The sequence below is a fragment of the Pseudomonas sp. NY15437 genome (genome assembly GCF_048068435.1).
Lineage (GTDB): Bacteria > Pseudomonadota > Gammaproteobacteria > Pseudomonadales > Pseudomonadaceae > Pseudomonas > Pseudomonas nitroreducens_B.
Map to the genome: position 1 here is coordinate 110,752 of NZ_JBLUQC010000012.1, position 54,256 is coordinate 165,007.

Genomic DNA, 54,256 nt, shown 5'->3' on the forward strand with positions numbered 1-54,256 from the left:
GGTCGCCCGGTCGGGCGCCGGCGCGGGTCAGCGCCTGCCCGGCGGGCACGCCGCCGAACACGGTGACGGTCATCGCCAGCGGGCCACGGGTGGTATCGCCGCCGATCAGCGCCAGCGCGCATTCCTGCGCCTTCTGGTTCAGACCACGGGCAAACCCCTCCAGCCAGGCCGGGTCGGCCTCGGGCAGGGTCAGGGCGAGGGTGAAGCCGATGGGCGCGGCGCCCATGGCCGCCAGGTCGCTGGCGGACACCGCCAGGGCGCGCTGGCCGAGCAGGAAGGGATCGCAGACGGCCGGGAAATGCACGCCGACGACCAGGGTATCGGTGGAGATTGCCAGCTGTTCGCCGGCCTTGGGCGCAAGGAGCGCACAGTCGTCGCCGATCCCCAAGGCCACTGCCTCGCCGCCGGCCGCACAGGCGGCCGAGGCGAAGTAGCGACGGATCAGCTCGAACTCACCCATGCTCAGAACCGGTCCAGGCTCTGTAGCGAGAGGCCGCCAGCGGAACGAAGAGCAGCGCATGAGTTCCGATCACGGTCTCGCAGTAGGAGCATGGACAGGGTCTCAGCGCTTGGCGCCGCGCAGTTCCGCTGCCCGCAGGCGCGGAGCGAGCTTGTCCAGCACGCCGTTGACGAACTTGTGTCCGTCGGTGGCGCCGAAGGTCTTGGCCAGCTCGATGCCTTCGTTGATGACGACCTTGTACGGCACGTCCAGGCGGTTGCGCAGCTCATAGGTAGCCAGGCGCAGGATGGCCAGTTCCACCGGGTCGATCTCTTCCAGCGGGCGATCCAGGCACGGAGTGAATTCCTCGTCCAGGTCGCTCTTCAGGCGCGGCACGCCGTGCAGGATCTCGTGGAAGTAGGCGCCGTCGACATCGCTGAAATCGTTGTCGGTGCGGAAGGTCGCCTCGATCTCGTTGAGCGGCTGGCCAGCCATCTGCCAGGAGTACAGGGCCTGCACCGCGAGGCTGCGGGCCTTGCGGCGCATGGCGATCTTGTTCGGCTTGGCGGGCTTTGCCGGAGTGCCGCTGTCCTGGCTCACTTGGCCTCCAGCTGCGACAGCAGGCTCACCATTTCCAGGGCGGACAGGGCAGCTTCGGCGCCTTTGTTGCCGGCCTTGGTGCCGGAGCGCTCGATGGCTTGTTCGATGGAGTCGACAGTCAGCACGCCGAAGGCGACCGGCACGCCGAACTGCAGGGAAACCTGCGCCAGACCTTTGGTGCACTCACCGGCTACGTATTCGAAGTGCGGGGTGCCGCCACGGATCACCGCGCCGAGGGCGATGATGGCGTCGAACTCGCCGCGCTGGGCGACTTTCTGCGCCACCAGCGGGATTTCGAAGGCGCCCGGCGCGCGGATCACGGTGATGTCGTCCTGGGCAACGCCGTGGCGCACCAGCGCGTCGATGGCGCCTTCCACCAGGCTTTCCACCACGAAGCTGTTGAAGCGGCCAACCACCAGGGCAAAGCGGCCTTTGGGGGCGATGAAGGTACCTTCGATGGTCTTCAGGGTCATGGGCAAGTCTCACTGTTAAAGAGCCGGAGCGTCAGCGTGGCGCTCCGCAAATAGGGTAGAAGAACGGCGCCGCCGTGCCGGGGCACGGCGGCGAGGTTCATTCGGGGAGTACCGAGTGCGTCGCGCGCAATCAGTGCTGCCCGTCAGCGGGCAGATATTCTACAACTTCCAGGTCGAAACCGGATATCGCGTTGAAGCGCATCGGCGCCGACATCAGGCGCATCTTGCGCACGCCCAGGTCGCGCAGGATCTGCGAACCGGCACCCACGGTGCTGTAGGTGGTGGTCGGCTTCTGCACTGGCGCCGGGGTGTTGGTGATTTCGCGGACATGCGCCAGCAGGTCGTCGCCGCCCACCTGGTGGCCCAGCAGCAGGACCACGCCGGAGCCGGCCTCGGCCACCTTGGCCATGGCCGCGCGCAGGCTCCAGCGGCCCGCCTGGTTGACCATCAGCAGGTCGCGCAGCGGGTCGGGGTTGTGCACGCGCACCAGGGTCGGCTCTTCGGGGCAGACATTGCCCAGGGTCAGCGCCAGGTGCACGTCGCCTTCCACGGAGTCGCGGTAGGTGATCAGGTTGAACTGGCCCAGTTCGGTGTCCAGCTTCTGCTCGGCCAGGCGCTCGACGGTGCGCTCGTGGATCAGGCGGTAGTGGATCAGGTCGGCGATGGTGCCGATCTTGATGTTGTGCTGCTTGGCGAACTCTTCCAGTTCCGGGCGACGGGCCATGGTGCCGTCGTCGTTCATGATCTCGCAGATCACCCCGGACGGCTCGAACCCGGCCATGCGCGCCAGGTCGCAGGCTGCTTCGGTATGGCCGGCGCGAGCCAGCACGCCGCCGGGTTGCGACATCAGCGGGAAGATGTGGCCGGGGCTGACGATGTCGGCGGCGACGGCGTTCTTCGCCGCGGCGGCCTGCACGGTGCGGGCGCGGTCGGCGGCGGAGATGCCGGTGGTGACGCCTTCGGCGGCCTCGATGGAGACGGTGAACTTGGTGCCGAAGCCGGAGCCGTTGCGCTGCACCATCAGCGGGAGCCCTAAGCGCTCGCAGCGCTCGCGGGTCATCGGCATGCAGATCAGGCCACGGGCGAAGCGGGCCATGAAGTTGATGTCTTCGGTGCGGACGCACTCGGAGGCGATGATCAGGTCGCCTTCGTTCTCGCGGTCCTCGTCATCCATGAGGATGACCATCTTGCCCTGACGCATGTCGTCGAGCAGTTCTTCAATGCTGTTGAGTGCCATACGGGGACGAGCCTTATCAGTGTTTCAGAAAGCCGTTTTCGGCCAAGAATGCTTCGGTGATGCCGCCAGCGCCAGCGGCGGGTTCCGCCGCCTTGTCGCCCAGCAGCAGACGCTCCAGGTAGCGCGCCAGCAGGTCCACTTCGAGGTTGACCAGGCGACCACCGCGGTAGTCGGCCATGATGGTCTCCTGCACGGTGTGCGGGACGATGGTCAGCTCGAACTCGGCGCCGTTGACCGCGTTCACCGTCAGGCTGGTGCCGTCCACGGTGATCGAGCCCTTGAGCGCGATGTACTTGGCCAGCTCGCGCGGGGCACGCACGGTGAACTGGATGGCGCGGGCGTTTTCCTCGCGCTTGACGATCTCGCCGACGCCGTCGACGTGGCCGCTGACCAGGTGGCCGCCCAGGCGGGTGGTCGGGGTCAGGGCCTTTTCCAGGTTCACCCGGCTGCCGATCTTGAGCTGGGCGAAGGCGGTGCGCGCCAGGGTCTCGCGACTGACGTCGGCCCAGAAGCCGTCGCCGGGCAGGTCCACCGCCGTCAGGCAGATGCCGTTGACGGCGATGCTGTCGCCGAGCTTGACGTCGGCGAGGTCGAGCTTGCCGGTCTTCACGTACAGGCGTACGTCACCGCCCTTGGGGATGATGGCCGCAATGGTGCCGATGGATTCGATTATGCCGGTGAACATGGGGCCTCCCGCACGGCGAAGGCCGCTGGCCGGCAGGGCCGCGTAGCCAACTGGGAACGATGGTGCATGTGGCGAACTCCTGTTTTGGTTAAAAAACAGGGCGTCTCGATCGAAGGGATTTCACGGGCGTGCGCAGGCACGCCCCGATGGCTCATCCCGTTCTCTCTTCATCCGGACTATTACCGTCGGCCCCGGAATCACACCGGGTCTGCTGACCCTGGCCATCCGGCGAACCGGTCTGGACAGGCGCTCGCGGGCTAGACGCATTGCGCGCCATTACCGCCGGTGGGGACTTGCACCCCGCCCTGAGAACGTCAATCGCGGTCGTTACAGCATCGACCGCGTGTGGCGTTTTACCACAGGCGGGCGCAAGTCGGAAGCTTCCTATTGATCGCTCCGCGCCCGCCGGCAAGCCAGGCACCCAAGCCCCGCCGCGCCATCACAGCGGTCTGGCGGTGACCAGCCAGTCGTCCCCCACCGCACGGATGTCGACGATCTTCAGCTCGCGGGATTCGCTCATCCGCTCCAGCGGCAGCTCCAGCAGCGGGCGCGCGGAGGAGCCGAGCAGCTTGGGCGCCATGAAGATGCTGTATTCGTCCACCAGCCCGAGGCGGGCGAAGGCGCCGGCCAGACGCGGGCCGGCTTCCACCAGCACTTCGTTGATGCCACGGCGGCCGAGTTCGCTCAGCAGCGCCGCCAGGTCGACCTGGCCATCGAGGCCGGCGAGGTTCAGCAGTTCGTGGCCGACCACGGCGTAGTTCGGGTCGTCGCGGGTGCTGACCACCAGGGCAGGGCCAGCCTGGAAGAAGGTGGCGGTCAGCGGCACGCGCAGGCGCCCATCGATCAGCACGCGCCAGGGCTGGCGCTGCGCGGCCAGCCCGGTCTGCTCGGCGTCCAGGCCCAGCTCGGCCGGGCGCACGGTCAGGCGGGCATCGTCGGTCAGCACGGTATCGGCGCCGGAAAGCACCACGCTGGACTGCGCGCGCAGACGCTGCACGGCGCGGCGCGCAGCGGGGCCGGTAATCCACTGGCTTTCGCCGCTGGCCATGGCGGTGCGGCCGTCCAGGCTCATCGCCAGCTTCACGCGGACGAAGGGCAAGCCGGTTTCCATGCGCTTGAGGAAGCCCACGTTCAGCGCGCGGGCTTCGCTCTCCAGCACGCCGGAGCGAACTTCGATACCGGCTTCGGCGATGCGTTTCATGCCGCTGCCGGCGACCTGCGGGTTGGGGTCCTGCATGGCGGCGACCACGCGGGCGAGACCGGCGCCGATCAGCGCGTCGGCACAGGGCGGCGTGCGGCCGAAGTGGCTGCAGGGCTCCAGGGTGACGTAGGCGGTGGCGCCACGAGCCTTGTCGCCGGCCTGGCGCAGGGCGTGGACTTCCGCGTGGGGCTCGCCGGCGCGCACGTGCCAGCCTTCGCCGACCACCTCGCCATCGCGGACGATGACGCAGCCTACACGGGGGTTGGGATGGGTCGTGTACCAGCCCTTGCGCGCCAGCTCAATGGCGCGAGCCATCCAGAACTCGTCCACCTCGCTCATTCCTTGGACGGCTCGCGGGCCAGGCGCTCGATTTCCTCGCGGAACTCGTTGAGGTCCTGGAAGCGGCGGTACACCGAGGCGAAGCGGATATAGGCGACTTCATCGAGCTTCTGCAGCTCGGCCATGACCAGCTCGCCCAGCACCCGCGACTTGATCTCGCGCTCGCCGGTGGCGCGCAGCTTGTGCTTGATGTGGGCCAGCGCCTCCTCCAGCCGCTCAATGCTCACCGGGCGTTTTTCCAGCGCGCGCTGCATGCCGGCGCGCAGCTTGTCTTCGTCGAAGGGCTGGCGGCTGCCGTCCTGCTTGATCAAGCGTGGCATGACCAGCTCGGCGGTCTCGAAGGTGGTGAAACGCTCGCCGCAGGCCAGGCACTCGCGGCGCCGGCGAACCTGGTCGCCCTCGGCGACCAGGCGCGAATCGATGACTTTGGTGTCGTGGGCGCCGCAGAAAGGACAGTGCATGGCGAGTCTTGGGCAGTCTTGTCGGAGGAATAGATAAGAGCCTCATGGTAGCGCATCGCTTGATCGAATAAACCCCGCTCCCACGAGACAAGCCGCAGGCATTAGGCTATACAGGCGCCCGCCTGGAACCTGCCGCGATGGAGTCCGCCATGTTCGCCCGCCTGCTCTGCCTGTCCCTGACCGTACTGCTGGCCGCCTGCGCCAGCGAGAAGCCCGCGCCGGCCACGCCGCCGGCCGCCGTCTCGAAGCGATCGTCATCGCCGCTGGACGCGCCGGTGCCGGCCAATATGCGCGCCCTCACCGGCCAGCTCAGCAGTGCCCAGGGCTTCCTGCCGGCGGGCAGCGAAGTGGAGCTGGCGCTGCTGGTGATCGACCAGCGCGACCGCCCGCAACAGTTGCTGTCCAGCGAGAAGATGATCGCCACCGGCCAGGCCCTGCCGTTCCGCGTGGTGTTCAACCCGCAATCCTTCCCCGCCGGCGCCCGCGTCGAACTGCACGGCCGCGTCTCGCAGTCAGGGCAACTGGCCTGGCGCCTGCCACCGGTACGCATCACCCAGCCGGAAACCCGCGCCCTGGGCGAACTGCGCGTGGAACGCGCGCCGTGACGCCGCCGCTGTCCCTGCAGCGGGCCCTGGGAGAACTGCTGGGCGATGCACGCCTGAGCGCGGAAACCCTGCCCGGCACCGACATCCGCCTCTGGCTGATCGACGCGCAGAACATGGACCGCGCGTTCAGCCCCGACGAAACCCGGCGCATCCTCGAAGAGCCGCCCTACTGGTGCTTCTGCTGGGCCAGCGGCCTGGTGCTGGCGCGCTGGCTGGCGGAACGGCCCGACTGGGTGCACGGCAAGCGCGTGCTGGATTTCGGCGCGGGCTCCGGCATTTCCGCCATTGCCGCGGCCAAGGCCGGCGCCGCCGAAGTGGTGGCCTGCGACCTCGACCCGCTGGCGCTGGACGCCTGCCGCGCCAATGCCGAGCTCAATGGCGTGGAGCTGACCTACTCAGCGGACTTCTTCCAGGAGGAGGACCGCTTCGATCTGATCATCGTCGCCGACGTGCTCTACGACCGCGCCAACCTGCCGCTGCTGGACGAGTTCCTCAGCCGCGGCCGCGAAGCCCTGGTGGCCGACTCGCGGGTCCGCGACTTCAGCCATCCGCTCTACCAGCGCCTGGGAATACTCGACGGCTGCACCTGGCCGGACCTGGCCGAGCCGGCCGAATTCCGCCATGTGAGCCTGTACCACGCGCAACGTGGCTGACCTCGGCGCAGCGGGTGGATCGATCGCGGACGCAGTCCGCTCCTACGCTCAATGCCTGACCGGTGCGCCCCTGTAGGAGCGGGCCATGCCGCGATCGCGTCCATGGGACGCTCCGACAGGGAATGCCGGCGCCAGCGTGTGGGTTGTTTCCGTCAGGCCGCGCCCCCACTTATAGTGGCAACCACCTTCATCGCCCCACTCGATTCGAGACTCCCCATGAGCGATACGCCCTACATCTTCGACGCCAGCATCGCCAACTTCGATCAGGTCGTCATCGAGAACTCCTTCCACAAGCCGGTCCTGGTGGACTTCTGGGCCGACTGGTGCGCGCCGTGCAAGGCGCTGATGCCGCTGCTGGCGCAGATCACCGAGTCCTACCAGGGCGAATTGCTGCTGGCCAAGGTCAACTGCGACGTCGAGCAGGACATCGTGATGCGCTTCGGCATCCGCAGCCTGCCCACCGTGGTGCTGTTCAAGGACGGCCAGCCGGTGGACGGCTTCGCCGGCGCGCAGCCCGAATCGGCGATCCGCCAGATGCTCGAACAGCACGTCCAGCCGCCCGCCCCGGCCGCCGGCAATCCGCTGGAGCTGGCGCAGGCCGCCTTCAACGAGGGCCGCTTCGCCGACGCCGAAGCGCAATTGAAAGCGCTGCTGGGCGAGGACAACACCAACGCCGCTGCGCTGATCCTCTATGCCCGCTGCCTCGCCGAGCGCGGCGAGCTGGGTGAGGCCGAGACCGTGCTCGACGCGGTGAAGAGCGACGACCACAAGCAGGCGCTGGCCGCCGCCAAGGCCCAGCTGACCTTCCTGCGCCAGGCGGCCGACCTGCCCGACGCCGCCGAGCTGAAGACCCGCCTGGCCGCCGACGCCAATGACGACGAAGCCACCTACCAGCTGGCCATCCAGCAACTGGCCCGCCAGCAATACGAGGCGGCGCTGGACGCCCTGCTCAAGCTGTTCGTGCGCAACCGCAGCTACGGCGAGGACCTGCCGCGCAAGACGCTGGTTCAGGTATTCGACCTGCTGGGCAACGACCACCCGCTGGTGATCGCCTACCGCCGCAAGCTGGCGAACGTGTTGTATTGATCGATCCGCCGCCGCGTTCGCGGTGGGCAATCGACATTGTATGAGCGAGCTTGCTCACGAACCAAACCCGCAGCGGGGCTATTCGCGAGCAAGCTCGCTCCTACGAAGAGCCGCGCGGCATTCGGCCAAGACCCAGCGCACGTTGAAACCTGTAGGAGCGAGCTTGCTCGCGAACCGCACTAATCCTCGACCCAGTTGAACACCTGCACGCCCTCGCGCACCTCGATCTTCACCTTCGGGCTGTGCCGCAGGCGCACCAGCAGCCCCTTCGCCGCGCCTGAACTGCCCGCCAGCGCCGCCAGCTCGTCCAGCAGCTGCGGCCCCTCGCTGCTGCCGCTGCGGCGCAGCAGGTCCTGCGCCGCCAGCCACAGCTGATCCACCGGCGCGCCGGCAGCCGCTGGCGGCTCAGCAGCGGCCGCAGGCGCCACGGCGGCAGCCGGCAGGCTTTGCGCCAGCCGCACCCAGTCGGCGTCGTCCATCTCCACGGTGAGGTCCACCGGACAGTCGCCGATGGTGCCCTTGATTCTCAGCATTGCCCTTCTCCTCGCGGCCTTTCGCGCATGCTCCCATGCCATCGGCGCGACGCCAAACGAACGCTAAGCTGGCGTTAATATTTAACCTGTTATAACGTAACAAAATCATTCACCACTCCGGAGTTTCCCCATGCGCCCCCTGCTCCTCGCCGTCGCCCTGCTGCCCATCGCCGCCCACGCCCACGACGAACATGAACACGGGAGCCTCGGCAAGCACGAGCATGGCGTCGCCCAACTCAACGTGGCCCTCGACGGCAAGACCCTGGAGCTGGAGATGGACAGCCCGGCGATGAACTTCGTCGGCTTCGAGCACGCCGCCACCAGCGACGCCGACAAGGCGACCGTCGCGGCCGTGCAGGCGCAGCTCAAGCAGCCGCTGCAACTGCTCGCCCTTCCCGCGTCGGCCAAGTGCGCCGTGCAGTCGGTGGAACTCTCCAGCCCGCTGTTCGGCGACGCGCCCAAGGCCGAGGACGACCATGACCATGAGCACGCAGACGGCGACCACGACGAGCACGAAGGCCATCACCACGCCGACATCGACGCTCATTACCAGTTGACCTGCGCCCAGCCGCAGGACCTGGCCAGCCTCGATTTCGCGCCGCTGTTCAAACGCTTCCCGGCGACCCAGAAGATTCAGGTACAACTGATCGGCCCGAGCGGCCAGCAAGGTGCAGAATTGACCGCCGCCAACCCGACCCTGAACTTCTGATACCGACTCGTTGAAATGACCGCACTGCTCGAACTCGACAACCTCGGTTTCGCCTGGCCCGGCCAGGCGGAGCTGCTGGACATCCCCGCCTTCGCGCTGGCCCGTGGCGAAACCCTGTTCCTCAAGGGCCCCTCCGGCAGTGGCAAGACCACCCTGCTCGGCCTGCTCGGCGGCGTGCAACGCCCGCAGCGTGGCAGCGTGAAGTTGCTGGGCGAGGACATCGCGCAGATGAAGCCGGCGCGCCGCGATCACTTTCGCGTCGACCACACCGGCTACATCTTCCAGCAATTCAACCTGCTGCCGTTCCTCTCGGTGCGCGAGAACGTCGAGCTGCCCTGCCACTTCTCGCGCAGCCGGTCCGAGCGAGCGACGCTGCGCCATGGCAGCGTCGCCAGGGCTGCGGAAACCCTGCTCAGGCACCTGGGCCTGGGCGACGCCACGCTGATCGAGCGCCGCGCCGACAGCCTGTCCATCGGCCAGCAGCAACGCGTTGCCGCCGCCCGCGCACTGATCGGCCAGCCGGAACTGGTGATCGCCGACGAGCCGACCTCGGCCCTGGACTGCGACGCCCGCGAAGCCTTCCTCCAGCTGCTGTTCGCCGAATGCCGCGAGGCCGGCGCCAGCCTGCTGTTCGTCAGCCATGACCAGAGCCTCGCGCCGCTGTTCGACCGCAGCGTCTCCCTCGCCGACCTCAACCGCGCCACCCGCGCCCCGGGAATCTGAGCATGTACCTGTTGCGCCTGGCACTCGCCAGCCTGTCCAACCGCCGCTTCACCGCCTGGCTGACCATCTTCGCCATCGCCCTCTCCGCCTGCCTGCTGCTGGCGGTGGAGCGCGTGCGCACCGAGGCCAAGGCCAGCTTCGCCAGCACCATTTCCGGCACCGACCTGATCGTCGGCGCACGCTCCGGGTCGGTGAACCTGCTGCTCTACTCGGTGTTCCGCATCGGCAACGCCACCAACAACATCCGCTGGGAAAGCTACGAGACGGTCACCCACAGCCCGCTGGTGAAATGGGCGATCCCGATTTCCCTGGGCGACTCGCACCGCGGCTACCGCGTGATGGGCACCGACACGGGCTACTTCGAGCACTATCGCTTCGGCCGCGGGCAGACGCTGGAGTTGGCCGAGGGCCGGCCGTTCGGCCAGGACCTGTTCGACGTGGTGCTCGGCGCGGAGGTCGCGCAGGCACTGCATTACAAGCTCGGCGACAGGATCGTTCTCGCCCATGGCGTCAGCACCATCAGCCTGGTGCAGCACGACGACAAGCCGTTCACCGTGGTCGGCATCCTCAAGCGCACCGGCACGCCGGTGGACCGCACCCTGCACATTTCGCTGCAGGGCATGGAGGCGCTGCACGTCGACTGGAAGAACGGCGTCCCGGCGCGCGGCGCCGACCGCGTCAGCGAGGACCAGGCACGCACCATGGACCTGCAGCCCAAAGCGATCACCGCCTTCCTGCTGGGCCTCAAGAGCAAGGTGGCGACCTTCACCCTGCAGCGGCAGATCAACGAGTACGACGGCGAGCCGCTGATGGCGATCCTCCCGGGCGTGGCGCTGCAGGAGCTGTGGGGGCTGATGGGCACGGCGGAAAAGGCGCTGTTCGTGGTCTCCCTGTTCGTCGTCCTGACCGGCTTGATCGGCATGCTCACGGCAATCCTCACCAGCCTCAACGAGCGCCGCCGCGAAATGGCCATCCTGCGCTCGGTGGGCGCGCGGCCCTGGCACATCTTCAGCCTGCTGGTGGCGGAAGCCTTCGCCCTGGCGCTGGCTGGCGTGGTGCTGGGCGTCGGCCTGCTGTACGCCGGCATCGGCGGCAGCCAGGCCTATGTGCAGGCGAACTACGGCATCTTCCTGCCCCTGGCGCTGCCCAGCGCCTATGAATGGACGCTGCTGGGCGGCATACTCCTGGCCGCGCTGCTGATCGGCTGTGTACCGGCGTGGCGCGCCTATCGGCAGTCGCTGGCCGATGGCTTGTCGATCCGCCTCTGAGCCAGGCCCTTGCGAGGAAGCCCCATGCGTCGCCTGCTGTTTCTGCTGTTGCTCGCCACCAGCGCCACCGTCTGGGCGGCGCCGCGCGAGCTGACCTGGCCCGAGCTGATTCCCGAGGGCGCGCCGCCGCCCCCGCCGCCCGTGCCGCTGCACGATATGTCCAAGCTCTCCGACGTGCTCAATGCGGAGAGCGGCCCGGCGGTGAAGCAGCAGACGCCCCATGCCCCGGTGGTGCAGAAACTCGACGGCCAGGAAGTGAAGATGCCCGGCTACATCGTGCCGCTGGAGGTGGAAGAGGACGGCCAGACCGTACGCGACTTCCTGCTGGTGCCCTACTACGGCGCCTGCATTCACGTGCCGCCGCCGCCGTCCAACCAGATCGTTTATGTTCGAGGCGGCAAGGGCGTAAAAGTCGACGAGCTTTACCAGCCGTTCTGGATCATCGGCACGCTGAGCGTGAAGGCGGTGGAGAGCGACCTCGCCGAGGCCGGCTACCAGATGCAGGCCAGCAGCATCGAACCCTACGAATACACCGGACAGTGAAGGTGCGGCACTTCGCCGCACACCTTGCCCGGGTGCCGTCTGTGGACTTTATTGAGCCAAGTCAAAAGTGCGCTTTTAGTGCTCTCTACTATTCTGAGCACCAACACTTATACCAAAGAGATATTGGAGCTCATCATGCGTAAGTCCTGGCTCACCGCCTCTCTGCTTTCCCTGGCCGTTGCGGCCCCCATCGCCGCCCAGGCCGCTGACATCCGTGGTCACCAGGCTGGCGATTTCCTGGTACGCGGCGGTATTGCCACGGTCGATCCGGACGACAGCAGCGGCAGCCTGAAAGCCAATGGCACCTCGCTGGGCGGCAAAGCCACCGTCGACAGCGACACCCAGCTGGGTCTCACCTTCAGCTACCTGCTCACCGACAAGATCGGCGTCGAGCTGGTCGCTGCCACTCCGTTCAAGCATCAGGTCGACGTCAAAGGCCTGGGTGGCCTGGATGGCAAGCTGGCCGATATCAAGCAACTGCCGCCGACCGTCCTGCTGCAGTACTACCCCATGGGTGGCACCGGCTCCGCCTTCCAGCCCTACGGCGGCCTGGGCGTGAACTACACCACCTTCTTCGACGAAGACCTGACCAGCGCCCGCAAGGACCAGGGCTTCAGCAACCTGAAGCTGCAGGACTCCTGGGGTCTGGCCGCCGAACTGGGTATGGACTACATGCTCAACGAACACGCTTTCGTCAACGCCGCGGTCTGGTACATGGACATCGATACCAAGGCATCCACCAACCTGGATGGCGTCGGCAAAGTGAAAGTCGACGTTGACGTCGATCCGTGGGTTTACATGGTTGGTTTCGGCTACCGTTTCTGACGGAGCAAACAGGAAAAAGGCGCCCAAGGGCGCCTTTTTCACTTTCAGGGAACCGGTATGTACCTCGAACTCAAAGCACTGCACGTCAGCCTGGCGATCATCAGCACCCTGCTCTTCCTGCTGCGCCTGGGGCTGAGCTGGTGGGGCAAGCGCTCCTCGGGCTGGCAACGCGGCCTGCCCCATCTGGTCGACACCCTGCTGCTGCTCAGTGCGCTGGGCCTGGTACACCTGGCCATGCCCTGGCCGCTGCCGGTGTGGCTGCAGGTGAAGATCGGCCTGCTGGTGCTCTACATCGTGCTGGCGGCCTTTGCGCTGCGCAGCGCATCGAAACCGCGCAAGGCCGTGCTCAGTGCGCTGGCGTTGAGTTCGCTGGCCAGCGTCTTCTATCTGGCGGTCAACAAACCCTGGTGGTGATCAACTGCGCCAGGCCCTCGGCCAGGGGCGTCGGCGCATCCAGGTTGTAGCGCGCCAGCAGGCGGCGATTGTCGGCGCGGGAGTGGCGGATGTCGCCGTGGCGCGCCGGCTGGTAGGTAATAGCCGGCAGCCCGCCCGTCAGCTTGCCGATCTCGGCGAGCAGCTGGTTGAGGCTGGTGGACTGGTCGAGGCCGACATTGATCGCCGACTCGGCCACCTCATCCGCCAGCAGCGCCGTCACCAGCAGCTTGACTAGGTCGCCGACATAGATGAAATCGCGGGTCTGCTCTCCATCGCCGAACACGGTGATCGGCAGGCCCTGCTCGGCGCGCCGGGCAAAGATGCTGATCACCCCGGAATACGGCGAGGACGGATCCTGGCGCGGGCCGTAGACGTTGAAGAAGCGGAAGATCGCTGGCTCCAGGCCATGCTCGCGGCGATAGAAATCGAGGTAGTACTCGCTGGCCAACTTGTCCGCGGCATAGGGCGTCAACGGAGCCTTGACCACGTCCTCGTCGATGGCGGTGCCTTCGCCGTTCTGCCCGTAGACCGCCGCGCTGGAGGCGAACAACACCCGCTGGATGCCCTCCTGACGCATGGCCTCGCAGAGGTTCAGGGTGCCGATGAAGTTGGCGCGGTGGGTGCCCACCGGGTCTTCCACCGAGGCCTGCACCGAGGCAATGGCCGCCAGGTGCACGACGCCCTGGCAACCGTGCAGTGCGCCGCGCAGCGCGGCTTCATCGGCGACATTGCCGACGATCAGCTCGACGCGGGGGGCGAGGTTCTCGCGCTTGCCGGTGGACAGGTCGTCCAGTACGCGCACGGCAAAACCCTGCGCCAGCAGCGCGTCCGCCAGATGGGAACCGATGAACCCCGCACCGCCGGTGATGAGGATGGGCTGCGCGGAGGGGGATAGACGATCAGACATGGCGGTAGTAACGGTCCAGCAGGGCGGGCAGGCCGGCGCGCCAGGCGCGCGGCTTGATACCGAAGGTATGGAGGATCTTCTTGCAGGCGAGCACCGCATGTTGCGGTTCGTCGCCGGCGTCCGGGCGCGCGGCGTGGGCCTGCGGGCTCGGCTCCTGAACGGCCAGGGTATGGAAGGCGCGGGCTTCGCCGAGCACCACCTGGCCCAGGGACAGGGTGGTGGTGGCTTCCAGGCCGCCGTAGTGATACGTGCCCCACAGCGGCGCCTGGCAGTCGAGCTGCTTGAGCACGGACAGGATCACCCGCGCGGCGTCGTCCACCGGGGTCGGGTTGCCGCGCCGGTCATCGGCGAGGAACAGCACCTGCTCCTTCTCGGCGCGCTCGAGGAAGCGGCCGAGCACGCCGTCGGCGCTGTCGTCCAGCAACCAGCCGAAACGCAGCAGCACGTGCCGCGGGCAGGTCGCCCGCACCCACTGCTCCATGCGCCACAACGCCTGGCCACGCGGGCCCAGCGGCAGCGGCTCGTCCTTCTCGCTGTAGGCGGTGGCGCGGGCGCCATCGAACACGCGGTAGCTGGACGGCTGGATCAGCAGGATCTCATGGTGCTGGCACAGCTCGGCCAGACGCTCCACCGCGCGCTCCTGGCTGGTCAGGCGGGCGGCGTCGACCGACTCGGCCTGGAACCAGTCGTAGTAATAGGCGAGGTTGATCACCGCGTCGGGGCGGGTTTCGTCCAGCAGGACGGTAAGACTGGACGCGTCCCAGCCCTGTTCGGGCGGCCGGGGAGCGAGGAAGCCGATGTCTTCCTCGGCGCCAAGGCGGATCAGCGCCTGTCCAAGGGCATTACCGCCACCCAACAGCATCAGGCGCATGCGCATATTCGGGGGGTCACTCGAATCCGTGGGTTACCGCCGGCGCGCACGGCGCCGGGGATGATGCCCGCATTTTTCCTGCGCCCCGGCACAGCGTCAAGCTTGGCCGACCCGCTGCAGCCCTGGACGCACGAAGCGGTGACCCGCTAGGTGCGTCGGCGGAACAGCGGACGCGGCTCGATCGCCGAGCGGCCGTAGAGCACGCTCAGGCCCGCCAGACCCTTCAGCGCGTCCTCCACGGACTTGTCCTCGCGCACCGCAAAGGCGTCGAAACCGCACTGGCGCAGGTGGGCCAACTGGTCGCGCAGCACATCGCCCACCGCACGCAACTCGCCGCACCAGCCCAGGCGGCTGCGCAGCAGATAGGCCAGGCTGTAGCCGCGGCCATCGCGGAAGCTGGGGAAGTCGATGGCGATCAGGGGCAACGGGGCCATCAGCCCCTCCAGTTGGTAAGGATCATCATCCGGCGATAACCAGACGCCATGCTTTTGTAGGAGCGAGCTTGCTCGCGAATCGCCCGGCTGCGCAGTTGCCGGGGAGTTCTGTTCGCGAGCAATAACGATGGCGTCCCCCTCACTCCTACAGGGAGCACCAGCCAGCCACTCCTTCAGCGGCAGGATCAGGTGACCGGCCGGAAGTTCGTCCGGCACCTCGCGCAGCAGCTGCCAGGGATCGTCCGCTGCCACCTCTGCCACACACTCGCGCAGGCGAATCACATTCTTCATGCCGGCACCTCCGCCTGGCGATAGACCCGCGCCTTGAAGGGCTCCAGACCGATGCGCTCCACCGTCTCGACGAAGCGCTCGCCGGCGCCGCGCTGTTCCACGTAGGTCTGCACCAGCGCCTCGATCACGTCCGGCACCTCGGCGGCGCTGAACGACGGGCCGATCACCTTGCCCAGCGCACTCTTCGCGCCCTGCGCGCCGCCCAGGGTGATCTGGTACCACTCGCTGCCATTCTTATCGACGCCGAGGATGCCGATGTTGCCGATGTGGTGGTGGCCGCAGGCGTTCATGCAGCCGGAGATGTTCAGGCTGAGTTCGCCCAGGTCGTGCAGGTAGTCCAGGTCCTCGAAGCGCTGCTGGATGCCCTGGGCAATGGGGATCGACTTGGCGTTGGCCAGGGCGCAGAAGTCGCCGCCGGGGCAGGCGATGATGTCGGTCAGCAGCCCCTGGTTCGGCGTGCCCAGCCCCGCGGCGCAGGCCTCGCGCCAGAGGGCGTGGAGGTCGGACTCGCGCACGTCCGGCAGCACCAGGTTCTGCTCGTGGGCCACGCGGATCTCGCCGAAGCCGAAGCGCTCGGCCCAGTCGGCCACGCACTCCATCTGTTCGGCGGTGACGTCTCCCGGCGGCGCCTCGGCGCCCGGCTTGGTGGACAGCACCACGCTGGCATACCCCGGCACGCGGTGCGGGCGCACGTTGCGCGAGGCCCAGCGGGCAAACGCCGCGTCGGCGGCCAGCGCGCAGCCGTAGGCCAGCTCGTCGGATGGGGCATAGACCGGAGGCTCGAAGGCGGCGGCGACCCGCTCGTATTCGTCCCGCGTCAGTTGCGCCTCGCCATCGCGCAGGTGCTGCCACTCCTCCTCCACCTCGCGGGAGAACGCCTCGATGCCCAGCGCCTTCGCCAGGATCTTGATCCGCGCCTTGTACTTGTTGTCCCGCCGGCCGTGGCGGTTGTACACGCGCAGGATGGCTTCGACATAGGACAGCAGGTGTTGCCAGGGCAGGTCGTCGCGGATCACCTGACCGAGCATCGGCGTGCGCCCGAGCCCGCCGCCCACCAGTACCTTCAGGCGCAACTCGCCGTCCTCGGCGCGGCGCAGGTAGAGGCCGATGTCATGCATCATCACCGCCGCGCGGTCTTCCTCGGCGGCGCAGAGGGCGATCTTGAACTTGCGCGGCAGGAAGAGGAATTCGGGGTTCACCGTCGACCATTGGCGGAGGATTTCCGCCAGCGGCCGCGGGTCGAGGAACTCGTCGGCGGCGACGCCGGCGAAAGCTTCGGTGGTGATGTTGCGCACACAGTTGCCGGAGGTCTGGATGGCGTGCATCTCGACATCCGCCAGGCGCTCGAGGATGTCCGGCACGCGCGCCAGCTCCACCCAGTTGAACTGGATGTTCTGCCGCGTGGTGAAGTGGCCGTAGCCGCGGTCGTGCTCGCGGGCGATCCAGGCCAGGGTGCGCATCTGCACGCTGGACAGGGTGCCGTAGGGGATCGCCACCCGCAGCATGTAGGCGTGCTTCTGCAGGTACAGGCCGTTCTGCAGGCGCAGCGGCAGGAATTCCTCCTCGCTCAACTCGTCGCTCAGGCGCCGCTGCACCTGGTCGCGGAACTGCGCCACCCGTTCGCGCACCAACGCGCGGTCGTAATCATCGTATCGGTACATCGCCAGGCCACCTTCGGCACGTTGCGTAGCGGCCTGCTTCTGTCGTCGAGCGCGCTACTTCAGGGTTGACCGAACTATGGCCGGGGCCTGCTGTGCAAAACAGCGGCAGATCGCGCGGGAAAAACCGGATCAGATATGGCCCGGCCCTGCTGTGGCGGGCCTGCGACCGGTTGCCGCAACAGGCCCGATCAGTCGCTGCGGGACGCAGCACGCCAGCCCCGTGGCGTCGCGGGCCGCGGCGTTTTTCGGCATCTGATATGGTTTTTTCCGGCGAACCTGAATCTGTTTCGGGTGCAGACGGATTCGTACAGTCGCGGCGCCTCTTCTGCCTGATGGGCCACGACAATGAGCGAAAGAATCCCCGCGAAGGTCATCGAGATCGACGCACCGCAACGTTTCACCCCGCCGTCCAAGCCGCTCTCCGCGGTCACCCCGACGGTCTACACCAAGCGCTTCGCCGGGCGCTTCCGCGACCTGCGGCGCCTGGGCGGCGGCCTGCTGTTCCTGCTGTTCTTCGGCACCCTGTGGCTGAACTGGAACGGCCGCCAGGCGGTGCTCTGGGACCTGCCCGAGCGCAAGTTCTACATCTTCGGCGCGACCTTCTGGCCGCAGGACTTCATCCTGCTCTCGGCGATCCTGATCATCGCCGCCTTCGGCCTGTTCTTCATCACGGTGTTCGCCGGACGCGTGTGGTGCGGCTACACCTGCCCGCAGAGCGTGTGGACCTGGATCTTCATGTGGGCCGAACAGGTCACCGAGGGCGACCGCAACCAGCGCATGAAGCGCGACGCCGGCCCGGCCAGCATCGAGAAGGTCCTGCGCAAGGGTGCCAAGCATGGCCTCTGGCTGCTGATCAGCCTGGTCACGGCGATCACCTTCATCGGCTACTTCACCCCGGTACGGCCGCTGGTGGCGGACCTGTTCACCTGGCAGCTGGACCTGGAAAGCAGCTTCTGGGTCGCCTTCTTCGCCGCCGCCACCTACGCCAACGCCGGCTGGCTGCGCGAGCAGGTGTGCATCCACATGTGCCCGTACTCGCGCTTCCAGAGCGTGATGTTCGACAAGGACACCCTGATCATTTCCTACGACGCGGCGCGCGGTGAATCCCGCGGTGCGCGCAAGAAGGACGCCGATCCCAAGGCCCTCGGCCTGGGCGACTGCATCGACTGCTTCCAGTGCGTGCAGGTCTGCCCCACCGGCATCGACATCCGCGACGGCCTGCAGATCGCCTGCATCGGCTGCGCCGCCTGCGTCGACGCTTGCGATTCGGTGATGGACAAGATGGGCTATGACCGCGGCCTGGTGCGCTACACCTCCGAGCGCGCGCTCGAAGGCGGCAAGACCCACCTGCTGCGCCCGCGCCTGGTCGGCTACGCCGCGGTGCTGCTGGTGATGATCGGCGCCTTCGTCTGGGCGCTGGAAGCACGGCCGCTGATCAACCTCGACGTGGCCCGCGACCGCGGCCTGTTCCGCGAGAATGCCGCCGGCGAGATCGAGAACATCTACAACCTCAAGCTGATCAACAAGACCCAACAGCCGCAGCACTACCAGCTGAGCCTCGCCGACGGCGCCGGCTACCGCCTGCAGGGCGTGCCGGAGCTGATGCTGCAACCGGGCGAGATCCGCGACTTCGCCGTCTCGGTGGCCAGTGAAGCGCAGAGCAGCGCCGGTGGTTCGGTGCCGCTGCACTTCAGGGTCAGTGACGGCAACGAAGACGTCGACGCCGCCAGCACCTTCGTCTCGCCGAGACGCTGAGCATGGCCAGGGAGCTTGGCGTGACCTCGGCGCAGCGCCTAGAGTGGGCGGATTCTTCCGCCCCCCAGGCCGCCGTGCAGGACAAGATGAAGCGCTACGAGAAATTCGCCGACGAGATCGCCGGCCTGATCCGCAGCGGTGTGCTCGCTCCCGGGCAGAAGGTCCCCTCGGTGCGGCATGCCAGCCGTACCTATGGGGTCAGCGCGTCCACGGTGTTCCAGGCCTATTACCTGCTGGAGGATCGCGGGCTGATCGTCGCCCGCGCGCGCTCGGGCTACTTCGTCCGCGAACACGTGCAGCGCGCCCTGGCCGAGCCGGACATCGCCCGCCACGACGCGCAGACCACCGAGGTGGACGTCAGCGAGCTGGTGTTCTCGGTGCTCAGCTCGATCAAGGACCCGGACACCGTGCCCTTCGGCTCGGCCTTCCCGGCGCCGGAGCTGTTCCCCCTGCCGCGCCTGGCGCGCTCCATGGCCCATGCCGTGCGCGACATGGACCCGCGTTCGGTGGTCGCCGACCTCGCTCCGGGCAGCCACGCGCTGCGCCGGCAGATCGCCCTGCGCTACATGGTCGGCGGCATGCCGCTGCCGGTGGAGGAGCTGGTGGTCACCAATGGCGCGCTGGAAGCGCTGAACCTGTGCCTGCAGGTGGTTACCCAGCCGGGCGACCTGGTCGCCATCGAGGCGCCGGCCTTCTATGCCAGCCTGCAGGTGCTCGAACGCCTGAAACTCAAGGCGGTGGAAATTCCCGTGCACCCGCGCGAGGGCATCGACCTGGACGTGCTCACCGACAGCCTTGCGCGCCTGCCGATCAAGGCCTGCTGGTTCATGAGCAACTTCCAGAACCCCCTGGGAGCGAGCATGGCGGAGGACAAGAAGCGCGCCCTCGCTGCCCTGCTGGCCCGGCACCAGGTGCCGCTGATCGAGGACGACGTCTACGCCGAACTGTACTTCGCCGCCCAGGCGCCCAAGCCGGTGAAGGCCTTCGACAGCGAGGGCCTGGTGATGCATTGCAGCTCCTTCTCCAAGAGCCTCGCACCGGGCTATCGGGTCGGCTGGGTCGCCGGCGGGCGCTATGCCGAGCCGATCGAGCGGCTCAAGCTGATGACCAGCCTGTCGGCCTCGGTGCCGGCCCAGGCGGCCATCGCCGACTACCTGCAGCACGGCGGCTACGACAGGCACCTGCGCAAACTGCGCCACGCGCTGGAAAGCCAGCAGCACGCGATGCTCGCCGCGGTGGCCCGGCACTTCCCCGCCGCCACCCGCGTCACCCGGCCCAGCGGCGGCTACTTCCTGTGGCTGGAGCTGCCCGAGCACATCGACGCGCTCAAGCTGTTCCAGCTCGCCCACGCCCAGGGCATCAGCCTCGCGCCGGGGCCGATCTTTTCCGCCACGCGACGCTTCGGCCACTGCCTGCGGCTGAATTACGGCCACCCCTGGACAACCGCCAGCGAACAGGCGATGGAAACCCTCGGGCGGATCATCCATTCGCTCTAGCGCGATGTGCGGACACTGATCCGCACATTCAGCAACGCTCTGTACCTATGCGGCGCTTTGTCGCAGGCCTACCCTATGAGCCAGGAAACCCGGACGAGGGAGGCTGCCATGGATGCCGAAGGCCTGATGATTCTGCTCACCGTGTGCGCCGCACTTGGCGTACACCTGTGGGTGCGCTGGTACTTGCGCCGCGGCCTGGCGCCGCGCACGGAGCAATGGCTGGCGTGACGGGCCCGCCCGCGACGGAGGTCACCGGCGGGCCGCCTGCTCACCAGAGGCTCAGGGTGTAATCCAGGTTGACCCGCGTCTCGTCGAAATCGCGGGAGAAGTCGTTGCGATAGGACGCCTGCCGCACGCGCATTCCCAGCCCCTTGAAGGTGCCCGACTGGATCACGTAGGCCAGCTCGACGCCTGCCTCGCGCTCCTTGCCTGACCCATTGGTGATGGGCAGGTCGATATCCGAGCCCCTGATGTAGCGCCCCATGGCCCGCAGCCCGGGAATGCCCAGGCCGGCGAAATCGTAGTCGTAGCGCACCTGCCAGGTCCGCTCATGGGGGTTGACGAACTCGGAGGTCAGCGCGCCCTCGGTGTTGACGTTGACGTCGGTGCCGGCGAGGTAGGGAAGCGCCGTGTCACCGCTGAGGTGCATGTAGGCGACACCGAGCGAATGGGCGCCCCACAGGTAGGTGAACATGGCGTTGGCGGTGCGGTTGTCCACCCGTCCGGCGCGGGCGCTGCCCTGCTCGCTGCTGTCGAAGAAGCGCAGGTCGCTCTTGAGCTTGCCCGGCCCCAACGGCTGGTAGTGCAGCAGTGCCAGGTAGTGCTGGCGGTAGAGGTCGTTCAGCTGCGCGTAGTAGTAGGTGCCCGTCAGGTTTTCGCTGAAGGCGTAATCCGCGCCGACGAAGTTGAACGAGTTGGATTCGGCGCTGGCCTTGAAGCGCCCGTTGGGACTGCTGATGCGCATGGGCTCGTAGTCGGTGGAGTCGCGCAGCTTGATGCGGTCCATATGCCCGGCATGCAGGGTCAGGCCCTCGACCTCCTGCGAGCGCAGGTAGGTGCCGCGGAACAGCGGCGGGAACAGCCGCGAGGGAACCCCCAGAATCACCGGCAACATCGGTTGCAGGGTGCCCGACTGCAACTCGGTGGCCGAGAAACGCGCCTTGGCGGCCAGGCCGAACTTGCTGTACTCGTCGGCCGGCTCCTTGGTCTGCGGGTCCCTCGGCAGCAGGCCGGAGCCGCTGCGGCCAGGGCCGGAATCGAGCTTGTAGCCGGCCATCCCCGTGGCATCCAGGCCGAAGCCGACCGGGCCGTCGGTGAAGCCGGACTTCATGCGCAGGATGAAACCCTGCGCCCATTCCTGCGCCTGGGACTGGCCCGGCCCGTCGTGGAAGTCGCGGTCGAAGTAGAAGTTGCGCATCTGCAGGTTGGCCGAGCTGTCCTCGACAAACGCCGCGCTGGCGCCGGTGCTGAGACCGGCGGCCAACAGCGCCATGGTGACGCGGTGAGTGATTGCTCCCATTGATCAGTTCTCCGATCATTATTTTTATGTGGTTGAGTCGCCAAAGGCATGCGGCGGCTACCGCGTGGGGACTCGTCACGCGGAGCGCAGAAACCATTCGGGTTGGCTGGATGGGTTCAGGCACCAGCGCCGGGGTCGGCGCTGGTGCCCATGGAAAGGCCCCGGTTCGATCAGACCTGGTGGCGGCGATGGAACAGCCAGTAGACCGCGAGGCCGGCGGCGACCAGCCCCGGTGCCGAGGCCAGCATCACGCCGGCGGCGCCAGTGCCCAGCGCCAGCATCTTGCCGGCTACCAGCGGGCCGCTCATGGCACCCAGGCGGCCGACCGCCACCGCGGAGCCCACGCCGGTGGCGCGCACTTCGGTGCGGTAGAACAGCGGCGCCAGCGCATACAGCACGCCCTGGCCGCCGGTGGCGAACAGGCCGGCGGCGAAGCCCGCCAGGAGCATGCTGGCGAATGCCTCGGCCAAGCCCAGACCGGCCAGCGCGCAGAGCAGCCCCAGGTAGATCAGCGCGGAGATCGCCAGCGGGCGCAGGCGATTCATCAGCACGCCGAGCATCAGCGTGCCCACCAAGGCGCCGATCTGCAGGGCGAACATCACCCAACCGGTCTGCGTGTGGCTGAAGCCCTGGCCCACCAGCAGGCTCGGCAGCCAGCTGATGAGCATGTAGACGACCATCAGCGTGAAGAAATAGGCCAGCCACAGCAGCAAGGTCGGCGCCGCGTTGCCGTCCTTGAACAATCCTTGCGTCACCGCGACCGCCGGCGCCTGCTGCGCCGGGCTTCTGCGTTCGCGGCGGCGGGCCAGGAACACGGCCGACTCCGGCAGCCAGATCGCCAGCAGCGGCAGGACCAGCAATGGCAGCAAGCCGCCGACGTAGTAGACCAGCGTCCAGTCGGCAGAAACCCCGGCGATGCTGACCAGTGCGGCCATTGCCGCGCCCAGCGGCACGCCGCAATACATCATGCTCACGGCGATGCCGCGCAGGCGCTCGCCGGCCGCTTCGGAGCACAGCGCAATCAGGTTCGGCAGCGCGGCGCCCAGGCCCGCGCCGGTCAGCAGGCGTGCGCCCAGCAGGCTGGGCAGGTCCCAGGCGTGGGCGGTGGCGATGGAGAAGATGCCGAACAACGCGACCGAGCCGATCAGCACCCATTTGCGGCCGATGCGGTCAGCCAGCCAGCCGCCGCACAGGGCGCCGGGCAGCAGCCCGAGAATGCCGGCGCTGAGCACCCAGCCCATCTGCAGCTTGTCCATGGCGAAGGCCTGGGCCATGCCGGGCGCGGCGATGCCGGGTGCCTGGAAGTCGATGCCTTCGAGCACGGCGACGATGAAGCACAGGGAAATGGTCAGCCAGGCGCTATGGCCGGCGCTATCTCGCTCGGGGACGAGCGCGGACGGGGAGGCAGTTTTCATCGGTCATTCCTTATTCTTGTAATGATCAACCGGCCGGCTTCCTTGAGGAGCCGGCCGGGTGGTGCGGGCTGTCAGCGCTTGAGCAGGTCCAGGGCGACGTCGACGATCATGTCCTCCTGGCCGCCGACCATGCGGCGCTTGCCCAGTTCGACGAGGATGTCCACGGCCTTGATGCCGTACTTCGCCGAGGCCACCTCGGCGTGGCGCAGGAAGCTGGAGTAGACCCCGGCGTAGCCCAGGGCGAGGGTCTCGCGGTCGACCCGCACCGGGCGGTCCTGCAACGGGCGCACCAGGTCATCGGCGGCGTCCATCAGCGCGTAGAGGTCGGTGCCGTGGTTCCAGCCGAGCTTGTCCGCGGCGGCGATGAACACCTCCAGCGGCGCGTTGCCGGCGCCGGCGCCCATGCCGGCGAGGCTGGCGTCGATGCGGTCGCAGCCCTCCTCCACCGCGGCGATGGAGTTGGCCACGCCAAGGCTCAGGTTGTGGTGCGCGTGGATGCCGGTTTCGGTTTCGGCCTTGAGCACCGACTTCACCGCCCGGAAACGCGCGCGGATGTCGTCCATGTTCATCGCCCCGCCCGAATCCACCACGTAGATGCAGGTGGCGCCGTAGCTTTCCATCAGCTTGGCCTGGCCAGCGAGGCCCTCGGGCGTCTGCATGTGGCTCATCATCAGGAAGCCGACGGTGTCCATGCCCAGCTCGCGGGCGTACTCGATGTGCTGCCGGGACACATCCGCCTCGGTGCAATGGGTCGCCACGCGGACCACCCGCGCGCCGGCGTTGTAGGCGGCCTTCAGGTCATGGATGGTGCCGATGCCCGGCAACAGCAGCGTGGCGATCTTCGCGTGCTTGACCACATCGGCGGCCGCTTCGATCCACTCGAGATCCGTGTGGGCGCCGAAGCCGTAGTTGAAGGACGAACCTTGCAGGCCGTCGCCATGGGCTACTTCGATGGAGTCGACTTTCGCCAGGTCCAGCGCGGCGGCGATGGCGCGCACGTCCTCCAGCGAGTACTGGTGGCGGATGGCGTGCATGCCGTCACGCAGGGTGACGTCGGAGATATAGAGTTTCTTGCTCATGCCGAGGCTCCCATCGCCTGCGCCATGCGCTCGGCAGTGGTCAGCGCGGCGGAGGTCATGATGTCGAGGTTGCCGGCATAGGCCGGCAGGTAGTGGGCGGCGCCTTCGACTTCGAGGAACACCGAGGTCTTCAGGCCGGAGAAACGACCGTGGCCGGGGATGTTCAGGTCGCGGACGTCGTCGAACTGCACCTTCTGCTTGAGGCGATAGCCCGGCACGTAGGCCTGTACCGCGGCGGCCATTTCCTCGATGGAGGCTTCCACCTTGGCGCGGTCCACCGACTCGCTCAGCACGTACACGGTGTCACGCATGATCAGCGGCGGCTCGGCCGGGTTGAGGACGATGATCGCCTTGCCCTTGGCTGTGCCGCCGATCACTTCGATGGCTTTGCTGGTGGTCTCGGTGAATTCGTCGATGTTGGCGCGGGTACCGGGGCCGGCGGACTTGCTGGCAATGGAGGCGACGATCTCGGCGTAGTGCACCTTGGCGACGCGTGACACCGCGGCGACCATCGGGATGGTCGCCTGGCCGCCGCAGGTCACCATGTTCACGTTCAGCGCGCCCAGGTGCTGCTCCAGGTTGACCACCGGCACGCAGTACGGGCCGATGGCCGCCGGGGTCAGGTCGATCATGCGCAGGCCGGGCTTGTGGCGACGCAGCAGGGCGTCGTTCTTCACGTGGGCGGAGGCGGAGGTCGCGTCGAAGACGAAATCGATCTCCGCGAAGACCGGCAGGCGGGTCAGGCCCTCCACGCCTTCATGGGTGGTCGCCACGCCCAGGCGCGCGGCACGCGCCAGGCCGTCGGAGGCCGGGTCGATGCCGACCATCGCGGCCATTTCCAGGTGCTGCGCATGGCGCAGGATCTTGATCATCAGGTCGGTGCCGATGTTGCCGGAACCCACGATGGCGACTTTGCGTCGGGTACTCATGCTCAGCTCACTCACGTCGGGAGAAGGGCGGCGTCGGGCGCCGCGCGGTAGAAGTAGGTGGACACGCTGCCGATGCCTTCGATGGTGGCGCTGAAGCGATCACCGGCCTTGGCCGGGACCATCGGGCCGAGGGCGCCGGTCAGCACCAGGTCGCCGGCCCGCAGCGGGGTGCCCAGCGCGGCCATCTTGCGCGCCAGCCACACCGCCGCATTGAGCGGGTGGCCCAGGCATTCGCGACCGCGCCCGGCGGACACTTCCTCGCCGTCCAGGGTCATGCGCATGGCGCAGTCGAGCAGGTCCAGGCCGTCCAGCCGGCGCGCCGGCCCGCCCAGCACGTAGGCACCGCAGGAAGCGTTGTCGGCGACGGTATCGACGAAGCGGATGTTCCAGTCGCGGATGCGGCTGCCGACGATTTCCAGCGCCGGCAGCACCCAGTCCACCGCCGCGCAGAGTTCGTCGAAGGTGGTGTCGGCATGGGGCAGATCACGGCCCAGGACCAGGGCGATTTCCGCCTCGACCTTGGGCTGCATCACCTGCTCGATGGCGATGCCCTGCTGGTCGCCGTAGCACATGTCGGCGAACAGCGTGCCGAAGTCCGGCTGGTCCACGCCCAGCTGGGCCTGAACCTTGGGGTTGGTCAGGCCGATCTTGCGGCCGACCACGCGGCGCCCGGCGGCTTGCCAGTGCTCGACGTTGAGCTGCTGGATGGCGTAGGCGGCCTCGCCGTTGCCCAGGGCCAGCGTGTCGCGCAGCGGCTCGATGGCCTCGCCGTGCTGCTGCGCCTGGCGCAACGCGGCGGCCAGGCGTTGGAGCGTGTCGTGGGACAGACTCATGGAGTACCTCGGGAGTCAGTGGCGAAGAAAATCCAGCACCAGGCGGTTGAAGGCGGCGGCGTGCTCCCACTGCGCCCAGTGACCGCAGTTGTTGAACACGTGCAGCGTGGAGTTCGGGATGCCGGCCAGCAGGCGCAGCCCGGCATCCATCGGCACGAAACGGTCGTTGCGGCCCCAGACGATCAGGGTCTGCGCGCGGATTTCGCCCAGGCGCGGGCCGAAGTCGGGGAACTGCTTCGGGTTGGCGGCCAGGCTGGCGACGAAGTTCTCCAGGTGGTCGCGGCGCGCGAGCATGTTGTCCAGGCGGGTCTGGAACAGTTCCTCGGTCAGCTCGCTGGGGTCGAAGACGAAGACGTTCATCATCTTCTTCAGGTTGTCGATGGTCGGCTCGCGGTACAGGCCGTTGAGCAGCTTGATGCCCTCGGTGGGCATCGGCACGAACGGGCTGGCACCGCCGGTGCCGCCCCCCATCAACACCAGCTTGCCGACCCGCTCGGGGTAGGTCAGGGCGAAGGCCACGGCGCTATGCCCGCCCATGGAGTTGCCGATCAGGTGCACGCGGTCCAGCTCCAGGGCATCAACCAGGCCCTTGAGCGCGGTGGCGTTGAGGTCCGAACGCGAGCCCTTGCAGACGATGGGATCGCTTTTGCTCCAGCCGGGGCAGTCCAGCAGGATCACCCGGTAACCGGCCTCGAGCAGCGGCTCCAGGTTGCGGTTGAAGTTGGCCCAGCCACTGGCGCCGGGACCGGAGCCGTGCAGCATGACCACGGTCTGTGCGCCCTGGCCCAGGTCGTTGTAGTGCAGTTGCAGGTCCAGCTCGCCCTCGCGGATGCGGACGAAACGGCTGCTGGCGGATTCGCTCAGTACTTGGCTCATGGCATCACTCCTGGGCGGCGACACGGCGGAACGCGCCGTTCATGTAGAGCAGCGGCTCACCCGCCGCGGGCGCCTCGCTGGCCAGCACTTCGCAGAGGAAGGCGTTGTGCGTGCTTTCGTCGTAGACCTTCACCACCCGGCAATCGAAGTTCGCCAGGGCGCCGTCGAGTACCGGCGAGCCGGTCACCCGCTCACTCCATTGCCCGTGCGCGAAACGGGCGGGGCCGAAGACGCCCTCGACCATCCCGGCGAAGACCCGCGCCATGTGTTCCTGATCCTCGGCGAGCACGTTGATGCACAACGCGCCGCTTTCCAGGATCGCCTCGCTGGCGGCGACCTTCTTGTTCACCAGTACCACCATGCGCGGCGGTTCCACGGTGACCGAGCAGACCGCCGTGGCGGTCAGGCCCACCGGGCCCTGGGCGGTGCGCGCGGTGATGATCGACACGCCGGAGGCGAAGTGGCGCATGCCGGCGCGCTGCACATCCGCACCGACCATCGGCAGCGTGCTCAGCTCGGCGTTCCAGTCCCAGTCCAGGCGTTGGTTGATGGCTGTATTCATCACGTTCACCTCGCCGTCACACGCGCACGCCGAACGGGTTGCCCGCCGGCAGCGGATTGCCCAGCAGTTGCCCGCCCAGCAGATCGCCGATGTTGTCCTGGTTCTGGGTGATGTGGTTGGCACCCACGAGGATGTCGCGCAGCTGGCGCTGCATCGGGTTGTTCAGCCAGACACCGCGGGTGGAGGTCTTCTTGAAGATCATGTGCGCGCCATCGAAGCACTCGCCGCCGGTGAACTGGTTGGTGGCGAAGTGGCGTACTCGGACCGGCAGCGGCACCAGCTGACCTTGCGAGGTGTAGCTCCAGGCCTCCTCGGTGTTGTGCAGGATGCGCGTGGCGGCGCCGAGGATCTTGGCGTGGGCCTCGCCCAGGCGAGCCTTGATGAACGGATCGTTGACCGCGGCGCCCACCGCCTGGTTGAGGTTCTGCCGCGGCACCATGTGCTCGATGTAGAGGTCGGCCATGCCGCGGGCCATGCCCACGATCACCGACGACACCGCGGCGTAGAACACGTAGAAGAACGGCATCTTGTAGAGGTTCTCGACCTGCCCGTGGGTTTGCTCGCCGTAGGCGGCGATGACGTGGCAGCGGTAGCTGGGCACGAAGGCTTCGCGTACCACCAGCTTCTTGCTGCCGGTGCCGGCCAGGCCGACCACGTGCCAGTCGTCGACGATCTCGAAGTCCTCGGCCTGCACCCAGAACGAGCGGAACACCATCTCGCCGTTCTCCATCACCCGGCCGCCGAGGAAGGCGCCGCCGGCGGCATGGTCGCAGCCACTGGAAGTCAGCCATTCGCCCTTGAGCACATAGCCGCCCTCCACCGCCGTGACGGTGCCGAACGGCGCGTAGGAGGACGACACCAGGCGGGTGTCGTCCTGGCCCCACAGCTCATCGCCGCAGCGCGGGTCGAGCAGCCCCAGCTCGAAGGGATGCACGCCCAGCACCATGACGTTCCAGGCGCTGGACGGGCAGCCGCGGGCCAGTTCCATCAGCACCTTGTTCAGCACGTTGGGGCTCATCTGGTAGCCGCCCCAGCGGCGCGGCTGGAGGATGCGGAAGAAACCGGCATCGTGGAACGCCTGGATGGTGTCGCGCGGCACCATGCGCGCTTTTTCCACGGCATCGGCTTTCTCGCGCAGCCAGGGGATCATCGCTTCGGCGCGGGCGACCAGTTCGGCTTCGGTAGGCATCGGGGTAGGCATGAGGGTCATTCAAATTCTCCTTCGGTGACGCAATGTCGTCAGGGCAACTGGCTCAGCACAGGTCGGCGCTGAGCACGCCATAGCCGGTGATCCATGGGTTGATTGGCCGGTAGTAGTCGCAGCGCGCGCGGTAGGAGCCGATGGCCGCGAGGGCGGAGCAGGCCGCCACCCAGGTGCGCACTTCGTGGGTCGAGCGGCCGGCGATGCGCGAGATGTCGTCGATGTTGAAGTCGTCCACCTCGGCCAGGCGGCCCTCGATCAGCAGTTGCATGAAGGCGCGGTCCCATTCGGCGTTCAGCGGCGTCAGGGCGCTCTGCTCGGTGCCGTAGATCTGCCCGGCGGCCAAGGTGCGCGCCTGGCGCGCGGCCCGCGCCTCCGGCGTGGGGTTGCGCCCGCAGATGAGGAATTCGCTGATCGCCGGTTCCGCGCCCGCCAGCAGCGGTACGGGCGGCTCGTGGGACAGACCGCCGGTGCCGAGGATCAGCACGCGCTTGTTCAGCCCGGCGACGAAGCGGCCGACGGCCTCGCCGAGCTTGCGGATGCGGCGATACGGACAGAACGGCGGGGCCACCGAGTTGATGATGATCGGGATGACCGGGTAGCGGGTCAGGCTGCCGGTGGTTTCTTCCAGCGTCTGGGTGCAGCCGTGGTCGACCTGCAGGCGGTGCGACAGCGCAATGTCGATGTCCTGGTCGAGGACGTAGCGGGTCAGTTGCAGCGCCAGGTCCGAGGGGATCGACAGCGGCCCGGGCAGGGTCTTGTAGTCGGCCACCGACTCCGCCGCCGTGGCGATCACGAAGGGCGGCATCAGGTCGTAGAACAGGCCGTTGTAGTGATCGGGGGCGAAGATGACGATCAGCTCGGGATCGAACGCCTCGACCTCGGCGCGGGCCAGGGCGAGTACCGCGGCCACTTCCGCGTCGATCTCGGGGCCGGGGCTGTTCAGCCCGCGCAGCGGGGTGTGCGACAGGCACTTCAGGTGTATAGCCATGAGAATTCCCTTGCTTCGGAGATATCCGGCCCGCACCTGGGGAGCAGTTCCGGATCGGGCGCTGCCGACGGCTGTGCGTGGCGGCCTGACTCCTGATGGTTGTTGTTCGAATCTGCCGGGGACCGATTCTAGGGTTGGCTTTTCGAAGGCCTCAAAAACTATCTGCACCTGCGTGCACTGCATGCACTTGATTGATTTATAAGGATTTTTACTCTTCAAGCGCCGCGACAAAAAAGCACGTAAGCGGCTCTATGGCGAGACTTCTGAAGGATTTTTCCGGTAACCCGGAAGGGAAGACGGGGGTGGACGGATGGGCCTGTGGCGAGGGGAAAAAGCGTGCTTGAATGCCCCCAAGAACAATACGGACAAGCCAGCCCATGCTGCCCAACCGACGAGATACCGAATACAAGAACGTCCGCGGCCTTGCCCGCGGCATGCAGGTGCTCAACACCCTCAATCGCCTCGATGGCGGCGCCACGCCGACACAACTGGCCGAGCTCACCGGCCTGCACCGGACCACCGTGCGACGCCTGCTGGAGACCCTCCAGGACGAGGGCTACGTGCGCCGCAGCGAGTCCGACGACAGCTTCCGCCTGTGCCTGAAGGTGCGCGAACTCAGCGAAGGTTTCCGCAACGAACAGTGGATTTCCGAACTGGCCGCGCCGCTGCTGGCCGACCTGCTGCACGAGGTGGTCTGGCCGACCGACCTGTGCACGCTGGACGTCGACGCCATGGTGGTGCGCGAAACCACCCACCGCTTCAGCCGCCTGTCCTTCCACCGCTCGATGGTCGGGCGCCGCCTGCCCATGCTGCTGACCGCCACGGGGCTGGCCTACCTCGCCTTCTGCCCCGAGACCGAGCGGCGCTGCATCCTCGAACTGCTGGCCAGCCGGCGCGACGAGGAGAACACCCTGGCGCGCGAGCCGCTGGCGCTCGACAACCTGCTGCGCAAGACACGCAACCGTGGCTACGGCGAGAACTACATGAACTGGAACAAGGAGGAGCGCATCGCCTCGATCGCCGTCCCGGTCCATGGCCAGGGGCGCGTGCTGGGCTGCATCAACCTGGTCTACGTGGCCAAGGCGATGACCATCGAGCAGGCGGCGGCGCGCTACCTGCCGGCCCTGCGCCGCACCGCCGGGCAGATCGAGCAGGCCATCAGCCTGCCGGGCAACCAGCTCGCGCGGGAATTCGGCCCGGGCGGCGACACGCTGTTGCCGGTCACCGGTGCCGAGCCGGGCAGGCCCTGCGAACCCGGCGTGCCGCGCTGAGCGCAACGGGCCAACGCGGCGCGGGATGACGGGCAAGCGCTGATTCCTGCACAGCGGGCTGGGCGCTGTGGGCGGCAGTTGCTATACAGACAGCGATCACCGCCCACCATGGAAGGCCCGATGAACCTCTGGCAGCGCGACCTCAGCCACTCCCCCTACGCCGATGCGGTACGCGCCGAGCAGTTCGACGTGCTGCGGCGCAACTCGCCGTTTTCCATCATCGCCGCCTACCTGGTGGCCGGGCTGACCACCTGGGTGCTCAGCGACGCCCAGCCGCTGACAGCGCTGCTCGCCTGGTTCGCCGCGCAGACCCTGCTGGGCGCCCTGCGCCTGTGGCTGCTGCGCCGCTACGACCAGTTGCAGGACGGCGACGCCGTGGCAAGGCGGCGCTGGCTGATCCAGGTGATGCTCACCACCGGCCTGTCCGGGCTGCTCTGGGGCTTGCCCGCCGCCTACTGGGTCACGGTGCTCCCAGCGTCATTGCAGATGTACGTGGTGGTGGTCCTGCTCGGCCTGGGCACCGGCGTGATGAACGCCTACAGCATCGTCCTGCCGCTGTTCTACCTGTTCATCGCGCCAGCGTTCACCCTGCCCTTCGCCAGCCTGCTGGTGCTGTTGCCCGACGCGCTGAGCAAGACCCTCGGTGCGGCGGCGCTGGTCTACGCCGTCACCATCTGCGCCTTCGCCTACCGCTTCCACGCCACGCTGGTGGACTCGTTGCTGCTGCGCTTCGAGAACATCGAGCTGCTGCAGAAACTGAGCATCGAGAAGGAAGCCGCCGAACGCAGCGACCAGGCCAAGACACGCTTCCTCGCCTCCGCCAGCCATGACCTGCGCCAGCCCACCTACGCCCTGGGCCTGTACCTGGGCGCGCTGCAGAAGCGGCCGCTGGACGACGCCAGCCGCAATCTCGTCGAGCACATATCCCGCGCGCTGGCGGCGCAGGGTTCGCTGTTCGACGCGCTGCTGAACATCTCGCGGCTGGATGCCGGCATCGTCCAGCCCAACCTCCAGGCCTTCTCCCTGGCCGAGCTGCTGGAGCGCATCGCCGAGGACTGCAACGTGCAGGCGGCCGACAAGGGCCTGCGGCTGCGCGTGCGCGCCGGCGCGCCCTTCGTGACCTCCGACCCGGCGCTGCTGGAGCGCATCCTGCGCAACCTGGTGGAAAACGCCCTTCGCTACACCGAGCGCGGCGGCGTGCTGATCGGCTGGCGGCGCCGCGGCCGACGGGTGCGGGTGGAAGTCTGGGACAGCGGCCCGGGAATTCCCGCCGCCGAGCGGCAGAAGGTGTTCTGGGAATTCCACCAGCTGAACAACCCCGAACGCGACCGCAGCAAGGGCCTCGGCCTCGGGCTGGCCATCGTCCAGCGCACCGCCAGGCTGCTCGACCACCCCCTGGCGTTGCACTCGCGCGAGGGCCGCGGCAGCGTCTTCATGCTCAGCCTGCCCCGCGCCACCGCCCAGCAACCGCGCGCGCCCGAGCCCGCCATGCCGCGCACCGCGGTGGGCAGCGACAAGCTGATCTACGTGATCGAGGACGACGCGGAAAACCGCGAGGGCCTGCGCCTGCTGTTCCAGAGCTGGGACTACCGCCACCGCATCGTCGCCGACGTCGCCGACCTGCTCGAGGACCCGGCCGCGGCGCGGGAGAAACCCGACCTGATCATCAGCGACTACCGCCTGCGCGACCACCAGACCGGGCTCGACGCGATCGAGCGCCTGCACCGCCACTACGACGACGACTGGATCGCCGCCATGCTGGTCACCGGCGACACCGACCCGCGCCTGCTCGCCCAGGCCGCCGCCCACGGCTGGCCGCTGCTGCACAAGCCGCTGGCGGCCGAGCAGTTGAAGGCGCTGATCGATGAACAGTTGAGCGAGCTGGAGCCGGAGGAGCGCTGAAACTCCAGATACTCAGTGCTCGAAAACCCCTCACCCTGGCCCTCTCCCACGGGGAGAGGGGACCGTTCCGTGCAGGAGGGCACCGGGGTATCAGCCGGTACGCATTGCCCCCTCTCCCTCCGGGAGAGGGCTGGGGTGAGGGGCAGCAGCACGGGTTTCACGGGATGAAAACAGGGCCAGACTACCGCCGATACAGATGCGCATGCCCCGCGCTGTACAGCGACGAATCGGCAAAGCCCTCCGCGCCCAGCACCCTGCCCACCAGGATCAGCGCCGTGCGCTTGAAACCCTTGGCCTCGGCCCTGGGCAGGATGTCGCCGAGGGTGCCGGTGACCTGGTCCTGGTCCGGCCAGCTGGCGCGGTGGATCACCGCGACGGGGCAATCGGCGCCGTAGTGCGGCAGCAGCTCAGCGACGATGTTCGACAACTGTCCCACGCCCAGGTGGATGGCCAGGGTCGCGCGGTGCTGCGCCAGCTCGGCCAGCGACTCGCCATCGGGCATGCGCGTGCGGCTGGCGTAGCGCGTGAGGATCAGTGTCTGGGAAATATCCGGCAGGGTCAGCTCGCACCCCAGGATCGCCGCGCAGGCCGAGGTGGCGGTGACGCCGGGGATGATCTCGTAGGCGATGCCGCGGGCCCGCAGGTGGCGGATCTGCTCGCCGATGGCGCCATACAGCGAAGGGTCGCCGGAATGCACCCGCGCCACGTCCTTGCCCTCGGCGTCAGCCTGCGCCAGCAGCGCGACGATCTCGTCCAGGTTCAGCTCGGCGGTGTTCACCACGCGCTCGGCGCGGTGCCCTTCCAGCACGGCCGGCGGCACCAGCGAACCGGCGTAGAGGATCACCGGGCAGCAGCGGATCAGCCGCTGGCCCTTCACCGTGATGAGTTCCGGGTCGCCCGGGCCGGCGCCGATGAAATAGACCGTCATGGCTGCTCCTGTGCGGATTCGACGGGAATGAAGGCCAGCGCGCAGGTGGCCTGCTCGCTGCGCCGCTTGCCCACCAGCAGGCGGGCGGGTGCGCCGGCCTGGGCCTCGGCCTGCAACAGCGCGGCGGCTTCGGCCACGCTGGCCGTGCCGGTGGCGGCGCGTACGCTGTCGGAAAGGTCGCCCAGGCGCGCTTCGCAGGTCGCCAGCTGTTGTGGCGTGAACAGCACCAGCGGCAGGTCGAGGGCCGCCGCCAGGGCGCTGAGCCCCGCTTCGTCGGCCTTCAGCGTGGCGCTGGCCAGGGCAGTGAGCATCGACTCGTCGAGCCCCGCCTCGGCCAGCGTGGCCTGCAGCAACGCGCGCAGTTCATCGAGCGGGCAGCCGCGGCGGCAACCGAGGCCGGCAACCAGCGTCATGGTCGCTCTCCTTGAAGATGACGATAAAAACCCCGCAGCGGCCGGGCCGGCTGCGGGGTCGAGCATAGCCCCCGGATCAGGCCTGCGGCGTGAAGCGGCGGAACAGCCAGGCGGCGACCAGCCCCAGCGCCACCCAGAACACCGCGTTGGTGACCAGCGAGGCGAGGATGAACTCGTGGGCCAGGCTTTCCGGCGCGAGGCTGGAGTGCACTTCCGGTTGCGGCGCGCCGATCACGTGCGGCACCACCAGCAAGACCAGGCCAACGCTGCGCAGCGCCCAGTGGCGGCCGAACACCAGCAGGGCGAGGCCGGCGGCGGTGGCAGCGGCAGTGCCGATCCACCAGGTCTGCCGCAGGCTCAGGTCGGCGGCGGCGGTGCCGGGCACTTCCGGCGGCAGGCCCAGGGACGGCGCCAGGGTGAACACCGCAAAGCCGGCCAGGCCCCAGAACAGGCCTTCGGACGTCTTGCCCGGCTCGCGCAAGGTAAACAGGCCGGCCAGCATCAGCGCAAAGCCCACCGCGACCACCAGGTTGCCGCCGGTGGTGGAGAGGATGCGCTGCCAGCCGTCTTCCGGCTCCCAGGCTTGCGAATCATGGTGATGTTCGGCGGCAGCACCTTCAGCGTGCTCGTGGCTGTGCTCGGCCATTGCCACCGGTTCGGACTTTTCGTAGGTCTCCGCCTTGAGGATCAGCGGGGACACCCACAGCAGCTGGACCACGGTCAGCACCAGCGCCGCGATCAGACCGGCGAAACCGGCGGTCTGGGCGATACGTTTGATCATGCGCTCTTTCCTTCTTTCTTCTGCGAGCCATCGAATCGAGCGAGCTAGAGCCAGGCAAGGCGGAGGATCGCCGGCGACGCGCAGTGGACTGCTGTCCATGAGCAGTCCACGGCGATCTTCCAGCGCAGCCCGGCTGACGCGCAGCCGATTGAACTCAGAACCGCGTCAGTGGCAGGGGAAGCCCGCACTATGACGGGTATCGTGGGCGGCGTTGTGCACCGCTTCCAGATGCGAGAAGCCGGCGAAATACACCAGCAGCGCACCGAGCAGGCTGGCGCCGATGGCCAGGCTGATGCGCTTGGAAAGGGGGATGGAAGTGCTCGACGCCTGTTGCGCCAGGATGCTGCTGGACATGAACGTTCCCTCTGAAACTTGAGTAGAGAACGCAGAGGTTGAACGCATTCGAACGCGCCGGATCGGTCGCGCCACGGCCTGCGCCCGCCCACCGCGGGTTTGCCAAAAACGAAGGATTCCAGGCCGGTCTCCGGGCTTGCGATGACAGCCGGCTGGCTGGGCGGGTCAGCCTTCCCATGCGCGAGCACAGTGGCTACCGATGACCCTTCATTCGCTTACCGTTGCGGGGGCAGCGCCGGACTGGTCCTTGTGGACGCACCGGCTTCCCGTTTCACCTCGCGCGCGTCGGCGCGAGACACCTGGAACCGCGCTAGCTGACCACGACCGCCCGGCAGCGTCAACCGCGGCCGAACCGATCCCCGGCGATTGACCGCCCCGCTCACGCTGCGTAGCCTTCCTCCCTTCGAGGTTCTCCGGCGCTGGCCGGAGCTAAGAGGGAACGTGGAAATCTTCGGATGCGCCACGGCTGCCCCCGCAACTGTGAACAGCCTGTCTCTTCACGCGCCACTGCCGATTCGGGCGGGAAGGCGAAGAGACGATCCAGGGCTGTGAGCCAGGAGACCTGCCTCGTGACTGGTTTTCGATCTGCTGCGCGTCGGCCATGCTGCGTTGGAGGATCGTCGTGGACTGCTCATTGACTACAGTCAACTCCGCGTCCCCGACGACCCTCCGCCTTGCCTGGCTCTAGCTCGCGAGCTCCGGAACCGGTTCGTTATCAACAGACAACCGGGCGGGGTGATCCGGTGGCGACCTTCGTTGCGCGGCGAACCCGCGCGCGCGCCCTTCATCCGCCTTCCAACTCCCGCTTGCGAGGCGCGCATGAAAACCCTGGCCAAACTCCCCGTCACCATCGTCACCGGCTTCCTCGGCGCCGGCAAAACCACGCTGCTCCGCCACATGCTGGACAACGCCGAAGGCCGCCGCATCGCGGTGATCGTCAACGAATTCGGCGAGCTGGGTATCGACGGCGACATCCTCAAGCAGTGTTCCATCGGCTGCAGCGAAGAAGAGGCGGTCGGCCGCGTCTTCGAGCTGGCCAACGGCTGCCTGTGCTGCACCGTGCAGGAAGAATTCTTCCCGGTGATGCGCGAGCTGGTGGCACGTCGTGGCGACCTCGACCAGATCCTCATCGAGACCTCGGGCCTGGCCCTGCCCAAGCCGCTGGTGCAGGCCTTCCAGTGGCCGGAAATCCGCAACGCCTGCACCGTCGACGCGGTGATCACCGTGGTCGACAGCCCGGCCGTGGCCGCCGGCACCTTCGCCGCCCACCCCGAGCAGGTGGACCAGCAGCGCCAGCAGGACCCGAACCTGGACCACGAATCGCCGCTGCACGAACTCTTCGAAGACCAGCTGGCGAGTGCCGACCTGGTGGTACTGAACAAGGCCGACCTGCTGGATGCCGAGGCGCTGGCCCGCGTGCGCGCCGAAGTCGCCGAGGAGCTGCCGCCGGCGGTGAAGATCGTCGAAGCCAACTCCGGCCAGCTGCCGCTCTCCGTACTGCTGGGCCTGAACGCCGAGGCCGAGCTGCACATCGACAGCCGACCGACGCATCATGACCACGAAGGCCATGAAGACCACGACCACGACGAGTTCGACTCCTTCCACGTCGACCTGCCGGAAGTGGAAGAGCGCGCCCTGCTCGATGCGCTGAACGCGCTGGTCGAGCGCCACGCCATCCTGCGCATCAAGGGCTTCGTCGCCATTCCCGGCAAGCCCATGCGCCTGTTGGTACAGGGCGTCGGCAAGCGCTTCGACAAGCACTTCGACCGCGCCTGGCGCAGTTATGAGCACCGCGGCACGCGCCTGGTGGTGATCGGCCAGGAGCTGGACCAGGCCGTCATCGCCAACGAGCTGCGTACCGCCCTGACTTGATGACGTCGTAGGGTGGCGTGGAGCGCAGCGATACCCACCGCCAATGATGGGTATCGCTGCGCTCCACCCATCCTACGACCGTGCAATCCCCTGTAGGAGCGAGCTTGCTCGCGAACCGCAGCCCCGCTGCGGAGGTTTGTTCGCGAGCAAGCTCGCTCCTACGAAAAACCGAAAACCGAGCAAGCCTCATGCACCTGCTGCGCACCCAACCCGGCGGCTTCGTCCCCGACGACGGCATCGCCCACCTGGCCCAGACGCCCGCCGAGCTGGTGATCCTCTGCAGCGGCGACTCGCACCTGGCGCTGCTCGCCGAGGCCGCACGCGAGCTGCCGGAGGACTACCCGAGCCTGCGCCTGGCCAACCCCATGCAGTTGCAGAACCACGCCTCGGTGGACCTCTACGTCGACGAGGTGCTGCAGCACGCGAAGGTCATCCTCATCTCGGTGCACGGTGGCGTCGGCTACTGGCGCTACGGCATGGAGCAACTGGCGGCGCTGGCCGAGCGCGGCGCCACGCTGATCGCGGTGCCCGGCGACGACAAGCCCGACCCGGAACTCAGCGCGCTGTGCAGCGTCGCGCCGCAGGATGCCGAGCGCCTCTGGCAGTACCTGCGCCAGGGCGGCATGGACAACGCACGGCAGTTCTTCGCCTGCCTGGCCGACCGACACCTGCAACGCGACTATGCGTGGAGCGAACCCCGGACGCTGCCGCGCGTGGCGGTCTATCACCCGCACGTCGGCAGCTGCGACCTCGCCCGCTGGCAGGCGGACTGGAACCCCGCCTACCCGGTCGCCGCGCTGCTGTTCTATCGCACCCATCTGCAGGCAGCGAACACCGGCTTCATCGATACCTTCTGCGAACGCCTGCAGGCCCAGGGTATCAACCCGCTGCCCCTCGCCGTGGCCAGCCTCAAGGAAGCCGCCTGCCTGGACGCGGTGGAAACCCTGCTCGACAGCGCGGACGCCGAGCTGATCATCAACACCACCGGCTTCGCCCAGTCGAACCCGGAGGCGCCGCAGGACCGGCCGTTCAGGCGCGACGTGCCGGTGCTGCAAGCCATCTGCTCGCTGGACAACCACGACCTCTGGCGCGCCAACCCACAAGGCCTCGGCCCGCGCGACCTGGCCATGCACATCGCGCTGCCGGAGCTGGACGGTCGCCTCATCACCCGGCCGATCAGTTTCAAGGGCCTGGCCTGGCGCAGCGAACGCAGCCAGAGCGATGTGGTCTGCTACCTGCCGCACCTGCCGGGCATGGACTTCACCGCCGAGCTGGCGCGGCGCTGGATGCTGCTCTCGCGCAAGGCCAACGCCGACAAGCGCGTCGCGCTCATCCTGGCCAACTACCCGACCCGCGACGGGCGCATCGGCAACGGCGTCGGCCTTGACACGCCGGCCGCCGCGCTGAACATCCTGCGCGCGCTGGAGGCGCAGGGCTACCCGGTCGCCGGCCTGCCCGATTCCGGCACCGCGCTGATCCAGCAATTGCTCGGCGGCGTCAGCAACGACCTCGACAGCCTCGACCTGCGCCCCTGCGCGCAGAGCCTGGCGCTGGACGACTACCTCGCCTGCTTCGCGCGCCTGCCCGAGGCGAACCAGCAGGCCGTGCGCGAACGCTGGGGCGAGCCGCAGCAGGACCCGATGTTCCGCAGCGGGCGGATGATGGTCGCGGGCCTGCGTTTCGGCCTCGGCTTCGTCGGCATCCAGCCGGCGCGCGGCTACCAGCTCGACGCGGCGGCGATCTACCACGACCCATCGCTGGTGCCGCCCCACGGCTACCTCGCCTTCTACTTCTGGCTGCGCGAGGTGTTCGGCGCCGACGCGGTGGTCCACGTCGGCAAGCACGGCAACCTCGAATGGCTGCCGGGCAAGGGCGTCGGGCTCTCCGAGGAATGCTGGCCGGACGCGATCCTCGGCCCGCTGCCGAACCTCTACCCGTTCATCGTCAACGACCCCGGCGAAGGCGCGCAGGCCAAGCGCCGCGCCCAGGCAGTGATCATCGACCACCTGATGCCGCCGCTGACCCGCGCGGAAAACTACGGCCCGCTGCGCGACCTCGAACGCCTGGCCGACGAGTACTACGACGCCTCCCTGCTCGACCCGCGCCGCGCCAGCGAACTACGCGGCGACATCCTCCGGCTGGTACGCGACACCGCACTGGACCGCGAGCTGGGCCTGCAACTGAGCGACGATCCGGAAAGCTGGCTGCCGCAGCTGGACGCCTACCTGTGCGACCTCAAGGAATCGCAGATTCGCGACGGCCTGCATGTGTTCGGCGAATCGCCGGCGGGCGAGTTGCGCCGCGATACCCTGCTGTCGCTGGTACGCATTCCACGCGGCGACGGGCGCGGCGGCAATGCCAGCCTGCTGCGCGCGCTGAGCGAAGACCTGCAGTTGGGCCGCGACCCGCTGGATGAAGCCTTCGCCGAGGCCTGGGAGGGCCCGCGCCCGGACGTGCTGCTCGCCGTCAGCGACGAGCCGTGGCGCAGCAACGGCGACACCCGCGAACGCCTGGAACTGTTCGCCCTGCGCCTGATCGACGGCCATGCCAGCGCCCCCGGTAACGCCAGCGCGGCGGTCCTCGCCCACCTGCAGCAGCAGATCGCGCCGACCCTGGATGCCTGCGGCGCCAGCGAAATCGGTCACCTGCTCGCCGGCCTCGACGGCCGCTTCGTCCCGCCCGGCCCCAGCGGCGCACCCAGTCGCGGGCGGCTCGACGTACTGCCCACCGGTCGCAATTTCTTCACCGTGGACGTGCGCAACCTGCCCACACCCACCGCCTTCCGCCTCGGCTTCCAGTCCGCCAGCCGGCTGCTCGAACGCCACCTGCAGGACCACGGCGACCACCTGCGCCAGCTCGGCCTGTCGGTATGGGGCACCGCGACCATGCGCACCGGCGGCGATGACATTGCGCAAGCGCTGGCGCTGCTCGGCGTGCGTCCGGTGTGGCAGGCCGGCAGCCAGCGTGTGGAAGACTTCGAGATCCTGCCGGTCAGCCTGCTCGACCGCCCACGGGTGGACGTGACGCTGCGCGTCTCGGGCTTCTTCCGCGATGCCTTCGCCAACCTGATCCGCCTGTTCGATGCCGCCGTGCAGGCGGTCGCCGCGCTGGATGAGCCGGACGACCTGAATCCGCTGGCCGCTCGGGTGCGCGCCGATCAGGCACGTCTGCAAACTGAGGGACTGGAGCGTGATGAGGCCCGCCGCCAGGCCGGCTGGCGCATCTTCGGCGCCCAGCCCGGCGCCTACGGTGCTGGCGTGCAGGGCGTGATCGAATCGCGCCAGTGGGACAGCCGCGCCGACCTCGCCGAGGCCTACCTGAACTGGGGCGGCTACGCCTACGGCGCCAGCGACGACGGCACGCCGGCGCGCGAGCGCTTCGCCCAGCGCCTGTCCGGCCTGCAGGCGGTGCTGCACAACCAGGACAACCGCGAGCACGACATCCTCGATTCCAATGATTACTACCAGTTCCAGGGCGGCATGCTCGCCGCCGCCGAGGTCATCCAGGGCCAGCCGCTCGCCAGCTACCACGGCGACCACAGCCAGCCGGACAACCCGCGCATCCGCACCCTGAAGGAAGAACTCGGCCGCGTGGTGCGCGCCCGCGCGGTGAACCCCAAATGGATCGCCGGCATGAAGCGCCACGGCTACAAGGGGGCCTTCGAACTGGCCGCGACGGTGGACTACCTGTTCGCCTTCGACGCCACCAGCGAACTGGTGGACGACCACCAGTACCGCCTGCTGGCCGACGCCTACCTGCTGGACGACGACACCCGCGAGTTCATCCGCCAGCACAACCCCGAAGCCCTGCGCGACATCGCCGAACGCCTGGTGGAGGCGCAGCAGCGCGGGTTGTGGGAGGAGCCGGGGGAATACCGGGAGACGCTGGAAAACCTGCTGGTGGACAGCGAGGAGCAGTGAGGGAGTTCGCGCTTGCGTAGGAGCGGACTCCGTCCGCGATGGCATCCGGCGCGATGCAAACCTATCGCGGACAAAGTCCGCTCCTACACCAGGTCCGCACTCAGCGCTCCGGGTGGGGTTGTGTGTAGGAGCGAGCTTGCTCGCGAACCCGGCCAGCTTCGGTACTGCCGGGAAACTTGTTCGCGAGCAAGCTCGCTCCTACAGGAAAAGCATCAGCCCCGGCGCAGGCGCTCCGCCGCGTTGAGCAGCAGCGCCTCGGTGCCGCTCCAGCCCAGGCAGCCGTCGGTGATCGAGACACCGTAGCGCAGCTCGCCGGACAGCGGCTGGCAGCCGTCGAACAGATGGCTCTCCAGCATCACGCCGCGCAGCGAGGCGTCGCCGGCCAGGCGCTGGTCGAGCACGCTGGCCAGCACCGCCGGCTGGCGCAGCGGGTCCTTGCCGCTGTTGGCGTGGCTGCAGTCCACCATGATGCTCGGCTCGAGCCCCAGCTTCTCCAGCCCCTGGCGGATCTGCTGCACGCTGACCGCATCGAAGTTCGGCCCGGCGTGGCCGCCGCGCAGCACCAGATGGGTGTCCGGGTTGCCCTGGGTCTGCACCAGCGACGGGCGGCCCAATGCGTCGATGCCGAAGTGCTGGTGCGGGTGCGCCGCCGAGCGCATGGCGTCGGTGGCGATGCCGATGCTGCCGTCGGTGCCGTTCTTGAAGCCCACCGGCAGGTCGAGGCCGCTGACCATCTCGCGGTGCACCTGGGATTCACTGGTGCGCGCGCCGATGGCGGCCCAGCCCAGCAGGTCGTCGAAGTAGCCGGCCACCAGGGGTTGCAGCAGTTCGGTGGCGATCGGCAGGCCGCGTTCGAGCATGCCCAGCATCAGCCGGCGCGACAGCTCCAGGCCACCGGCCAGGTCGCCGCTGCCGTCGAGCTGCGGGTCGTAGACCAGGCCTTTCCAGCCGACGGTGGTGCGCGGCTTCTCGACGTAGGCGCGCATCACCAGCAGCAGTTGGTCGCTCACCTGCGGCGCCAGTTCGGCGAGGCGGTCGGCGTATTCGAGGGCGGAAACGGGGTCGTGCAGCGAGCAGGGGCCGATCACCACCAGCAGGCGCGGGTCGCGGCCATCGAGGACGGCGCGGATCGCCTCGCGGCCTTCGCGCACGCGATGGGCCGTGGCGGCGGACAGGGGCAGGTGCTGGCGCAGTTCGGCGGGGCTCGGCAGCGGTTGTTCGCGGCGGCGGGCGGAGGGCAGCGGCAGGTCGAGGACTTCGGCGGAGGCTGCGTGTTCGGGGCGGATCAGGGCGGAGGTGGAAGCATTCATCTGACTGGCATCCTTGGCCGGCGCGGTGGTTTTTCCGCGCTCGGCGCTCTATCTAAGTGTTCGTGGCAAGGCTCGTTGGGTGGCGCGCAGCGCGCTGCTAAATCGCCAGTCGGAGTTGCGGTAATAGCGGTAATAGGTGGTGTTCATGTGTCGATCCTCTGTCCGGGCGTTTTGGCCCGATTCAATTGGGTGGCGATGCGTTGGCCTTGTGGGCCGGAAAAACAAAAACCCCGGTCGGGTTGCCGACCGGGGTTTGAAGAATCTTTCTGGTTGGCGACCCTGCTTGCTAGGGCGCCTGTGGGGTATCAGGCGCGCCGTTGGCTAAACCAATACCCATAGAAGAAATAGCCGGCAGCAGCAGCCAGAACCTGCACGCGAGCAGCTACGGAGCCAATGGCACCGAGGCGGGCGAGGGACTGGATGGACAGGCTGGACGGCATGATGTTCTCCGTGGACGTGGGGCCAAGGTACTGCATCGCGCAGCGCCGATCAATGACTTGAAGCTATCGATCCGATGGAGACGGGTCGCACCTCCTGCGCCCGGTTCGCTACCATGCACGGACGAATTCCGCAGGACATCCCCATGAGCGCCCTTCCCCATTTTCCACTGGCTGCCGTCGTCGGCGCCGATGAGCTGAAGCTGGCCCTGTGCCTGGCCGCCATCGACTCCGCCATTGGCGGCGTGCTGATCGAAGGGCCGCGCGGCATGGCCAAGTCCACCCTGGCGCGCGGCGTGGCCGACCTGTTGGACGGCGGGCGCTTCGTCACTCTGCCGCTGGGCGCCAGCGAGGAACGCATCGTCGGCACCCTCGACCTGGACGCGGCGCTGGGCGAAGGCCGCGCGCAGTTCTCCCCCGGCGTGCTGGCCCACGCCCACGGCGGCGTGCTCTATGTGGATGAGGTGAACCTGCTGCCCGACCACCTCGTCGACCTGCTGCTCGACGTGGCCGCCAGCGGGGTCAACCTGATCGAGCGCGACGGCCTGTCCCACAGCCACCCGGCGCGCTTCGTGCTGATCGGCACCATGAACCCCGAGGAAGGCGAGCTACGCCCGCAGCTGCTGGACCGCTTCGGCCTCAAGGTGCAATTGGAAGGCGTGCCCGCGCCGACTGAGCGCGCCGAGATCGTCCGCCGCCGCCTGGCCTTCGATGCCGATCCGCAGGCGTTCCTGGCGCACTGGCAGGGCGCGCAACTGGCGTTGCAACAGCGCTGCGCTGACGCGCGCCAGCAACTGGCTGCGATCCCCCTGGGCGACGCCGCGCTGGAGAGCATCGCCGAGCGCTGCCACGCCGCCGGCGTCGACGGTCTGCGCGCGGACCTGGTCTGGCTGCGCGCCGCCCGTGCCCATGCCGCCTGGCGTGGCGCCAGCGCCATCGAGGCGCAGGACATCGATGCCGTGGAGCACTTCGCCCTCGCCCACCGGCGCCGCCATGCGCCGTCCCAACCGACCACGCCGCCGCAGTCCGCTTCCAGCCAGCCGCAGGCACCGTCCACTGCCTCCAACGGCGAAGGCCACTGGGGCGAACTGCCCGCGCAGAGCGTGGGCATGGGGGAACGCCGGCAATTGACGGGCTGGCCAAAAAAGCCCTGAGCATCCGCCCGCGCCCGGCCCCAGGCGCGGATGCCACGCCCCGACCCGGCCAGCTCGCCGGCGGCCGCAGCGGCGCCCGCCAAGCGGGCGCGCACGGCCGCATCGACTGGCCCGCCACCCTGCGCAACGGCCGCCCGCAACGGCGCGCCGACCTGGTACTGCGCACACGCAGTCGCACGCCCGGCGAACTCTGGCTGGTGATCGTCGACGCCTCTGCCAGCACCCGCCGCCACAGTGCCCTGGCCCAGGCCAAGGGCCTGCTCGCCGACACCTTCGAACAGGCCTACCGGCAGCGCGCGCGCCTCGCCGTGCTGCACGCCACCGGCGCGCAACCGCGCTGGTTGTGGCAGGGCCAGAAGGCCTCGAACCAATTGCAGGAGTGGCTGGAACAGCTTGGCGCTGGTGGCGGTACCCCGCTGATCGAAGCCCTCGGGCAAGCCCGCGAATGGCTGGACCGGCGCCAGCGCCAAAAGCCGGCCGAACACCAGCGCCTGCTGGTGCTGACTGATGGCCGCCTGCGCGACTGGCCGACGCTGCAGCCGCTGAACTGCCCGACGGTGCTGGTGGATATCGAAGGCGGCGGCGTGCGACTGGGCAGGGCCAGGAAGCTGGCGGTAGAGCTTGAGGCGGACTATCGGCCGATCAGCGAGCTTTCAGCGCAAGCTCGCTGAAAGCTCCCTCACCCTAACCCTCTCCCGGAGGGAGAGAGGGCCGCCCCGAGCGATTCATCTACCCGGCACAAGCCGGCTGACGTCCATAAAAACACGTTACGCCGAACGCCCCCCTCTCCCCTTGGGGAGACGACTGCATGGAGGCAGGAGATAGAGCAACGCAGGATGCCAAAGCCGAGGGCTGGGGTGAGGGCAGCCTTGATGCGTCAGGGCGTTGCCTCAAGGCTCCCCATTGCGCCCATGCACCTGGAACCCCGGGCGCTCGCTCAGCCGCTCGTAGTAGGCCGCCACCGCCGGCAGCTCCGGGCGCTGCATGGGCGTCAGGTACCAGCGGTTCACCGACAGGCCGAGTACCACATCGGCGAGACTGAAGCAGGCGCCGGCGACGAAGGCACCGGTGCGCTCCAGTTGTCGATCCAGCAGCGCCATGCAGTGATTCCACTGCGCCTCGCTCAAGGCGATGGCGGATTCGTCGGTGTGGCTCGGGCTGTTGCGCACCCGGGCCATGAATGCGTAGCGCCAGGCAGTGTTCAGTTCGGTGGCCTGCCAGCCCATCCACTGCTCCACCAATGCCCGCTCGCGCGGTGCGGTGGGCAGCAACTCGTCCAGCGGGTACTGGGTGGCGAGGTAGCCGCAGATGGCATTGGACTCCCAGAGCACGAAGTCGCCGTCGATCAGCACCGGCACCATCGCATTGGGATTGAGCGCGATGAATTCCGCCGAGGCGGTGGAACGAAAACCCGTGCCCCAGTCTTCCCGTTCGTAGGGCAGGTTCAGTTCGGCGCAGGTCCAGAGAACCTTGCGCACGTTGATGGATGAAGCGCGGCCGAGGATTCGCAGCATTGGTGTCACTCCCTGTGAAAACCGGGACCCAGCTTAGAGGCCAGCGGGGCGCCGGAAAAGCATCGCGACGACGTTCGTAGGATCGAGGGGGACGCCGAGTTCGTGCTCGCGAACCTCTACGAAGCTGTGAACGCCGCCGCGCCGGGTCGTTCAATGGAACCGTCCGGGTGGCTCGGTGGCAGAGGGGCCGACCTGCGGCAATACGAGCGCCGGCGACAGCGCACGACACGAGGGTTCGCGAGCATGCTCGCTCCTACCTGAAGCATCGCACCAGCGCTCTCCCCCGCCCTGGCTGCGCGCCCCGCTCCGAAGGGAGAGGAAGCTGTCCGTGCCGGCCGACGCCATGGATTCATCCTGCACCGACCAGTCCCCTCTCCCTTCAGGGAGAGGGTTAGGGAGAGGGAAATACACGCACGGATTTTCAGATGAAGACAGTTGCCTACGACAGGCCCCGCTCCAGCGCCGCCCACAGCGACTCGACGCTGTCGAACTCCCGGTCCACCGCGGGCAACACCGGCCGCGCCAGGATCAGCACCGGCACGCCGCGCTCGCGGGCGACCTGCAGCTTCGGCTCGGTGGCCTGGCTGCCGCTGTTCTTGCTCACCAGTACGTCAGTGCCCAGGCGGGTGTACAGGTCGCGCTCGCCGTCGAGGGAGAACGGCCCGCGCGCGCCCAGTACGTCGGCGCGCGCAGTGCCGGGCAGGCTTTGCAGGCAGCGCACGGTCCAGTGCTGGTGGGCGGGAATCTCGTCCAGGTGTTCCAGCGGCTCGCGGCCCAGGGTGAACAGCGGGCGCCTGAACGATTCCAGCGCCTGGATCAGCGCCGGCCAACCGGCCACCTCGCGCCAGTCGTCATCGGCGCCCGCCCGCCACCCCGGGCGCCGCAGCGCCCAGCAGGGCACGCCGGCCAGCTGCGCGGCACGGGCGGCGTTGGCGCTGATCTGCGCGGCGTAGGGATGGGTGGCGTCCAGCAGCAGGTCGAAACCGCGCTGGCGGATGAAGTCCGCGAGGCCTTCGGCGCCGCCGTAACCGCCCACCCGCACCTCACAGGCGAGGTCGTCCGGCACCTTGCCGAGGCCGGCGAGGCTGTACAGGTGCTGCGGCCCGAGACGGCGCGCAATGGCCAGCGCCTCGCCGATGCCGCCCAGCAGCAATACGCGCTTCATCGCACCTCCAGCGCCTCGCCCACCAGGTTGCCCTGGCGGTCGATGGCGAAGACTTCCAGCGTCACTTCCACAGGCACGATGCGCCGGGCAAAGGCCAGCGCGCGGGCGCAGACGGCATCGCCCAGCGCTATGCCCTCGGCGCGGCACAGCGCCAGCGCCTGCTGGCTGGTATTGGCGTCGCGCATGCGCTGTTGCAGCTGCGCCGACGCGCCGATGTCCGCCGCCCACTGGGCCAGCTGCGGCAGGTCGATGCTGGAGTGGCGGCTGTGCAGGTCCATGTGGCCGGCGGCGAGCTTGCTGATCTTGCCGAAGCCGCCGCACACGCTGAAGCGCTCCACCGGCACCTTGCGCAGGTGCTTGAGCGCCGCCCCGGCAAAATCGCCCATCTCGATCAGCGCGGTGTCGTCGAAGCCGTAGCGACGACGCATGGCGTCCTCGCTGGCGTTGCCGGTGCAGGCGGCCAGGTGGCGGAAACCGTTGGCGCGGGCGACGTCGATGCCCTGCTGGATCGAGGCGATGTAGGCCGAGCAGGAGAACGGCCGGACGATGCCGGTGGTGCCCAGGATCGACAGGCCGCCAAGGATGCCCAGGCGCGGGTTCATGGTCTTGAGCGCCAGCTCGGCGCCGCCTTCGATATTGATCGTGACGTCGAAGCCACCGGTGTAGCCGCACTCCGCCGCCAGCGCGGCGAGGTTGGCCTGCATCATCTGCCGCGGCACCGGGTTGATCGCCGGCTCGCCCACCGCCAGCACCAGCCCCGGCTTGGTGACGGTGCCGACACCTTCGCCCGCCCGGAAGCGTACGCCCGGCTCGGCGCTCAAGGCGACGCGGGCAAAGACCAGCGCACCGTGGGTCACGTCCGGGTCGTCGCCGGCATCCTTCAGCGTGCCGGCTTCGGCACCCTCGGCGATGAGCCGGCAGAACGCCAGGCGCAGCGTCGCGCTGCGCTCTTTGGGCAGGGATATCTGTACCGCGTCCAGCGCCTCACCCGTCAGCAGCAGGCGCGCCGCCGCCAGGCTGGTGGCGGTGGCGCAGCTGCCGGTGGTGTAGCCGCTGCGCAGCGGGCGGGGTGCTTCGGAAGTCTCTTCGCGCATCGTCAGTCGGCCAGAGGCTTGCACACGTCCAGCAGGGTGATCGGCAGCGCCGCACGCCAGGTATCGAAGCCGCCCAGCGGCTGGGCCTGGGACACCGACAGGCGGGTCAGCTCGCCACCGATGCGGGCGCGCCAGCTCAGCAGCAGGGTCTCGCTCTGCAGCGTGACGGCGTTGGCCACCAGCCGGCCGCCGGGCTTGAGCTGCTCCCAGCACTGTTCGAACACGCCGGGCAGGGTCACGCCGCCGCCGATGAAGATCGCATCGGGCCGCTCCAGCCCCTGCAAGGCTTCCGGCGCCGCGCCGCAGACCAGTTGCAGGGCCGGCACGCCAAGCGCATCGCGGTTGCAGCGGATATGTTCCTGGCGACCTTCGTTGGCTTCGATGGCCAGGGTGCGGCAGCTCGGGTGCGCGCGCATCCATTCGATGCCGATGGAGCCGCAACCGGCGCCGACGTCCCACAGCAGTTCGCCCGGCCTGGGCGCCAGCCGCGCCAGGGTGACGGCGCGCACGTCGCGCTTGGTCAGTTGGCCGTCATGACGGTAGGCGTCGTCCGGCAGGCCGGTGGTCAAAGGCAGGCGAATCGCCTCGGCGCCTGCGGCGCACTGCACCGCGACCAGGTTCAGCGCAGCGGTCTCGCTCGTCGACCAGTCGCTGGCGAGCCCGTCGATGCGTCGTTCGGCATCACCGCCCAGGTGCTCCAGCACGCTGAGCCGGCTGGCACCGAACCCCCGCTCGCGCAGCAGTGCGGCGATGGCGCCCGGGCTGCTGCCATCGTTGCTGAGGATCAGCAGCTTCGCGCCGTCGTGAATCTGCGCAGCGAGTGCGGCCAAAGGGCGCGCCACCAGCGACAGCAGCGTGCAGTCCTGCAATGCCCAGCCCAGCCGCGCCGCGGCCAGGGAGGCGGAGGACGGCGCGGGAAGCACGAGCATTTCCTCGGATGGTAACTGCCGGGCGAGGCTCGCGCCGACGCCGAACAGCATCGGGTCGCCGCTGGCCAGCACGCAGGTGGGCTCACCGCGCCGGCGCAGCACCGGCTCCAGGCTGAACGGGCTCGGCCAGGCCAGGCGGCGGGCGCTCAGGTAAGGCGGCAGCAGGTCCAGCTGGCGCGGCGCGCCGATCACTTCGCTGGCGGCGAGCAGGGCGCGGCGCGCGGCCTTGCCGAGGCCGGCATAGCCGTCCTCGCCGATGCCGACGATGGTCAGCCAGGGCGTCATGAAATGTCCTCAGGGGTGCGACGATCGATCCGACGGGCAGGCTTTTCCTGACGTCGGGCAAAGCAGGCATAATACCCGCTTCGTTGGTGCTCGTAGGACGCTTCGCCTTTCACGGTGGGTTTCCCAGAGCCGAAGAGGGAACACGGTTAAGCCGTGGCTGCCCCCGCAACTGTAAGCAGCGAGTCCGCGCAATGCGGCAGCACGAGAACGATGTTCCGTGCCGCCGGCCAGGCCACTGGGCAACCGGGAAGGCCGCGCTGGATGAGGACCTGCCAGCCAGGAGACCTGCCGACGAAACCAGTCGCGCGTGCAGACATCGAGCGGGGTGTATCGGTGTCGTGAAATCCCCTGTGGGGATTCGCAGGTCACCGCGACCCAGCCCTGGTGACCACCGTGCACGACTCCTCCGCTCTGCCCGTCCGCCCGCATGCCTGCCCCGGCCTGCTGCGTATCGTGGCCTCCCGCGATGGCGGCATCTGCCGCATCAAGCTGCCGTGCGGGCAACTCGATGCCACCGCCGCGCGCGCCATTGCCCTGGCCGCCGAGCGCCACGCCGGCGGCGTTCTGGAAGCGACCAACCGCGCCAACCTGCAGATCCGCGGCGTGCACGCCGGCGCCGAAAGCGCACTGAGCCGTGACCTGCTGGCGGCCGGCCTCGGCCCCCGCGAGCTGGCGGCGGACGACGTGCGCAACCTGCTGGTCAGCCCGGCGCTGGGCCTGGACGCTGGCAGCGCTTTCGACGCCAGTCCGCTCGCCCGCCAGTTGCTCGACCTGCTGGAACGCACCCCGCGCTTCCACGGCCTGTCGCCCAAGTTCGGCATCCAGCTGGACGCCGGCGAAGCGCTGGCGATGCTGGAGCATCCCAACGATATCTGGCTGTCGGCCATGTCCGCCGACGCCGCGCCGCTGTTCGCCGTCGGCCTGGCCGGCTGCCCGCCGCAGCGCGCCACCGATCGCCCTGCCCTCGCCGCCGTGACCGCCGCACAGGTGCCCGTGCTGGTGGACACCCTGCTGCACCTGTTCCTCGATCTCGCCGGCGACGGCCAGACGCGCCTGCGCCACCTGCGCGAGATGCTGCGCGACGACCTGCTGCTGGAGCGCCTGCAACAGCGCCTGCCGTTCGAACTGCAGCTCGGACCGGCTGTGGATAACTGGCGGCGTCCTGCACCACGGGCGTTCGGCCATTTCGGGATTCATCCGCAACGCCTGCCGGACCACGTCATGATCGGCGCGGGATTCGTCCTCGGACGCCTCGACAGCACCACCCTCTTCGGCCTGGCCGATCTCGCCGAACGCTTCAGCGGCGGAAAGCTGCGCCTGACACCGTGGCAGAGCCTCATCCTGCCCGATGTGGCGCAGGCCGACGCTGCCGTGGTGCTGGGTGCGCTGGCCAACCTCGGCCTGCTGGTGGATGCCGCGCAGCCGCTCTCGCGCCTGGTCGCCTGCAGTGGCTCCAGCGGTTGCGCCCGCGGGCTGGCCGACACCAAGGCCGACGCCCTGCGCCTGGCCGAACGCCTGCGCCATGCGCCGCCCGCCGGCGTGCACCTGTGCGGCTGCCCGCGTTCCTGCGCCGCCGCCCACGTGGCCCCCTACACCCTGCTGGCCGTCGCCGACGGCCGCTATGACCTGTTCCGTCGCGCCGATGGCCTGGCCGGCTTCGGCCAGCCGCTGGCGCGCAACCTGTCCCTCGAGGCCGCCGGCAATCTGCTGGCCGCCCCCGGAGTCTCCACCGATGCTTGATTACATTCGCGACGGCCAGGCGATCTACCGCCAATCCTTCGCCACTATTCGCGCGGAAGCCGATCTGTCCGCCGTCCCCGCGGACCTTGAGAAACTCGCCGTGCGGGTGATCCACGCCTGCGGCATGGTCGACGTCGTCCAGGACCTGCGCTTCTCCGCGGGCGCCGGGGCCATCGGCCGGGCGGCGCTATCCGCCGGCGCGCCGATCCTCTGCGATGCGCGGATGGTCGCCGAGGGCATCACCCGTGCGCGCCTGCCGGCGCACAACGAGGTGATCTGCACGCTCAACGATCCGGATGTCCCGGCGCTGGCCCGCGAGCTGGGCAACACCCGCTCGGCCGTGGCGCTGGAGCATTGGCGCGAGCACCTGGAAGGCAGCGTGGTGGTGATCGGTAACGCCCCGACCGCCCTCTTCTACCTGCTGGAAATGCTCGACGCCGGCGCACCGAAACCGGCGCTGATCCTCGGCTTCCCGGTGGGCTTCGTCGGCGCCATGGAGTCCAAGGATGCCCTCGCCGCCGACAGCCGCGGCGTGCCCTACGTGATCGTGCGCGGCCGCCGTGGCGGCAGTGCGATGGCCGCCGCGGCCATCAACGCCCTGGCCACGGAGGTGGAGTGATGACCGGCCGCCTCATCGGCCTGGGCGTAGGCCCCGGCGACCCGGAACTGCTGACCCTCAAGGCCCTGCGCCTGCTGCGCGCGTCCCCGGTGATCGGCTACTTCGTGGCCAAGGCCAAGCACCATGCCGGCCAGGGTGGCAACGCCTTCGCCATCATCGAGCAACACCTGCTCGATGAGCAGCAGCGCCTGCCGCTGGTGTACCCGGTGACCACCGAGAAGCTGGAGCCGCCGTTGACCTACGAAGGGGTGATCAGCGACTTCTACGACACCGCCGCCCAGCAAGTGGCGATGCACCTGGATGCCGGCCGCGACGTGGCGGTGATCTGCGAGGGCGATCCGTTCTTCTACGGCTCGTACATGTACCTGCATGACCGTCTTTCAGAGCGGTATGACACCGAAGTCGTACCCGGCGTCTGCTCGATGCTCGGCAGCGCGGCGGTGCTCGGCGTGCCGCTGGTGTATCGCAACCAGAGCCTGTCGGTGCTCTCCGGCGTCCTGCCGGAAGAGGAACTCAAGCGTCGCCTGGCTGACGCCGACGCGGCGGTGGTGATGAAGCTCGGCCGCAACTTCGACAAGGTCCGCCGTGTGCTGCGCGAGCTGGGCCGCGACGGCGGCGCGCACTACGTCGAGCGCGCGACTATGCGCGAGCAGCGCATCGTTGCGCTGGACGAGGTCGATCCGATGGCCTCGCCGTACTTCTCGATGATCGTCATCCCCGGCCAGCGGTGGAACGGCTGATGCGCGCGGCCATCGTCATTCTCGGCCAGGGCGCGTTGGCCACGGCGCGGCGCTTGCAGGGCATTTATCCACAGGCGCGTGTGCTGGGCCTGAAGGACCGCGTCGAAGGTGCCGACGAGTCCTACGCGAACTTCGGCGACACCCTGCGCCAGCTCTACCGCGACGACACCCCGATCATCGCCCTGTGCGCCGCCGGCATCGTCATCCGCACCCTCGCCCCGTTGCTCATCGAGAAGGGCGCGGAGCCACCGGTGCTGGCCGTGGCCGAAGACGGTAGCGCCGTGGTGCCGCTGCTTGGCGGGCTCGGCGGGGTGAACCGCATGGCTCGCGAGATGGCCGCCGCGCTGGAGGTGGCCCCGGCCATCACCACCAGCGGCGAACTGCGCTTCGGCGCCTGCCTGCTCGATCCGCCTCCTGGCTACGCGCTGGCGGACATCGAACAGGGCAAGCGCTTCGTTTCCGACCTGCTGGGCGGCGACAGCCTGCGCATCGAAGGCGACGCGCCCTGGCTGGACGAGCTGGACCTGCCGCTGGCCGACGATGCCGCGCATACCCTGTGCATCGATGCGCGCGCCGAAGGCATCGCGTACAACGAGCTGCGCATCCACCCGCGTATCGTCCTCGCCCATGTCACCCTGGTGGATTCGCAACTGCCCGAGCGCATTCGCCAGGGCCTGGCCCAAGCCGGGCTGGCCGAAGCGTCGCTGGCCGCGCTGGTGGCGCCCCGCTGCCGCATGGCAGATCCGGCCCTGGCCGATGCCGCCGGGGAGCTGGGCGTGCCGTTGCGCTTCATCGGCGGCGACGACGAGCTGCCGCCCGCCGTGCTGCAGGGCGACTCCTTCCACCTGCACCGCGCCGCCAGTCCGGCCGACGCCGAGGGTATCGGCCAGCCGCGCGGGCGACTCAGCGTGATCGGCCTTGGCCCCGGCGCCAGCGACTTCATGATTCCCGCCGTGCGCCGCGCGCTGGACGAAGCCCAGGACCTGCTGGGCTACGAGACCTACGTGAAGATGGCCGAGCCGCTGCGCGATGACCAGGTGCGCCACTGCACCGACAATCGCGAAGAAATGCAACGCGCCCGCCACGCCTTCGAGCTGGCCGCCAGCGGTCGGCGCGTGGTGGTGATTTCCTCCGGCGACCCGGGCGTGTTCGCCATGGCCGCCGCGGTAATGGAGGCGCTGCACGAGAGCAGCGACCCGCACTGGCATGGGGTCGAGCTGGAGGTGCTGCCAGGGGTGTCCGCCGCGCTGGCCGCCGCCGCCAAGGCCGGCGCGCCGCTGGGGCATGACTTCTGTCTGATTTCGCTGTCGGACAACCTCAAGCCCTGGGAGACCATCGAGCAGCGCCTGGACCACGCCGGCGCCGCCGACCTGGCCATGGCCTTCTACAACCCGATCTCCAAGGCGCGGCCCTGGCAACTGGGGCGCGCGCTGGACATCGTTCGCCGCCATCGCACAGCGGACACGCTGGTCGTGCTCGGCCGCGACATCGGCCGCCCGGCCGAGGCGCTGCGCGTCGTCACCCTCGGCGAGCTGGTGCCGGGCATGGTGGACATGCGCACCCTGGTGATCGTCGGGTCGTCGCTTACCCGACGCTTCCCCCGCGCGGGCGGCGGCGACTGGGTGTACACGCCGCGCTGGTATCGCTGACCGTTTTTTGTAGGAGCGAGCTTGCTCGCGAACAGGTTTCCCGCCAGCGCTGATGCCGAGAGGTTCGCGAGCAAGCTCGCTCCTACAGGAAACGCCCCGTGGCGCGGCCGGCGCCACGGGGCCTTCTTGCCTTAGTACTCCGCCGCGTGGCGGTAACGTGCTTCCAGCTCCAGGGAAACGCGGTAGGCCTGCGCCTCGCCTTCGGTATGGAAGATGCCGACCAACTGGCCTTCCTGGTGCACATCCCAGCAACGCCCGCCGTGGGCGCGGAACTCGCGGGATTTATGGTCGTCGTCACGCTCGGTCACTGTAATGCTCATGTCTTTCTTCTCCGGTTTTGCCGTACATCAAGGGAATGCCAGAATCATTTAATTAGCTAGCTAATTAAATACTCACCCGCGAGAAAGACTCTTACGAAGATTCGCCAAAACGAGCGTCCCAGAAACGCAAAAGCGCAGCTCGAAGGCTGCGCTCTGGGTGACGATTCCGTTCGAGTTAGAACGGAATGTCGTCGTCGAAGCTGTCATAGTCCGGAGCCGGTTGC

General features: G+C 68.4%; 54 protein-coding genes and 4 riboswitches (2 of these 58 running past the window's edge). Of the genes, 21 read left to right on the forward strand and 33 right to left on the reverse strand.

Annotation, left to right across the window (positions count from 1 at the left end; all coding sequences use genetic code 11):
• The 7 genes from thiL to nrdR all read right to left on the reverse strand — a co-directional run.
• On the reverse strand, positions 1-460 hold the 5' end (the start) of the coding sequence (gene thiL, locus ACNFIA_RS23850) for a thiamine-phosphate kinase (RefSeq protein ID WP_416789259.1). 500 nt of this gene lie to the left of the window's left edge; only the first 460 of its 960 coding nucleotides appear in the window; its start codon is at positions 458-460; its stop codon lies beyond the left edge, outside the window.
• Positions 461-562: 102 nt separating this feature from the next.
• Entirely contained in the window at positions 563-985 is a 423-nt protein-coding gene (gene nusB, locus ACNFIA_RS23855; RefSeq protein WP_416789394.1) for a transcription antitermination factor NusB, read from the reverse strand.
• Positions 986-1,035: 50 nt separating this feature from the next.
• Positions 1,036-1,512 (reverse strand): 6,7-dimethyl-8-ribityllumazine synthase, encoded by a 477-nt coding sequence (gene ribE / locus ACNFIA_RS23860; protein ID WP_259759082.1) that lies wholly within the window; start codon positions 1,510-1,512, stop codon positions 1,036-1,038.
• Between the two features lie 130 nt (positions 1,513-1,642).
• On the reverse strand, positions 1,643-2,749 hold the full coding sequence (gene ribBA, locus ACNFIA_RS23865) for a bifunctional 3,4-dihydroxy-2-butanone-4-phosphate synthase/GTP cyclohydrolase II (protein WP_259759081.1): 1,107 nt from the start codon (positions 2,747-2,749) through the stop codon (positions 1,643-1,645).
• Between the two features lie 16 nt (positions 2,750-2,765).
• Complete coding sequence (locus ACNFIA_RS23870; protein WP_416789263.1) at positions 2,766-3,434, reverse strand: riboflavin synthase; 669 nt, start codon at positions 3,432-3,434, stop codon at positions 2,766-2,768.
• A 154-nt stretch (positions 3,435-3,588) separates the two neighbouring features.
• A riboswitch (FMN riboswitch) is annotated at positions 3,589-3,751 on the reverse strand.
• Positions 3,752-3,873: 122 nt separating this feature from the next.
• Positions 3,874-4,974, reverse strand: coding sequence for a bifunctional diaminohydroxyphosphoribosylaminopyrimidine deaminase/5-amino-6-(5-phosphoribosylamino)uracil reductase RibD (gene ribD / locus ACNFIA_RS23875; protein WP_416789265.1), 1,101 nt, complete (start codon positions 4,972-4,974; stop codon positions 3,874-3,876).
• Positions 4,971-5,435 carry a transcriptional regulator NrdR gene (nrdR, locus tag ACNFIA_RS23880; RefSeq protein WP_259759078.1) on the reverse strand — a complete coding sequence of 155 codons (465 nt, stop codon included), beginning with the start codon at positions 5,433-5,435 and terminating at the stop codon, positions 4,971-4,973. The genes ribD and nrdR overlap by 4 nt, the downstream gene beginning before the upstream one ends.
• 149 nt (positions 5,436-5,584) lie before the next feature.
• Here nrdR and ACNFIA_RS23885 point away from each other — a divergent pair, with 149 nt between their 5' ends.
• The 3 genes from ACNFIA_RS23885 to trxA all read left to right on the forward strand — a co-directional run bounded on the left by ACNFIA_RS23885 (position 5,585) and on the right by trxA (position 7,779).
• Complete coding sequence (locus ACNFIA_RS23885; RefSeq protein WP_416789268.1) at positions 5,585-6,040, forward strand: YbaY family lipoprotein; 456 nt, start codon at positions 5,585-5,587, stop codon at positions 6,038-6,040.
• A complete protein-coding gene (locus tag ACNFIA_RS23890) occupies positions 6,037-6,693 on the forward strand; it encodes a class I SAM-dependent methyltransferase (protein ID WP_416789270.1) in 657 nt (218 codons plus the stop codon). The genes ACNFIA_RS23885 and ACNFIA_RS23890 overlap by 4 nt, the downstream gene beginning before the upstream one ends.
• Positions 6,694-6,909: 216 nt before the next feature.
• Positions 6,910-7,779 (forward strand): thioredoxin, encoded by an 870-nt coding sequence (trxA, locus tag ACNFIA_RS23895; RefSeq protein ID WP_416789272.1) that lies wholly within the window; start codon positions 6,910-6,912, stop codon positions 7,777-7,779.
• Positions 7,780-7,958: 179 nt separating this feature from the next.
• Here trxA and ACNFIA_RS23900 read toward each other — a convergent pair whose 3' ends face one another.
• Positions 7,959-8,312, reverse strand: a complete 354-nt coding sequence (locus ACNFIA_RS23900; protein ID WP_416789275.1) for a hypothetical protein — start codon at positions 8,310-8,312, stop codon at positions 7,959-7,961.
• A 130-nt stretch (positions 8,313-8,442) separates the two neighbouring features.
• On the opposite strand from ACNFIA_RS23900, the gene ACNFIA_RS23905 reads away from it, so the two are divergent.
• From ACNFIA_RS23905 to ACNFIA_RS23930, 6 genes are all read left to right on the forward strand, one after another.
• Entirely contained in the window at positions 8,443-9,021 is a 579-nt protein-coding gene (locus tag ACNFIA_RS23905) for a DUF2796 domain-containing protein (RefSeq protein ID WP_259759073.1), read from the forward strand.
• Between the two features lie 15 nt (positions 9,022-9,036).
• Positions 9,037-9,744 carry an ABC transporter ATP-binding protein gene (locus ACNFIA_RS23910; RefSeq protein WP_416789277.1) on the forward strand — a complete coding sequence of 236 codons (708 nt, stop codon included), beginning with the start codon at positions 9,037-9,039 and terminating at the stop codon, positions 9,742-9,744.
• A gap of 2 nt (positions 9,745-9,746) precedes the next feature.
• Entirely contained in the window at positions 9,747-11,012 is a 1,266-nt protein-coding gene (locus ACNFIA_RS23915; protein ID WP_259759071.1) for an ABC transporter permease, read from the forward strand.
• Between the two features lie 24 nt (positions 11,013-11,036).
• Entirely contained in the window at positions 11,037-11,555 is a 519-nt protein-coding gene (locus ACNFIA_RS23920; RefSeq protein WP_259759070.1) for a DUF3299 domain-containing protein, read from the forward strand.
• A gap of 135 nt (positions 11,556-11,690) precedes the next feature.
• A complete protein-coding gene (locus tag ACNFIA_RS23925) occupies positions 11,691-12,380 on the forward strand; it encodes an OmpW/AlkL family protein (RefSeq protein WP_416789281.1) in 690 nt (229 codons plus the stop codon).
• A gap of 57 nt (positions 12,381-12,437) precedes the next feature.
• Entirely contained in the window at positions 12,438-12,794 is a 357-nt protein-coding gene (locus ACNFIA_RS23930) for a SirB2 family protein (protein WP_416789283.1), read from the forward strand.
• Here the strand turns inward: ACNFIA_RS23930 and ACNFIA_RS23935 are convergent.
• The 4 genes from ACNFIA_RS23935 to ACNFIA_RS23950 all read right to left on the reverse strand — a co-directional run bounded on the left by ACNFIA_RS23935 (position 12,775) and on the right by ACNFIA_RS23950 (position 16,979).
• Positions 12,775-13,722: an NAD-dependent epimerase/dehydratase family protein gene (locus ACNFIA_RS23935; RefSeq protein ID WP_416789286.1), complete on the reverse strand. Its 948-nt coding sequence runs from the start codon at positions 13,720-13,722 to the stop codon at positions 12,775-12,777. The two genes, ACNFIA_RS23930 and ACNFIA_RS23935, sit on opposite strands and share 20 nt — an antisense overlap.
• Positions 13,715-14,599, reverse strand: coding sequence for an NAD(P)-dependent oxidoreductase (locus ACNFIA_RS23940; protein ID WP_259759066.1), 885 nt, complete (start codon positions 14,597-14,599; stop codon positions 13,715-13,717). The genes ACNFIA_RS23935 and ACNFIA_RS23940 overlap by 8 nt, the downstream gene beginning before the upstream one ends.
• Positions 14,600-14,739: 140 nt before the next feature.
• Positions 14,740-15,318 (reverse strand): DUF934 domain-containing protein, encoded by a 579-nt coding sequence (locus ACNFIA_RS23945; RefSeq protein ID WP_416789289.1) that lies wholly within the window; start codon positions 15,316-15,318, stop codon positions 14,740-14,742.
• Entirely contained in the window at positions 15,315-16,979 is a 1,665-nt protein-coding gene (locus tag ACNFIA_RS23950; RefSeq protein WP_416789292.1) for a nitrite/sulfite reductase, read from the reverse strand. Before ACNFIA_RS23950 ends, ACNFIA_RS23945 begins: the two co-directional genes overlap by 4 nt.
• A 345-nt stretch (positions 16,980-17,324) precedes the next feature.
• On the opposite strand from ACNFIA_RS23950, the gene ccoG reads away from it, so the two are divergent.
• Positions 17,325-18,734, forward strand: a complete 1,410-nt coding sequence (gene ccoG, locus ACNFIA_RS23955) for a cytochrome c oxidase accessory protein CcoG (protein WP_416789295.1) — start codon at positions 17,325-17,327, stop codon at positions 18,732-18,734.
• Between the two features lie 86 nt (positions 18,735-18,820).
• Positions 18,821-20,230 (forward strand): GntR family transcriptional regulator MpaR, encoded by a 1,410-nt coding sequence (gene mapR, locus ACNFIA_RS23960; RefSeq protein WP_416789397.1) that lies wholly within the window; start codon positions 18,821-18,823, stop codon positions 20,228-20,230.
• Positions 20,231-20,498: 268 nt separating this feature from the next.
• On the opposite strand, the gene ACNFIA_RS23965 is transcribed toward mapR, so the two are convergent.
• The 9 genes from ACNFIA_RS23965 to ACNFIA_RS24005 form a co-directional block, all read right to left on the reverse strand.
• Complete coding sequence (locus ACNFIA_RS23965; RefSeq protein WP_416789297.1) at positions 20,499-21,749, reverse strand: OprD family porin; 1,251 nt, start codon at positions 21,747-21,749, stop codon at positions 20,499-20,501.
• A 170-nt stretch (positions 21,750-21,919) separates the two neighbouring features.
• Positions 21,920-23,164 (reverse strand): 3-(3-hydroxy-phenyl)propionate transporter MhpT, encoded by a 1,245-nt coding sequence (gene mhpT / locus ACNFIA_RS23970; protein WP_416789300.1) that lies wholly within the window; start codon positions 23,162-23,164, stop codon positions 21,920-21,922.
• A 71-nt stretch (positions 23,165-23,235) separates the two neighbouring features.
• Positions 23,236-24,243 (reverse strand): 4-hydroxy-2-oxovalerate aldolase, encoded by a 1,008-nt coding sequence (mhpE, locus tag ACNFIA_RS23975; protein ID WP_416789302.1) that lies wholly within the window; start codon positions 24,241-24,243, stop codon positions 23,236-23,238.
• Complete coding sequence (locus ACNFIA_RS23980) at positions 24,240-25,172, reverse strand: acetaldehyde dehydrogenase (acetylating) (RefSeq protein ID WP_416789305.1); 933 nt, start codon at positions 25,170-25,172, stop codon at positions 24,240-24,242. The genes mhpE and ACNFIA_RS23980 overlap by 4 nt, the downstream gene beginning before the upstream one ends.
• A gap of 11 nt (positions 25,173-25,183) precedes the next feature.
• Positions 25,184-26,005: a 2-keto-4-pentenoate hydratase gene (gene mhpD, locus ACNFIA_RS23985; RefSeq protein WP_416789308.1), complete on the reverse strand. Its 822-nt coding sequence runs from the start codon at positions 26,003-26,005 to the stop codon at positions 25,184-25,186.
• 15 nt (positions 26,006-26,020) lie between these two features.
• Positions 26,021-26,881 carry an alpha/beta fold hydrolase gene (locus ACNFIA_RS23990; RefSeq protein ID WP_259759057.1) on the reverse strand — a complete coding sequence of 287 codons (861 nt, stop codon included), beginning with the start codon at positions 26,879-26,881 and terminating at the stop codon, positions 26,021-26,023.
• Between the two features lie 4 nt (positions 26,882-26,885).
• Positions 26,886-27,443, reverse strand: a complete 558-nt coding sequence (locus ACNFIA_RS23995) for a flavin reductase family protein (protein WP_416789311.1) — start codon at positions 27,441-27,443, stop codon at positions 26,886-26,888.
• 16 nt (positions 27,444-27,459) lie between these two features.
• Positions 27,460-28,653 carry an acyl-CoA dehydrogenase family protein gene (locus ACNFIA_RS24000; RefSeq protein WP_416789313.1) on the reverse strand — a complete coding sequence of 398 codons (1,194 nt, stop codon included), beginning with the start codon at positions 28,651-28,653 and terminating at the stop codon, positions 27,460-27,462.
• 43 nt (positions 28,654-28,696) lie between these two features.
• Complete coding sequence (locus ACNFIA_RS24005; RefSeq protein ID WP_416789316.1) at positions 28,697-29,635, reverse strand: 3-carboxyethylcatechol 2,3-dioxygenase; 939 nt, start codon at positions 29,633-29,635, stop codon at positions 28,697-28,699.
• 380 nt (positions 29,636-30,015) lie between these two features.
• On the opposite strand from ACNFIA_RS24005, the gene ACNFIA_RS24010 reads away from it, so the two are divergent.
• Positions 30,016-30,906 (forward strand): DNA-binding transcriptional regulator, encoded by an 891-nt coding sequence (locus ACNFIA_RS24010; protein WP_416789400.1) that lies wholly within the window; start codon positions 30,016-30,018, stop codon positions 30,904-30,906.
• A gap of 120 nt (positions 30,907-31,026) precedes the next feature.
• Positions 31,027-32,808 (forward strand): hybrid sensor histidine kinase/response regulator, encoded by a 1,782-nt coding sequence (locus tag ACNFIA_RS24015; RefSeq protein ID WP_416789319.1) that lies wholly within the window; start codon positions 31,027-31,029, stop codon positions 32,806-32,808.
• A gap of 181 nt (positions 32,809-32,989) precedes the next feature.
• Here ACNFIA_RS24015 and cobM read toward each other — a convergent pair whose 3' ends face one another.
• From cobM to ACNFIA_RS24035, 4 genes are all read right to left on the reverse strand, one after another.
• A complete protein-coding gene (gene cobM, locus ACNFIA_RS24020; protein WP_416789322.1) occupies positions 32,990-33,736 on the reverse strand; it encodes a precorrin-4 C(11)-methyltransferase in 747 nt (248 codons plus the stop codon).
• Complete coding sequence (locus ACNFIA_RS24025) at positions 33,733-34,149, reverse strand: cobalamin biosynthesis protein (protein WP_416789326.1); 417 nt, start codon at positions 34,147-34,149, stop codon at positions 33,733-33,735. Before ACNFIA_RS24025 ends, cobM begins: the two co-directional genes overlap by 4 nt.
• A gap of 76 nt (positions 34,150-34,225) precedes the next feature.
• Positions 34,226-34,930, reverse strand: coding sequence for a CbtA family protein (locus tag ACNFIA_RS24030; protein ID WP_416789329.1), 705 nt, complete (start codon positions 34,928-34,930; stop codon positions 34,226-34,228).
• Between the two features lie 165 nt (positions 34,931-35,095).
• Positions 35,096-35,284, reverse strand: coding sequence for a CbtB-domain containing protein (locus tag ACNFIA_RS24035; RefSeq protein ID WP_259759049.1), 189 nt, complete (start codon positions 35,282-35,284; stop codon positions 35,096-35,098).
• A 103-nt stretch (positions 35,285-35,387) separates the two neighbouring features.
• Positions 35,388-35,602, reverse strand: a riboswitch (cobalamin riboswitch).
• 71 nt (positions 35,603-35,673) lie between these two features.
• A riboswitch (cobalamin riboswitch) is annotated at positions 35,674-35,869 on the forward strand.
• Between the two features lie 234 nt (positions 35,870-36,103).
• On the opposite strand from ACNFIA_RS24035, the gene cobW reads away from it, so the two are divergent.
• Both cobW and cobN read left to right on the forward strand, forming a co-directional pair.
• A complete protein-coding gene (cobW, locus tag ACNFIA_RS24040) occupies positions 36,104-37,156 on the forward strand; it encodes a cobalamin biosynthesis protein CobW (RefSeq protein WP_416789331.1) in 1,053 nt (350 codons plus the stop codon).
• Positions 37,157-37,344: 188 nt separating this feature from the next.
• Positions 37,345-41,076 (forward strand): cobaltochelatase subunit CobN, encoded by a 3,732-nt coding sequence (gene cobN, locus ACNFIA_RS24045; RefSeq protein ID WP_416789333.1) that lies wholly within the window; start codon positions 37,345-37,347, stop codon positions 41,074-41,076.
• Positions 41,077-41,288: 212 nt separating this feature from the next.
• Here the strand turns inward: cobN and ACNFIA_RS24050 are convergent, their stop codons facing one another.
• The gene (locus ACNFIA_RS24050) at positions 41,289-42,386 is read right to left on the reverse strand and encodes a 3-deoxy-7-phosphoheptulonate synthase (RefSeq protein WP_416789336.1); all 1,098 of its coding nucleotides are present in this window, start codon (positions 42,384-42,386) and stop codon (positions 41,289-41,291) included.
• 305 nt (positions 42,387-42,691) lie between these two features.
• The gene (locus ACNFIA_RS24055) at positions 42,692-42,826 is read right to left on the reverse strand and encodes a hypothetical protein (RefSeq protein ID WP_259759045.1); all 135 of its coding nucleotides are present in this window, start codon (positions 42,824-42,826) and stop codon (positions 42,692-42,694) included.
• A 143-nt stretch (positions 42,827-42,969) separates the two neighbouring features.
• Between ACNFIA_RS24055 and ACNFIA_RS24060 the strand changes: the two genes are divergently transcribed.
• On the forward strand, positions 42,970-43,977 hold the full coding sequence (locus ACNFIA_RS24060) for an ATP-binding protein (protein ID WP_416789339.1): 1,008 nt from the start codon (positions 42,970-42,972) through the stop codon (positions 43,975-43,977).
• Complete coding sequence (locus ACNFIA_RS24065) at positions 43,959-44,648, forward strand: vWA domain-containing protein (protein WP_416789403.1); 690 nt, start codon at positions 43,959-43,961, stop codon at positions 44,646-44,648. Before ACNFIA_RS24060 ends, ACNFIA_RS24065 begins: the two co-directional genes overlap by 19 nt.
• 219 nt (positions 44,649-44,867) lie before the next feature.
• Here the strand turns inward: ACNFIA_RS24065 and ACNFIA_RS24070 are convergent, their stop codons facing one another.
• The 4 genes from ACNFIA_RS24070 to cbiE form a co-directional block, all read right to left on the reverse strand.
• Positions 44,868-45,491 carry a glutathione S-transferase family protein gene (locus ACNFIA_RS24070; protein ID WP_259759043.1) on the reverse strand — a complete coding sequence of 208 codons (624 nt, stop codon included), beginning with the start codon at positions 45,489-45,491 and terminating at the stop codon, positions 44,868-44,870.
• A 439-nt stretch (positions 45,492-45,930) separates the two neighbouring features.
• The gene (locus ACNFIA_RS24075) at positions 45,931-46,656 is read right to left on the reverse strand and encodes a cobalt-precorrin-6A reductase (protein ID WP_416789341.1); all 726 of its coding nucleotides are present in this window, start codon (positions 46,654-46,656) and stop codon (positions 45,931-45,933) included.
• Positions 46,653-47,750: a cobalt-precorrin-5B (C(1))-methyltransferase gene (locus ACNFIA_RS24080; RefSeq protein ID WP_416789344.1), complete on the reverse strand. Its 1,098-nt coding sequence runs from the start codon at positions 47,748-47,750 to the stop codon at positions 46,653-46,655. The genes ACNFIA_RS24075 and ACNFIA_RS24080 overlap by 4 nt, the downstream gene beginning before the upstream one ends.
• A gap of 2 nt (positions 47,751-47,752) precedes the next feature.
• Complete coding sequence (gene cbiE / locus ACNFIA_RS24085) at positions 47,753-48,964, reverse strand: precorrin-6y C5,15-methyltransferase (decarboxylating) subunit CbiE (RefSeq protein WP_416789346.1); 1,212 nt, start codon at positions 48,962-48,964, stop codon at positions 47,753-47,755.
• Between the two features lie 67 nt (positions 48,965-49,031).
• Positions 49,032-49,272, forward strand: a riboswitch (cobalamin riboswitch).
• Between the two features lie 85 nt (positions 49,273-49,357).
• Between cbiE and cobG the strand changes: the two genes are divergently transcribed.
• From cobG to cobJ, 4 genes are read left to right on the forward strand one after another with little or no spacing between them, the layout of a single operon-like run.
• Positions 49,358-50,704, forward strand: a complete 1,347-nt coding sequence (gene cobG / locus ACNFIA_RS24090; protein WP_416789349.1) for a precorrin-3B synthase — start codon at positions 49,358-49,360, stop codon at positions 50,702-50,704.
• The gene (locus tag ACNFIA_RS24095) at positions 50,697-51,323 is read left to right on the forward strand and encodes a precorrin-8X methylmutase (RefSeq protein WP_416789351.1); all 627 of its coding nucleotides are present in this window, start codon (positions 50,697-50,699) and stop codon (positions 51,321-51,323) included. Before cobG ends, ACNFIA_RS24095 begins: the two co-directional genes overlap by 8 nt.
• Complete coding sequence (locus tag ACNFIA_RS24100; RefSeq protein WP_416789354.1) at positions 51,323-52,063, forward strand: precorrin-2 C(20)-methyltransferase; 741 nt, start codon at positions 51,323-51,325, stop codon at positions 52,061-52,063. The genes ACNFIA_RS24095 and ACNFIA_RS24100 overlap by 1 nt, the downstream gene beginning before the upstream one ends.
• Positions 52,063-53,712, forward strand: a complete 1,650-nt coding sequence (cobJ, locus tag ACNFIA_RS24105) for a precorrin-3B C(17)-methyltransferase (protein WP_416789357.1) — start codon at positions 52,063-52,065, stop codon at positions 53,710-53,712. Before ACNFIA_RS24100 ends, cobJ begins: the two co-directional genes overlap by 1 nt.
• Positions 53,713-53,843: 131 nt before the next feature.
• On the opposite strand, the gene ACNFIA_RS24110 is transcribed toward cobJ, so the two are convergent.
• Both ACNFIA_RS24110 and ssb read right to left on the reverse strand, forming a co-directional pair.
• Positions 53,844-54,032: a hypothetical protein gene (locus tag ACNFIA_RS24110; protein ID WP_416789359.1), complete on the reverse strand. Its 189-nt coding sequence runs from the start codon at positions 54,030-54,032 to the stop codon at positions 53,844-53,846.
• A 175-nt stretch (positions 54,033-54,207) separates the two neighbouring features.
• Positions 54,208-54,256, reverse strand: the final stretch of a protein-coding gene (gene ssb / locus ACNFIA_RS24115) for a single-stranded DNA-binding protein (protein WP_259759034.1). The gene runs 449 nt beyond the window's last position; only the last 49 of its 498 coding nucleotides appear in the window; the start codon falls outside the window, past its right edge — the gene reads right to left on this strand; the stop codon is at positions 54,208-54,210.

What these genes read in the sequence shown, in the direction of transcription:
- mhpT (WP_416789300.1), bottom strand. Translation starts at nt 23,164, where the DNA reads ATGAAAACTGCCTCCCCGTCCGCGCTCGTCCCCGAGCGAGATAGCGCC.
- ACNFIA_RS23910 (WP_416789277.1), top strand. Translation starts at nt 9,037, where the DNA reads ATGACCGCACTGCTCGAACTCGACAACCTCGGTTTCGCCTGGCCCGGC.
- cobN (WP_416789333.1), top strand. Translation starts at nt 37,345, where the DNA reads ATGCACCTGCTGCGCACCCAACCCGGCGGCTTCGTCCCCGACGACGGC.
- ACNFIA_RS24025 (WP_416789326.1), bottom strand. Translation starts at nt 34,149, where the DNA reads ATGACGCTGGTTGCCGGCCTCGGTTGCCGCCGCGGCTGCCCGCTCGAT.
- cobM (WP_416789322.1), bottom strand. Translation starts at nt 33,736, where the DNA reads ATGACGGTCTATTTCATCGGCGCCGGCCCGGGCGACCCGGAACTCATC.
- trxA (WP_416789272.1), top strand. Translation starts at nt 6,910, where the DNA reads ATGAGCGATACGCCCTACATCTTCGACGCCAGCATCGCCAACTTCGAT.
- ACNFIA_RS23905 (WP_259759073.1), top strand. Translation starts at nt 8,443, where the DNA reads ATGCGCCCCCTGCTCCTCGCCGTCGCCCTGCTGCCCATCGCCGCCCAC.
- ACNFIA_RS24070 (WP_259759043.1), bottom strand. Translation starts at nt 45,491, where the DNA reads ATGCTGCGAATCCTCGGCCGCGCTTCATCCATCAACGTGCGCAAGGTT.
- ACNFIA_RS24050 (WP_416789336.1), bottom strand. Translation starts at nt 42,386, where the DNA reads ATGAATGCTTCCACCTCCGCCCTGATCCGCCCCGAACACGCAGCCTCC.
- ACNFIA_RS24095 (WP_416789351.1), top strand. Translation starts at nt 50,697, where the DNA reads ATGCTTGATTACATTCGCGACGGCCAGGCGATCTACCGCCAATCCTTC.
- ACNFIA_RS23995 (WP_416789311.1), bottom strand. Translation starts at nt 27,443, where the DNA reads ATGAATACAGCCATCAACCAACGCCTGGACTGGGACTGGAACGCCGAG.
- mapR (WP_416789397.1), top strand. Translation starts at nt 18,821, where the DNA reads ATGAAGCGCTACGAGAAATTCGCCGACGAGATCGCCGGCCTGATCCGC.
- mhpD (WP_416789308.1), bottom strand. Translation starts at nt 26,005, where the DNA reads ATGAGTCTGTCCCACGACACGCTCCAACGCCTGGCCGCCGCGTTGCGC.
- nusB (WP_416789394.1), bottom strand. Translation starts at nt 985, where the DNA reads ATGCGCCGCAAGGCCCGCAGCCTCGCGGTGCAGGCCCTGTACTCCTGG.
- ACNFIA_RS24055 (WP_259759045.1), bottom strand. Translation starts at nt 42,826, where the DNA reads ATGCCGTCCAGCCTGTCCATCCAGTCCCTCGCCCGCCTCGGTGCCATT.
- cobJ (WP_416789357.1), top strand. Translation starts at nt 52,063, where the DNA reads ATGCGCGCGGCCATCGTCATTCTCGGCCAGGGCGCGTTGGCCACGGCG.
- ACNFIA_RS23950 (WP_416789292.1), bottom strand. Translation starts at nt 16,979, where the DNA reads ATGTACCGATACGATGATTACGACCGCGCGTTGGTGCGCGAACGGGTG.
- ACNFIA_RS24060 (WP_416789339.1), top strand. Translation starts at nt 42,970, where the DNA reads ATGAGCGCCCTTCCCCATTTTCCACTGGCTGCCGTCGTCGGCGCCGAT.
- ACNFIA_RS23980 (WP_416789305.1), bottom strand. Translation starts at nt 25,172, where the DNA reads ATGAGTACCCGACGCAAAGTCGCCATCGTGGGTTCCGGCAACATCGGC.
- ACNFIA_RS23935 (WP_416789286.1), bottom strand. Translation starts at nt 13,722, where the DNA reads ATGTCTGATCGTCTATCCCCCTCCGCGCAGCCCATCCTCATCACCGGC.
- ccoG (WP_416789295.1), top strand. Translation starts at nt 17,325, where the DNA reads ATGAGCGAAAGAATCCCCGCGAAGGTCATCGAGATCGACGCACCGCAA.
- ACNFIA_RS23945 (WP_416789289.1), bottom strand. Translation starts at nt 15,318, where the DNA reads ATGAAGAATGTGATTCGCCTGCGCGAGTGTGTGGCAGAGGTGGCAGCG.
- ACNFIA_RS23900 (WP_416789275.1), bottom strand. Translation starts at nt 8,312, where the DNA reads ATGCTGAGAATCAAGGGCACCATCGGCGACTGTCCGGTGGACCTCACC.
- ACNFIA_RS23870 (WP_416789263.1), bottom strand. Translation starts at nt 3,434, where the DNA reads ATGTTCACCGGCATAATCGAATCCATCGGCACCATTGCGGCCATCATC.
- cbiE (WP_416789346.1), bottom strand. Translation starts at nt 48,964, where the DNA reads ATGACGCCCTGGCTGACCATCGTCGGCATCGGCGAGGACGGCTATGCC.
- ACNFIA_RS23965 (WP_416789297.1), bottom strand. Translation starts at nt 21,749, where the DNA reads ATGGGAGCAATCACTCACCGCGTCACCATGGCGCTGTTGGCCGCCGGT.
- ACNFIA_RS24005 (WP_416789316.1), bottom strand. Translation starts at nt 29,635, where the DNA reads ATGGCTATACACCTGAAGTGCCTGTCGCACACCCCGCTGCGCGGGCTG.
- ACNFIA_RS24000 (WP_416789313.1), bottom strand. Translation starts at nt 28,653, where the DNA reads ATGACCCTCATGCCTACCCCGATGCCTACCGAAGCCGAACTGGTCGCC.
- ACNFIA_RS24035 (WP_259759049.1), bottom strand. Translation starts at nt 35,284, where the DNA reads ATGTCCAGCAGCATCCTGGCGCAACAGGCGTCGAGCACTTCCATCCCC.
- ACNFIA_RS24075 (WP_416789341.1), bottom strand. Translation starts at nt 46,656, where the DNA reads ATGAAGCGCGTATTGCTGCTGGGCGGCATCGGCGAGGCGCTGGCCATT.
- ACNFIA_RS24100 (WP_416789354.1), top strand. Translation starts at nt 51,323, where the DNA reads ATGACCGGCCGCCTCATCGGCCTGGGCGTAGGCCCCGGCGACCCGGAA.
- ACNFIA_RS23915 (WP_259759071.1), top strand. Translation starts at nt 9,747, where the DNA reads ATGTACCTGTTGCGCCTGGCACTCGCCAGCCTGTCCAACCGCCGCTTC.
- ACNFIA_RS24015 (WP_416789319.1), top strand. Translation starts at nt 31,027, where the DNA reads ATGAACCTCTGGCAGCGCGACCTCAGCCACTCCCCCTACGCCGATGCG.
- ACNFIA_RS23990 (WP_259759057.1), bottom strand. Translation starts at nt 26,881, where the DNA reads ATGAGCCAAGTACTGAGCGAATCCGCCAGCAGCCGTTTCGTCCGCATC.
- cobW (WP_416789331.1), top strand. Translation starts at nt 36,104, where the DNA reads ATGAAAACCCTGGCCAAACTCCCCGTCACCATCGTCACCGGCTTCCTC.
- mhpE (WP_416789302.1), bottom strand. Translation starts at nt 24,243, where the DNA reads ATGAGCAAGAAACTCTATATCTCCGACGTCACCCTGCGTGACGGCATG.
- ACNFIA_RS24110 (WP_416789359.1), bottom strand. Translation starts at nt 54,032, where the DNA reads ATGAGCATTACAGTGACCGAGCGTGACGACGACCATAAATCCCGCGAG.
- ribE (WP_259759082.1), bottom strand. Translation starts at nt 1,512, where the DNA reads ATGACCCTGAAGACCATCGAAGGTACCTTCATCGCCCCCAAAGGCCGC.
- ACNFIA_RS24080 (WP_416789344.1), bottom strand. Translation starts at nt 47,750, where the DNA reads ATGCGCGAAGAGACTTCCGAAGCACCCCGCCCGCTGCGCAGCGGCTAC.
- nrdR (WP_259759078.1), bottom strand. Translation starts at nt 5,435, where the DNA reads ATGCACTGTCCTTTCTGCGGCGCCCACGACACCAAAGTCATCGATTCG.
- ribBA (WP_259759081.1), bottom strand. Translation starts at nt 2,749, where the DNA reads ATGGCACTCAACAGCATTGAAGAACTGCTCGACGACATGCGTCAGGGC.
- ACNFIA_RS23885 (WP_416789268.1), top strand. Translation starts at nt 5,585, where the DNA reads ATGTTCGCCCGCCTGCTCTGCCTGTCCCTGACCGTACTGCTGGCCGCC.
- ACNFIA_RS23930 (WP_416789283.1), top strand. Translation starts at nt 12,438, where the DNA reads ATGTACCTCGAACTCAAAGCACTGCACGTCAGCCTGGCGATCATCAGC.
- ACNFIA_RS23925 (WP_416789281.1), top strand. Translation starts at nt 11,691, where the DNA reads ATGCGTAAGTCCTGGCTCACCGCCTCTCTGCTTTCCCTGGCCGTTGCG.
- ACNFIA_RS24030 (WP_416789329.1), bottom strand. Translation starts at nt 34,930, where the DNA reads ATGATCAAACGTATCGCCCAGACCGCCGGTTTCGCCGGTCTGATCGCG.
- ACNFIA_RS23940 (WP_259759066.1), bottom strand. Translation starts at nt 14,599, where the DNA reads ATGCGCATGCGCCTGATGCTGTTGGGTGGCGGTAATGCCCTTGGACAG.
- ACNFIA_RS23920 (WP_259759070.1), top strand. Translation starts at nt 11,037, where the DNA reads ATGCGTCGCCTGCTGTTTCTGCTGTTGCTCGCCACCAGCGCCACCGTC.
- ribD (WP_416789265.1), bottom strand. Translation starts at nt 4,974, where the DNA reads ATGAGCGAGGTGGACGAGTTCTGGATGGCTCGCGCCATTGAGCTGGCG.